Annotated in this window: 51 protein-coding genes and 1 riboswitch (2 of these 52 cut by a window edge); of the genes, 12 read left to right on the top strand and 39 right to left on the bottom strand. The window is 45.1% G+C overall.

The window, feature by feature from the left end; genetic code table 11:
• A protein-coding gene (locus tag MKY99_RS07580; protein ID WP_339269680.1) for a Gfo/Idh/MocA family oxidoreductase crosses the window boundary here: on the bottom strand, positions 1–466 show its start. The gene continues 818 nt to the left of window position 1, outside the view; only the first 466 of its 1,284 coding nucleotides appear in the window; it begins with the start codon at positions 464–466; the stop codon falls past the left edge of the window.
• A gap of 146 nt (positions 467–612) precedes the next feature.
• Here MKY99_RS07580 and MKY99_RS07575 point away from each other — a divergent pair, with 146 nt between their 5' ends.
• Positions 613–1,440, top strand: coding sequence for an AraC family transcriptional regulator (locus MKY99_RS07575; protein ID WP_339269678.1), 828 nt, complete (start codon positions 613–615; stop codon positions 1,438–1,440).
• Positions 1,441–1,443: 3 nt separating this feature from the next.
• On the opposite strand, the gene fucU is transcribed toward MKY99_RS07575, so the two are convergent.
• Genes fucU through MKY99_RS07555 form a run of 4 tightly spaced genes read right to left on the bottom strand, consistent with a single transcriptional unit; the run spans position 1,444 to position 5,796 of the window.
• Positions 1,444–1,872, bottom strand: coding sequence for an L-fucose mutarotase (fucU, locus tag MKY99_RS07570; protein ID WP_339246076.1), 429 nt, complete (start codon positions 1,870–1,872; stop codon positions 1,444–1,446).
• A gap of 12 nt (positions 1,873–1,884) precedes the next feature.
• The gene (locus tag MKY99_RS07565) at positions 1,885–2,535 is read right to left on the bottom strand and encodes a class II aldolase/adducin family protein (protein ID WP_076298138.1); all 651 of its coding nucleotides are present in this window, start codon (positions 2,533–2,535) and stop codon (positions 1,885–1,887) included.
• An 18-nt stretch (positions 2,536–2,553) separates the two neighbouring features.
• The gene (locus MKY99_RS07560; RefSeq protein ID WP_339269675.1) at positions 2,554–3,999 is read right to left on the bottom strand and encodes a rhamnulokinase family protein; all 1,446 of its coding nucleotides are present in this window, start codon (positions 3,997–3,999) and stop codon (positions 2,554–2,556) included.
• Positions 4,000–4,029: 30 nt separating this feature from the next.
• Positions 4,030–5,796 (bottom strand): L-fucose isomerase, encoded by a 1,767-nt coding sequence (locus MKY99_RS07555; RefSeq protein ID WP_339269673.1) that lies wholly within the window; start codon positions 5,794–5,796, stop codon positions 4,030–4,032.
• 238 nt (positions 5,797–6,034) lie between these two features.
• On the opposite strand from MKY99_RS07555, the gene MKY99_RS07550 reads away from it, so the two are divergent.
• Positions 6,035–6,805, top strand: coding sequence for a DeoR/GlpR family DNA-binding transcription regulator (locus tag MKY99_RS07550; protein WP_042193458.1), 771 nt, complete (start codon positions 6,035–6,037; stop codon positions 6,803–6,805).
• A gap of 43 nt (positions 6,806–6,848) precedes the next feature.
• On the opposite strand, the gene MKY99_RS07545 is transcribed toward MKY99_RS07550, so the two are convergent.
• On the bottom strand, positions 6,849–7,517 hold the full coding sequence (locus tag MKY99_RS07545) for an SGNH/GDSL hydrolase family protein (RefSeq protein ID WP_076284308.1): 669 nt from the start codon (positions 7,515–7,517) through the stop codon (positions 6,849–6,851).
• A gap of 109 nt (positions 7,518–7,626) precedes the next feature.
• Between MKY99_RS07545 and MKY99_RS07540 the strand changes: the two genes are divergently transcribed.
• Positions 7,627–8,601 (top strand): aldo/keto reductase family protein, encoded by a 975-nt coding sequence (locus MKY99_RS07540; RefSeq protein WP_339269671.1) that lies wholly within the window; start codon positions 7,627–7,629, stop codon positions 8,599–8,601.
• Between the two features lie 59 nt (positions 8,602–8,660).
• Here the strand turns inward: MKY99_RS07540 and MKY99_RS07535 are convergent, their stop codons facing one another.
• Positions 8,661–11,336: a YhgE/Pip domain-containing protein gene (locus MKY99_RS07535; RefSeq protein WP_339269669.1), complete on the bottom strand. Its 2,676-nt coding sequence runs from the start codon at positions 11,334–11,336 to the stop codon at positions 8,661–8,663.
• A 235-nt stretch (positions 11,337–11,571) separates the two neighbouring features.
• Between MKY99_RS07535 and MKY99_RS07530 the strand changes: the two genes are divergently transcribed.
• Positions 11,572–12,099: a hypothetical protein gene (locus MKY99_RS07530; RefSeq protein WP_339269667.1), complete on the top strand. Its 528-nt coding sequence runs from the start codon at positions 11,572–11,574 to the stop codon at positions 12,097–12,099.
• 93 nt (positions 12,100–12,192) lie between these two features.
• Here the strand turns inward: MKY99_RS07530 and MKY99_RS07525 are convergent, their stop codons facing one another.
• Both MKY99_RS07525 and MKY99_RS07520 read right to left on the bottom strand, forming a co-directional pair.
• A complete protein-coding gene (locus MKY99_RS07525) occupies positions 12,193–13,152 on the bottom strand; it encodes a family 43 glycosylhydrolase (RefSeq protein WP_339269665.1) in 960 nt (319 codons plus the stop codon).
• A gap of 12 nt (positions 13,153–13,164) precedes the next feature.
• Positions 13,165–14,442 carry a glycoside hydrolase family 27 protein gene (locus tag MKY99_RS07520; protein ID WP_339269663.1) on the bottom strand — a complete coding sequence of 426 codons (1,278 nt, stop codon included), beginning with the start codon at positions 14,440–14,442 and terminating at the stop codon, positions 13,165–13,167.
• Between the two features lie 312 nt (positions 14,443–14,754).
• Between MKY99_RS07520 and MKY99_RS07515 the strand changes: the two genes are divergently transcribed.
• Together MKY99_RS07515 and MKY99_RS07510 are read left to right on the top strand one after the other, a co-directional pair.
• Entirely contained in the window at positions 14,755–15,711 is a 957-nt protein-coding gene (locus MKY99_RS07515; protein ID WP_042131966.1) for a winged helix-turn-helix transcriptional regulator, read from the top strand.
• 130 nt (positions 15,712–15,841) lie between these two features.
• The gene (locus tag MKY99_RS07510) at positions 15,842–16,000 is read left to right on the top strand and encodes a hypothetical protein (RefSeq protein ID WP_036675694.1); all 159 of its coding nucleotides are present in this window, start codon (positions 15,842–15,844) and stop codon (positions 15,998–16,000) included.
• Positions 16,001–16,234: 234 nt separating this feature from the next.
• Here the strand turns inward: MKY99_RS07510 and MKY99_RS07505 are convergent, their stop codons facing one another.
• From MKY99_RS07505 to spoVAC, 15 genes are all read right to left on the bottom strand, one after another.
• Positions 16,235–17,005, bottom strand: coding sequence for a class I SAM-dependent methyltransferase (locus MKY99_RS07505; protein WP_042185976.1), 771 nt, complete (start codon positions 17,003–17,005; stop codon positions 16,235–16,237).
• Between the two features lie 100 nt (positions 17,006–17,105).
• On the bottom strand, positions 17,106–18,026 hold the full coding sequence (locus MKY99_RS07500) for a S1-like domain-containing RNA-binding protein (RefSeq protein WP_042185974.1): 921 nt from the start codon (positions 18,024–18,026) through the stop codon (positions 17,106–17,108).
• The gene (gene rsfS, locus MKY99_RS07495) at positions 18,023–18,370 is read right to left on the bottom strand and encodes a ribosome silencing factor (protein WP_042185972.1); all 348 of its coding nucleotides are present in this window, start codon (positions 18,368–18,370) and stop codon (positions 18,023–18,025) included. The genes MKY99_RS07500 and rsfS overlap by 4 nt, the downstream gene beginning before the upstream one ends.
• Complete coding sequence (gene yqeK / locus MKY99_RS07490) at positions 18,367–18,945, bottom strand: bis(5'-nucleosyl)-tetraphosphatase (symmetrical) YqeK (RefSeq protein WP_042185970.1); 579 nt, start codon at positions 18,943–18,945, stop codon at positions 18,367–18,369. Before yqeK ends, rsfS begins: the two co-directional genes overlap by 4 nt.
• Positions 18,917–19,519, bottom strand: coding sequence for a nicotinate-nucleotide adenylyltransferase (locus MKY99_RS07485; RefSeq protein ID WP_042185968.1), 603 nt, complete (start codon positions 19,517–19,519; stop codon positions 18,917–18,919). Before MKY99_RS07485 ends, yqeK begins: the two co-directional genes overlap by 29 nt.
• Before the next feature lie 34 nt (positions 19,520–19,553).
• Positions 19,554–19,847 (bottom strand): ribosome assembly RNA-binding protein YhbY, encoded by a 294-nt coding sequence (yhbY, locus tag MKY99_RS07480; RefSeq protein ID WP_042185967.1) that lies wholly within the window; start codon positions 19,845–19,847, stop codon positions 19,554–19,556.
• Positions 19,848–19,904: 57 nt separating this feature from the next.
• On the bottom strand, positions 19,905–20,780 hold the full coding sequence (aroE, locus tag MKY99_RS07475) for a shikimate dehydrogenase (RefSeq protein ID WP_339269659.1): 876 nt from the start codon (positions 20,778–20,780) through the stop codon (positions 19,905–19,907).
• A gap of 16 nt (positions 20,781–20,796) precedes the next feature.
• The gene (yqeH, locus tag MKY99_RS07470) at positions 20,797–21,924 is read right to left on the bottom strand and encodes a ribosome biogenesis GTPase YqeH (RefSeq protein ID WP_234540168.1); all 1,128 of its coding nucleotides are present in this window, start codon (positions 21,922–21,924) and stop codon (positions 20,797–20,799) included.
• 2 nt (positions 21,925–21,926) lie between these two features.
• Complete coding sequence (locus MKY99_RS07465) at positions 21,927–22,448, bottom strand: YqeG family HAD IIIA-type phosphatase (protein ID WP_042193454.1); 522 nt, start codon at positions 22,446–22,448, stop codon at positions 21,927–21,929.
• 88 nt (positions 22,449–22,536) lie between these two features.
• Positions 22,537–24,774 carry a transglutaminase domain-containing protein gene (locus tag MKY99_RS07460; protein WP_339269654.1) on the bottom strand — a complete coding sequence of 746 codons (2,238 nt, stop codon included), beginning with the start codon at positions 24,772–24,774 and terminating at the stop codon, positions 22,537–22,539.
• A gap of 1 nt (position 24,775) precedes the next feature.
• Positions 24,776–26,020, bottom strand: coding sequence for a DUF58 domain-containing protein (locus MKY99_RS07455; protein WP_339269653.1), 1,245 nt, complete (start codon positions 26,018–26,020; stop codon positions 24,776–24,778).
• 1 nt (position 26,021) lies between these two features.
• Positions 26,022–26,978 carry a MoxR family ATPase gene (locus MKY99_RS07450; RefSeq protein ID WP_076284318.1) on the bottom strand — a complete coding sequence of 319 codons (957 nt, stop codon included), beginning with the start codon at positions 26,976–26,978 and terminating at the stop codon, positions 26,022–26,024.
• 191 nt (positions 26,979–27,169) lie between these two features.
• A complete protein-coding gene (spoVAE, locus tag MKY99_RS07445) occupies positions 27,170–27,520 on the bottom strand; it encodes a stage V sporulation protein AE (RefSeq protein WP_036675923.1) in 351 nt (116 codons plus the stop codon).
• Between the two features lie 2 nt (positions 27,521–27,522).
• Positions 27,523–28,554: a stage V sporulation protein AD gene (gene spoVAD / locus MKY99_RS07440; RefSeq protein ID WP_339269651.1), complete on the bottom strand. Its 1,032-nt coding sequence runs from the start codon at positions 28,552–28,554 to the stop codon at positions 27,523–27,525.
• Positions 28,551–29,054, bottom strand: coding sequence for a stage V sporulation protein AC (gene spoVAC, locus MKY99_RS07435; protein ID WP_076284320.1), 504 nt, complete (start codon positions 29,052–29,054; stop codon positions 28,551–28,553). Before spoVAC ends, spoVAD begins: the two co-directional genes overlap by 4 nt.
• Before the next feature lie 548 nt (positions 29,055–29,602).
• Here spoVAC and MKY99_RS07430 point away from each other — a divergent pair.
• Positions 29,603–30,676, top strand: coding sequence for a M42 family metallopeptidase (locus tag MKY99_RS07430; RefSeq protein WP_042185952.1), 1,074 nt, complete (start codon positions 29,603–29,605; stop codon positions 30,674–30,676).
• 79 nt (positions 30,677–30,755) lie between these two features.
• Here the strand turns inward: MKY99_RS07430 and MKY99_RS07425 are convergent, their stop codons facing one another.
• From MKY99_RS07425 to MKY99_RS07410, 4 genes are all read right to left on the bottom strand, one after another.
• On the bottom strand, positions 30,756–31,655 hold the full coding sequence (locus MKY99_RS07425; RefSeq protein WP_076298148.1) for an aldo/keto reductase: 900 nt from the start codon (positions 31,653–31,655) through the stop codon (positions 30,756–30,758).
• Between the two features lie 134 nt (positions 31,656–31,789).
• Positions 31,790–32,104, bottom strand: coding sequence for a multidrug efflux SMR transporter (locus MKY99_RS07420; protein WP_042125359.1), 315 nt, complete (start codon positions 32,102–32,104; stop codon positions 31,790–31,792).
• Entirely contained in the window at positions 32,105–32,449 is a 345-nt protein-coding gene (locus MKY99_RS07415; RefSeq protein ID WP_339269649.1) for a multidrug efflux SMR transporter, read from the bottom strand. It lies immediately after the preceding gene.
• Positions 32,450–32,535: 86 nt separating this feature from the next.
• Positions 32,536–32,644: riboswitch (guanidine-I (ykkC/yxkD leader) on the bottom strand.
• Positions 32,645–32,765: 121 nt separating this feature from the next.
• Positions 32,766–36,830: an S-layer homology domain-containing protein gene (locus MKY99_RS07410; protein ID WP_339269647.1), complete on the bottom strand. Its 4,065-nt coding sequence runs from the start codon at positions 36,828–36,830 to the stop codon at positions 32,766–32,768.
• Between the two features lie 273 nt (positions 36,831–37,103).
• Here MKY99_RS07410 and MKY99_RS07405 point away from each other — a divergent pair, with 273 nt between their 5' ends.
• On the top strand, positions 37,104–37,439 hold the full coding sequence (locus MKY99_RS07405) for a hypothetical protein (RefSeq protein ID WP_339269645.1): 336 nt from the start codon (positions 37,104–37,106) through the stop codon (positions 37,437–37,439).
• Between the two features lie 69 nt (positions 37,440–37,508).
• Here the strand turns inward: MKY99_RS07405 and MKY99_RS07400 are convergent, their stop codons facing one another.
• Both MKY99_RS07400 and MKY99_RS07395 read right to left on the bottom strand, forming a co-directional pair.
• A complete protein-coding gene (locus MKY99_RS07400; RefSeq protein ID WP_339269643.1) occupies positions 37,509–37,922 on the bottom strand; it encodes an HIT family protein in 414 nt (137 codons plus the stop codon).
• A gap of 37 nt (positions 37,923–37,959) precedes the next feature.
• Entirely contained in the window at positions 37,960–40,791 is a 2,832-nt protein-coding gene (locus MKY99_RS07395) for a glycoside hydrolase family 3 C-terminal domain-containing protein (protein WP_339271538.1), read from the bottom strand.
• A gap of 252 nt (positions 40,792–41,043) precedes the next feature.
• Here MKY99_RS07395 and MKY99_RS07390 point away from each other — a divergent pair, with 252 nt between their 5' ends.
• Positions 41,044–41,439 (top strand): hypothetical protein, encoded by a 396-nt coding sequence (locus MKY99_RS07390; protein WP_339269641.1) that lies wholly within the window; start codon positions 41,044–41,046, stop codon positions 41,437–41,439.
• Here the strand turns inward: MKY99_RS07390 and MKY99_RS07385 are convergent.
• The 4 genes from MKY99_RS07385 to MKY99_RS07370 all read right to left on the bottom strand — a co-directional run bounded on the left by MKY99_RS07385 (position 41,431) and on the right by MKY99_RS07370 (position 43,446).
• A complete protein-coding gene (locus MKY99_RS07385) occupies positions 41,431–42,108 on the bottom strand; it encodes a hypothetical protein (protein WP_339269639.1) in 678 nt (225 codons plus the stop codon). The two genes, MKY99_RS07390 and MKY99_RS07385, sit on opposite strands and share 9 nt — an antisense overlap.
• 232 nt (positions 42,109–42,340) lie before the next feature.
• A complete protein-coding gene (locus tag MKY99_RS07380) occupies positions 42,341–42,703 on the bottom strand; it encodes a rhodanese-like domain-containing protein (RefSeq protein ID WP_339269637.1) in 363 nt (120 codons plus the stop codon).
• Positions 42,703–43,116, bottom strand: a complete 414-nt coding sequence (locus MKY99_RS07375) for a rhodanese-like domain-containing protein (protein ID WP_339269635.1) — start codon at positions 43,114–43,116, stop codon at positions 42,703–42,705. The genes MKY99_RS07380 and MKY99_RS07375 overlap by 1 nt, the downstream gene beginning before the upstream one ends.
• 9 nt (positions 43,117–43,125) lie before the next feature.
• Positions 43,126–43,446: a rhodanese-like domain-containing protein gene (locus MKY99_RS07370; RefSeq protein ID WP_339269633.1), complete on the bottom strand. Its 321-nt coding sequence runs from the start codon at positions 43,444–43,446 to the stop codon at positions 43,126–43,128.
• Positions 43,447–43,547: 101 nt separating this feature from the next.
• On the opposite strand from MKY99_RS07370, the gene MKY99_RS07365 reads away from it, so the two are divergent.
• Positions 43,548–43,832, top strand: a complete 285-nt coding sequence (locus MKY99_RS07365) for a metalloregulator ArsR/SmtB family transcription factor (RefSeq protein WP_042185935.1) — start codon at positions 43,548–43,550, stop codon at positions 43,830–43,832.
• 6 nt (positions 43,833–43,838) lie between these two features.
• The gene (locus tag MKY99_RS07360; protein ID WP_339269631.1) at positions 43,839–46,409 is read left to right on the top strand and encodes an FAD-dependent oxidoreductase; all 2,571 of its coding nucleotides are present in this window, start codon (positions 43,839–43,841) and stop codon (positions 46,407–46,409) included.
• Between the two features lie 153 nt (positions 46,410–46,562).
• Here MKY99_RS07360 and MKY99_RS07355 read toward each other — a convergent pair whose 3' ends face one another.
• The 4 genes from MKY99_RS07355 to MKY99_RS07340 all read right to left on the bottom strand — a co-directional run bounded on the left by MKY99_RS07355 (position 46,563) and on the right by MKY99_RS07340 (position 55,484).
• Positions 46,563–48,392: a fibronectin type III domain-containing protein gene (locus MKY99_RS07355; protein WP_339269629.1), complete on the bottom strand. Its 1,830-nt coding sequence runs from the start codon at positions 48,390–48,392 to the stop codon at positions 46,563–46,565.
• A 53-nt stretch (positions 48,393–48,445) separates the two neighbouring features.
• Positions 48,446–50,800, bottom strand: a complete 2,355-nt coding sequence (locus MKY99_RS07350; RefSeq protein WP_339269627.1) for an exosporium glycoprotein BclB-related protein — start codon at positions 50,798–50,800, stop codon at positions 48,446–48,448.
• A gap of 20 nt (positions 50,801–50,820) precedes the next feature.
• Complete coding sequence (locus MKY99_RS07345) at positions 50,821–52,656, bottom strand: glycosyltransferase (RefSeq protein ID WP_339269625.1); 1,836 nt, start codon at positions 52,654–52,656, stop codon at positions 50,821–50,823.
• A gap of 563 nt (positions 52,657–53,219) precedes the next feature.
• Positions 53,220–55,484 carry a glycoside hydrolase family 3 C-terminal domain-containing protein gene (locus tag MKY99_RS07340; protein ID WP_339269623.1) on the bottom strand — a complete coding sequence of 755 codons (2,265 nt, stop codon included), beginning with the start codon at positions 55,482–55,484 and terminating at the stop codon, positions 53,220–53,222.
• 111 nt (positions 55,485–55,595) lie between these two features.
• On the opposite strand from MKY99_RS07340, the gene MKY99_RS07335 reads away from it, so the two are divergent.
• On the top strand, positions 55,596–56,873 hold the full coding sequence (locus MKY99_RS07335; RefSeq protein WP_339269621.1) for an AraC family transcriptional regulator: 1,278 nt from the start codon (positions 55,596–55,598) through the stop codon (positions 56,871–56,873).
• Between the two features lie 35 nt (positions 56,874–56,908).
• On the opposite strand, the gene MKY99_RS07330 is transcribed toward MKY99_RS07335, so the two are convergent.
• Positions 56,909–57,671 carry the 3' portion of a serine hydrolase domain-containing protein gene (locus tag MKY99_RS07330; RefSeq protein WP_339269619.1) on the bottom strand. The gene runs 398 nt beyond the window's last position, so the window shows 763 of its 1,161 coding nt (coding positions 399–1,161); its start codon lies off the right edge, out of view; the stop codon is at positions 56,909–56,911.

Raw genomic sequence — 57,671 nt, 5'->3', positions numbered from 1 at the left:
CTTCTCCAATCGCCCCATCCATGATCAATTCACGGATTTTGGTATTGTGCGGGGCATAGCGGTAATTGAACGTAACACGCAGTTTTTTCCCCGTCTGCTCAATCGCTTCAAGAATTTCCTGACATTTCTCTTCATCTACCGTCATTGGTTTCTCCGAAATCACATCACAGCCAAGCTCCATCGCCCGGATAATATAATGGTGATGTGTGCGGTCAATACTCGTAACGATAACTACATCCGGCTTAGTCTCTTCAATCATACGATCGAACTCATGAGCTTTATAAGTAGGAACCGCATGATACTGATATTTCCCTTCCAATAATCGGTTCGCATAATCCATTCTTGCCCCATTCACATCGCAAAAGCCTACAATTTCTGAAGTTTCACGATAATTCGTAATTATCTCACCATAGAAGAACTCCGCTCGGCCACCGGTACCTACGAATACATATTTCTTCTTCGACACAAGGATCACTCCATCGCTATTGATTTAGATGCCGTTTCTTTCTATAGTTTATAGTATAAAATACATTCAAATCTAAGCGATTATTAGCAAAAATAGCGAAAACTTTGCATATATTAGCTTCATTATCTGAAAGGGGCAAATCTACAATGGAGCAGGAGCTAGAACCTCCATTTATCATTGAACAAATCAAAAGAGCCGGCCCATTCAGCATGGATTCCGACCATTATCACGATACATATGAAATTTATTATTTACTCGCAGGTGAGCGCAGCTATTATATCAACAACCTGATTTATACCTTACGCAAAGGTGATTTGATATTTATTAACAAAAATGAACTCCATCGCACCACTTCTAAGGGCTCAGCACGCCATGAGCGAATATTGATTAACTTTGAGGAGGACTTTCTGCAAAAAACGTTGGCGAACTACGACCTAAGTATTCCTTTTTTAACTACACAAAGCTTACTTCTGCGTCCCGGAGTACATGAACAAGGAGCCATCGAATCTATCCTCTTCTCCATGCTAAAAGAACAAGAAGAACATCGATCACAGCAAATCCCCTATCTTCAGACACTGCTCATCCAGTTATTTATTGAAATGAACAGAGTACAAGAAATAAGCCGCGAGCCCATCGCTCCTGAGAGCAGTGAGAAGCAGCTTAAAGTCTACGAAATGATCGATTATTTACAGGCACATTATGTTGAAAAGCTTACATTAGAGCAGCTATCCGAAACTTTTTTCATCAGCAGTACCTATCTTTGCCGTTTATTCAAACAGACCACTGGCTTCACCATTGTTGAATATCTAAACTACATTCGGATCAAGGAAGCCCAACGACTCTTGCAGAGCACTAACACTAAAGTCACTGCCATTGCAGAGAATACAGGCTTTGACAGCATCGCCCACTTTGGGCGGGTGTTTAAGCAAATCGCGAAATGCTCACCTCTGCAATACCGCAAGCAGAATCGCTGATCATCAGGCCTTGATTACACCTTTTTTGATAATAATATTTCCATAAAGTGCTTCTTCACCTGTGACTACAACAGCATAACTTTGCTTAGAACGATTGTAGAAATCAAACCGCTCCTCATATTTAATCGTCGCTTCAGCGTCATGTTTGGCGATTATCGACTCGTACGTGGACCAGATCACCGGCACCGTAGGATCTCCCTCAACCACAGCCATAAACGCCACCTGATGTTCCACATAATGATCAAGGGGCAGCAGTTCCAATATTGCATCCAAAAGATCAGGTATCCCAATACCATCATATCTTAGTACGTTCGAGTTCAAGGAGTGTCCTGGATAATTAGCATCTGCCAGTACAAGCTCATCTCCATGACCCATTTCCATCATCACACGTACCAGTTCCGGAGATAGTAGCTTAGGAATTTTTTTCAACATCCAAGCACCTCATTACTTCCCATAAAAAGATCTCAAAGCAACCAGCTCATCAATCCGATGCTGTGGCAGCTCTCTCTCTCCGTCAATCATACGTGTAATAAAGGTAATCTTGGCTGTATATTCGAGTCTCTCCATATTCAGATAAGCCTCCATAACATCCGTTCCCCAAGTAAGTGCTCCGTGATTTTCGAGCAGGACTGCTGTTTTTTTGCCAAGGAAAGGCATCAGTGAGTCCGGGATTTCTTCTGTTGAAGGTGTTCCGTATTCCGCCAAAGGAATATCCCCGATCATGATAACCGACTCTGGCATCATCATTTTATCGAGCGCCTCACCTTTAATGGCAAAAGCGGTAGCATACGGGGGATGTGCATGAACCACACCATTCATCTCAGGTAGCTCATTATAAATTCTCAAATGCATTTTGGTTTCCGTTGAAGGTCTGTATCCTTCCGCCGCTTCAAGAACTTCACCTTGCAAGTTTACTTTTACAATCATATGTGGCTCTAAATATCCCTTGCTTACCGCTCTGGGGGTAGTGAGAATTTCATTCTCTGATAACCGTGCTGAAATATTCCCATCATTGGCGGCAATGAAATCTTTATTAAACAAATTTCTGCCAATATCACAAATCTGCGAACGTAGTTTTTGTTCCAAGTTATCCATAAGTTCTCTCCTCGTATCCTATTTTTTAGAGTTTTTCACCAAAGAAGGCTGGTATGTCTTAAAGGTAAAAGATCGTGCCACGAACTCTTTCGCCTTAGAAACTTCCAATTTTCCCAGGGCAGCCAGCTGGACAATGATATTGCCAATTCCACTGGCCTCCACTGGCCCTGCAACGACTTCTCTACCCGTAGCATCAGCGGTGAGCTGGCATAATAGCTCATTTTGAATCCCACCGCCAACCATATGAATGATAGTGATGGTCTTGCCGGTGATCTCTTCCATTTCTTCAATCGTTCTACAGTATGATTGCGCAAGGCTCTCAAGGATAACGCGTATAAACTCAGCTTTCGTATTAGGCGACTGTTGCCCCGTTCGCTCACAATATTCCTGAATCCGCTGCATCATCACACCAGGTGTGCTGAAAAGCTTATCATTCGGGTCAATGATCGCTGGCGCCCCATTAATCGTTTGGGCTAATTCAACCATTTCACTTTGACTAAAATTCTCTCCTGCTTTCGCCCAATTCCTCTGGAGCTCCTGTAGAATCCATAGTCCCGTTGTGTTTTTTAGCAAACGATTAGAATTACCGTAGCAACGTTCATTTGTGAAACCATATTCATAGCTTTTCTCTGAAATGACCGGCTCAGGCGTCTCCATACCAACCAACGACCAAGTACCACAGCTTAAAAATGCTGCTTCATCCTTACGAGTATAAGGGATTGAAGCTACTGCTGAAGCCGTGTCATGTGAAGCGCCGGCTATCACTTTCATCGGGCCTATACTAAGCTCCTCTTGAATAATCGGTAGGATAGATCCAATAACCGTTCCCGCATGAACCTGTTGTGGAACTAGACTACTCGGAATCCCAAGTCTGTTAAATAATTCAGAGGAGAGCTCTCCCGTTACAGCATCCACTAAGCCGCTTGTACTCCAGATCGTGCTTTCTGCTGCTTTTATACCTGAAAACAGGTAATGAAATAGATCTGGCATCATTAAAATCGTATCCGCGGTCTCCATAAGAGAATCATTATCCTGAAAATCAGAGAACAGCTGATAAAGTGTATTAATGACACTTGGCTGAAGACCGGTCATACGGAATTGCTCTGCCGGTGACAGTAACGCTTCCAATTTAAGAAGGTGAGCCTCCATCCTCCGATCCCTGTAATGATGGGGGGAATAGAGCATCATTCCTCTTTTATCAATAAACCCATAGTCTACTCCCCATGTATCCACACTTAAGGACGTCAGTTCTCCATGTTGCCTAAAGGCTTTTTGAACCCCTTGCTTCATTTCATGGAAGAGCCTTAGAGTATCCCAATATAAATGCCCGTTGACCTGTACAGGCGTATTCTCAAACCGATGAATTTCTTCCATTTGCAGCTTATCGCCAGCATATATCCCCAGCATGACTCTTCCGGAACTGGCGCCGAGATCTATGGCTAGAAGCTTAATCGTATCACCCATTGTTCACCACACCTGCTTCACAGGAAGATTTTAATAGAGGGGTCCAAAGTTCTGACATGCTCTGTAATCTGCTCCCTCCAGATCTTCGGTACCAAATAACGACCATACCCGAGGTCTAAAAATACGTGATTCCTCAACATTATGCATGCTGACCGGAATGCGCAGAATAGACGCCAGCGTAATCAAATCTGCCCCAATATGCCCATAACTGATCGCTCCATGATTTGCGCCCCAATTATTCATGACATCATACACTGATTGGAAAGAACCACTATTGGTTAACTTAGGCGCAAACCAGGTAGTTGGCCAAGTCGGATCTGTTCTTTGATCCAGTGTATGATGAACATCTTCAGGCAGCTCAACCGTGTGACCCTCTACAAGCTGAAGAACAGGTCCAAGCCCTTTAACCAAGTTCATCCGTGCCATAGTAACTGGCATCCCGCCTTTAGTTAAATAATCCGTAGAGAAGCCGCCCCCGCGGAAATATTCTTGAGAAGCCGGACGGAACTCTGTATGGCTCAAACAAGCTTCTACCTCATCCTCCGAAATTTCCCAAAAAGGTTTAATCGCAGGTTTACCGTCTATCGTCTGCTCACCCGTCCCATCAAGGGCAGCCGAACCCGAGTTGATCAAGTGAAGTATTCCGTGTGCTGCCTCACCTTCCAATTGATGACCCGTTACTCGCTTAACTGCATCCGGACTCCAAAAGGTTCGGACATCCGCAAAAATTTGTGCAGTATTCGTAAGCAAATAATTGAACAGCATCGTTACTCCGTTCAGGCTATCATTCTCTGTCGCTACGATATAAGGTGTACGTTTGCCATTCCAGTCAAAAGAGGAGTTCAGTATCGTTTCCATGAAATCCCCATTAGGAAAATGATCCGTCCATTGGCGTTGACCTTGGAACCCACCCACAATCGCATTATGACCGTTGGCCTCTTCCTCAAAGCCCAGCTCAGCGAGAACAGGATTTCCGATCATCAGATCACGGGCGATCAATGTCATTTTCACACAAGTCTCCCACTGCTTCTCTTTTTCATCATCACTTATTTGCAGATGCTTCGGATTATTATCGGCACCAACTTGGCAGTTTTCTTTGGTCCACGCGAGTGCTCGCTTATATTCCTCTTTATCATAAATTCCCTCTTCAAAGCGGCGTACATATTCTGACATATCTATATATTCATTACGCATTCCCAGATACTCTTGGAAGAACTGTTCATTCACAATCGATCCAGCAATCCCCATCGAAACAGAACCCATTGATAAATAGGATTTCCCTCTCATTTGAGCGACAGCCAACCCAGCTTTGGCGAACTGCAGCAATTTAGTCTGCACATCCGCTGGAATCTCCTCACTGCTAGACTCCTGAACATCCTCACCATAGATACCAAACGCCGGAATTCCTTTTTGTGCATAAGCAGAGAGAACAGCAGCTAGATATACCGCACCTGGGCGTTCCGTTCCGTTAAATCCCCAAACCGCATGTGGGATTGAGGCATCCATATCCATCGTTTCAGAACCATAACACCAGCAAGGGGTCACAGTAATCGATACGCCAACATTAGCCCCAGCAAATTTCTGAGCCGCAGCAGCAGCTTCTTTAACACCACCAATCGTAGAATCGGCAATGATGCACTCTACGGGGCGGCCATCCGGATAAAATAAGTTCTCTTCAATAAACTTAGCTACCCGCTGAGCCATACCCATGGTTTGAGCTTCTAACGATTCGCGAACCCCTCTTCTTCTGCCATCAATGGTCGGGCGGATGCCAATTTTCGGATAGTTTTCTATCACTGCTGTTCCTCCTCAAGATCATCTTAGTATCATCGGTAATGGACCTATTTCTCCTTCATCATAAAATATGGAAACGCTTTAGTCAACATAAAACAACATATTTATAGATAAATTATGTGGTTTTATGTGGTATTGATATTATTATACTGTGGTATTATGTGAATATGAGGTTATTTCTTTGATTTATTGGGCAATGTAGTAAACTAGGAAGTAGATGATGATAGAGGTGAGTGAACGGATGAAAGCATTTGAACGGCGGGATCTAATCATTAATGAGCTGTATAGACAAAAGAAAGTCCATGTCGCTCAGCTGGCGCAAAAATTCAATGTCTCGGAAGAGACCATTCGGCGGGATCTGGATAAACTGGACAAGGAAGGACTTGCCAAGAAAAATTATGGCGGTGCAATCCTTAATGCCCACACGAATGAGGACCCTCCCTATGTGAGTAGACATCAGGTAAATATAGAGGCCAAACGTACGATAGCTGATCATGTCCTCCAATTAATTAATGATGGGGACAGTTTGGTGACGGATACGAGTTCAACAGTTTTTGAGGCTTTACGGAGAATTATAGAGGAGAAAAACAATCTGACGATTATTACGAATTCTTTGGTTGTATTATCCGAATTTCAACATTCTGGGCAAAAGCTAATTTCTACTGGTGGAATACTAGGCCCCGAGACTAGCTCCTTCGTTGGACATACCGCCTCACAGACTATTCAAAAATATAATGTGGACGTAGCCATATTCAGCTGTAAAGCGTTGTCTATGACTGGTGGGCTCAGCGATTCGAATGAAGAAGAAAGTGAATTGAAGATTCTCATGCAACAGCAGGCGAATAAAGTAGTTCTGCTCGCAGATCACTCTAAGTTCGACAGGACTGCGTTCATTAAATTATTTAGTTTCGATCGAGTGGATTATATCGTTACAGACGAGAAGCCTTCTGAGGAATGGATCGAGTTTCTGAATAACTATCATATATCTCTTATCTATGCACCCGCTGAGTAATCAGTAGGTGCATAAATAAAGATAAGGGGGCATCTTTATTTCACTAGTCGTTTAAAAGACCACTTTTCTCTACGATCTTCAGCCACTCCCCAGCAATCAGATCATGCCCAGCCGCTGTCGGGTGAACGCCGTCCCACAGCCAGTAGGCTGCATCTATTCTACGAGTACCTGCATCAAATGCTTCCTGTAAAGGAACAAACACAGCATTAAATTCCTCTGCAAGCTGCTTAACAACACCCTGATAATGAGTAATCCGCTCTTTCCATTCGTCCCATTGTTCTGCCGGAGCTCCGGTATTTAGAATAAAAGGCTCACACAAGACCAGCTTCGTTTGCGGAAGTACTTCCCCAGTTTCTTCAAGCACATGACGGTACGCACGTTCAAAACGGTCCGTTATACCACTTGGTTCCCCTTTCATTGTTCTCCAAAGATCATTAACACCAATTAAAATACTGATGATATTCGGCTGAAGGTATATCGCATCCTCATTCCAGCGTGCATATAAATCGGAGATCCGATCCCCACTAATTCCACGGTTATAGAACACGAGATTCTGCTCAGCCCGTTCGTTGCCTAGCTTACCGCCAATGATATATGCATAGCTATGTCCTAGAATATGATTGGGATCTTCATCACGACCACGGTTTCCATCCGTAATAGAATCACCCTGAAACAAAATCACTTTTTTAGCTTTAGAAGTTGGAATAGTCATTACTACGATTCATCTCCTTGATCTCGTCTTTTACATGAAACATTCAAGTTGAATGTTCCATAGGATACAAGTAAAGTTAACATATACAACTCAAGGAGGGAAGAAAATAATGAAATACAGAAGACTAGGCAATTCAGGACTAAAAGTCAGTGAAATCGGCTTAGGCAGCTGGCTTACATATGGAACAGCAGCAGAGCAAAAGGCAGCAGACGCCTGCATCAGCAAAGCTTTTGAATGCGGTATCAATTTCTTTGATACTGCTAATGCTTATAACCGTGGTGAAGGCGAAAAAGCAATGGGCGCTGCTCTTCGTGCTTATGAAAGATCATCTTATGTGCTGAGTACAAAGGTATTCTTCCCCATGGGGGATGATGTGAATAATCGTGGTTTATCACGTAAGCACATCATGGAGCAATGCGAAGCTAGCCTTCGCCGTTTAGGAACCGATTATATTGATGTTTATTTTTGTCATCGCTTTGACAGAGAGACGCCTGTGGAGGAAACTTTACGCGCGCTGGATGACCTAACTGCACAAGGTAAGATTCTGTATTCGGCAGTGAGCGAATGGAGCGCAGCTCAAATTTCTGACGCCACCGGCATTTCGCGCAGACTAAATCTGCGTCCGCTTATTTCCAATCAGCCTATCTATAACATGTTCGAACGTTACATTGAAGATGAGGTACTTGAGGTATGTCAGCGTGAGGGCCTCGGACAAGTGGTCTTTTCCCCACTCGCTCAAGGTATTCTGACAGGTAAATACAAACCTGGACAACAGCCTCCGGCAGGAACCCGCGCAGCTGATGATTCGGTAAATGGCGTCATTCGCAGCTACTTCCGCGATGATGTACTGACTGTTGTCGGACAGCTGGATGAACTAGCTAACAGTCTTGATTTGAAGCTGTCGCAACTAGCGTTAGCTTGGACCCTACGGCAACCTGGTGTAAGTTCTGCAATTATTGGGGCCAGTAAGCCAGCACAGGTGGAAGAGAACGCCCAAGCTGTTGATGCCGTTCTATCTCTAGATACTTTGGAGAGAATTGAAGAGATTCTAAAGCCAGTAGCCGATTTCGCTCCAGCGAGATAATCTAAAAGAGGTTGTACCAAAAGCCACAGCAATTGGCTTAGGTACAACCTCTCTTTTTCTTAAGAAATCAATTTGGATTCTTCGGCTTGTTCAGCCGCCTTTTCGATATAACGCTCCAGCGGCTTTTTGAGCGTTAGCGCCAGTAAGAGTGCTATTACACCGAATAGGATCAAATAAAGACAATCGCGAATCGCCACTTCCGGCAGAATCCCCCCTACCGCCTCCCGCATCAAACTAATCGCATAAGTAAATGGCATAAACGGATTCAATATTTGAAAGAAATGGCCTGTTGTACTGATTGGAAACGTACCGCCAGAGCTTGAGAATTGAAGCACCATGAATACGATTGCTATCCCCTTCCCAACATTGCCGAATACGGAGACAAGTGTAAAAACAATCGTCACGAATACGATACTAATTAATACTGCAAAAAGGACAAACCACACCTTGTCCACCACATAACATTTCAGAATAAAGATATTACCAAGTACAGCCACCAACGCTTGCAGAATCCCAACCGTAAGAAACGTCAGCAAACGTCCAAAATACAATTGATACCGCTTGTACACAATTCCCTCAGTATCCACTCCCGTACGGAGAAGTGAGATTAGGAGTGTGCCACCTACCCATAAGGAAAGTACAACATAAAAAGGAGTCATAGCCGAACCATAATTCGGAATAGGATATAACTTATTCTCTTTTAATACTACCGGATTGGCCAAAAATTCACTTTTGCTCTTAATATCCCCTCCGAGCAGCTCAGCAATCTCTCCCAGATCCACCTCATCTTTGATCTGACGGATGGTGGCTGCCGCTTTACGAATCGAATCTTCCAGTATCGGAAGATCATTTCGCACCATATCCGCTGCGACCGCCACTCCCTTATCCGCACGGGGGAGACCTGTACGTATCAGATCAGAAATCTGGTGCACCCGTTCCTCTACAGCCGGCAGATCCTGACGGACGAAATTTGCAGCTTGTTGTATTTTTTCTCCTGCAACAGGCAAGCTGCTCTGAATTAGTGGAAGTGTATCGCGAACAAAAGTACCAAAGCTCTGTGTCTTATCTGCGACACCGCTAGCTGCTGTATGTACCGCTTCACGAATAGCTGGTAAGTCCTGCTGTAGACTAGCCAAGCTTGATCGTCCGAACTCGATTGCTGCCATAGTCTCCTCAAGAAGGGTACCCAGCGCCGATAGACGATCCGGAACTTGTTCCAGGGCAGTGGCTGTAGTCTCAGCAGCAGTGGATATTTGCTCTAATGTATTTTTTATAGCAGGGATAGTTGCCGCTTCATATTCGGAAATAAGCTTCGAAATGGCTACGTTCCCTTCGCCAGATTTAAGACCCAATTGCTTAACATTACTCGGATCAGGCTGACCCTCATTTTGTAGATCCGTCGCCAGTGAGTTTACCAAAGAAGTCTGTCTGCTCAAGGCATTGTTTACAGCCTTCAAGGTGCCAATCTCAGCATTAGTTACTGTTCCTGGTGAGAATGTATTCAGTGCCGATAACAAAGAAAGCGTATGATCCATCACGTTACTTCCCGACACCAGCTGAGCGGAAACTGACTCAAGTTGCTCGCGTACCGCTTGCGGGTCAAGATCTTCTCCCTGCAGCAGTTCAGCAAGCTGAACTACTGCGTTCTCCGTATTTTGCAGCAGGTATATATTTTGTTTGAGGGCGGCAGGTACCGCTTCAAATGCAGCATTACTCTTCTCTAAGAACTGTTGAAGCTCTAGAACAAAATCATTTCCAGCAGTTACAATTTTGTCGGCCTTAGGTAGCGCAGTTAGGGCAGTGTTAACAACTTTATTTGCTTCCGCAAGACCTTCCGACGCCTTGTCCATGATTTGTTCCACTTCACCAAAATGATTATCAAGTTGAACGATTAGCTGTGCTGCTTGTTCAATTTTGGGTAGCTTATCCTGCAGCTCCCCTAAATGATCTGCAACATTGGCAATTTGAGGCCAATGTTCAGCTATTTTTTCTAAAGCCAATCCCGCCTTTTCCACATCAGGCAGCTTATTCTCCAGCTTAGAGATGCGCGTTGCCGATGCATGAATTTGCGGCCATTGCTCCTCAATTTTCAATACATGTTGGCCTGCCGTTTCAATCTCGGGGAGACTTGCCTCTAACTTAAACAACCCTTTTTCAACCTTGCGTATAATAGGCAATTCAGATTGGAATTTTGAATCAATTTGCTTTAAAGCCCTAAATACGGTTTCGCTAATGGTTTCCGTAAAATTCTCACTGATCTGTGTTGTAATTGAAGAGGCACCTTTATCTGTGATTTTAGGGGCAATCGCATTTATCTTCTCATTGACGGTATATTCAATCTCTGGTTTCACGATCCTGCCTTCGAGGATTCCTGTCATTCTTTTGGAGAAATCAGCAGGGATAACAATACTCGCATAATAATCTCCACGCTTCACACCGTTGTGCGCAGCTTCTGCATCTACGAAGGTCCAGCCTAAGCTTTTATTATTCCGAAGACTTTCCATGACATCATTGCCGATATTGAAGCTCTTATCCTTCACAGTGGTCCCTTCATCCAAACTGGTTACAGCAATCTTAATACCAGAGGTATTACTGTAGGGATCCCACACCGCCGCAACGTTAAACCAATCATACACAGAAGGTAACACCACCAAAGCAGCGATCAGGAACACGGCCACAGGAACCTTAAATACGTTGCGCCAGTCGTTCCTATAAATCCGTAGTATTCCACCCATTCGTTGCTCCCCCTAATCTGTATGTTTTGACATTTTAATATGCCCGAGGAGACAAACTTTTACTATCATTTTTAGTGGATTCATGACCGGCATCGTTTTTCAGAAATATTTTAAAAAAATTGCAACAAAACCTGCTCGTTTAACGTAATAGAAGTATATAGCCCGTTTAGGAAAAAACGTAGCGGGTAATAAGATATATACAACCTTTTTACATATCTCAAGGGGGAGATTTCTAATGTTTAAGAAAAAGTCAGCGTATGTGTTACCGGTTGTTGTTCTATTGTTTCTTTCCCTAATTACTACTGCAAGTACCGTTGGAACACGAGTAGATGCGCAAGATAGTGGCAAGACTCAGCAACAGACGGTATATATCCATACTATTCAATCCGAGAATGGCAAGCTTTCCATTACAGCCGATGAAATAAACTGGTATCAGGGTGCTGATGCTGACCGAGTCTTTGCTGAAAGAGACCCAGAAGGTGCAGCAGAAATTGGCGGGGCTCCAGACGGATATTATGTTGTTAATGATGTTGATACACTGACAACCTATCCGATCGCGGATAACGCAAAAGTCACCATGCAGATCTTTGATCACACTGGTAACATTGAGGACTTAGACATTCAGTGGAACGAAGCCATTACCTTACAGCAATTTATCGATCAATTTAATAAAACGGATATTTTCGATCTAAGCCAGTTTCCTTATCACCTTACGATTCAGGACGGCGTAATCACCTCCATCGTGCAACAATATATACCTTAAGCAGCAACACGTAACATATGAAAAAGAGGGTTACCCAGCGGCCATTTACGTGGCTAATGAGTAACCCTCTTTTTTTTGCAAAACGGATTGTTTTTATTGCGCATCCCTAACAGGAACTCCAAAATTCGGCGTGCCATCTTCATTCCAATGGAAGACCTGAGCGCGAGTATGACGGTTTGGATCATAAAGAGGATCGCCAGTAATTTCTTTATAATTGCGGCAGTGGTAGATGAGCACATCTTTCCCATTTTCATTGACTGTAAAGCTATTATGGCCTGGACCGAATTGTCCATTTTCTTCATTCGTTTGGAATACTGGATTTGGTAGTTTAGTCCATGAAGCTGCCTCCAGAAGTTCGCTGTCTTCATCCGCTACTAAAAGTCCCATGCAATAATTGAAGTCTGTAGCACTCGCCGAGAAGCTGATAAAGATACGACCATTTCGTTTCAGTACTGCTGCGCCTTCGTTTACTTTGTACCCAATAATTTCCCAGTCATGCTCTGGAGTAGCAATCATAGTCTGAGGACCTGTGAGTGTCCACGGATTGCTCATTTCAGAAATATACAGATTAGAATTACCCTCAATATTCAGGTCCTTCTGAGCCCATACGTAGTACAGTTTTCCTTTATGCTGAAACGTTGTCGCATCCAAAGCGAACGATTCCCAAGCAGTCTTCACTTGACCTTTTTCTACCCATGTTCCTTCTAAGGGATCAGCAGATGCATTCTCGAGCGCAAACATACGGTGATCGAACAAACCATCCGTCGTCTCCGTAGTCCGTGCTGCAGCAAAGTAAATGTACCATTTTCCGTCTATGTAATGAATTTCCGGCGCCCAAATGTTAGCACTAAGTGGCCCCGTCTCATACTTGCGCCATGCTACAACTGGTTCTGCAGTAGTTAATCCTTCGATCGTTGTCGATCTTCTTACTTCGATCCGGTCGTATTCTGGAACAGAAGCTGTGAAATAATAATATCCATCCGTATGTTTATATACCCATGGATCAGCACGTTGCTCCACCAATGGGTTGTTGTACTCTCTACTCGTATCCATAATCTCTCTCCTCTATAAAAGCTTTAACAATGCAGAACCATGCGGTGGAAGAACCTGCGCAACCCCTTCATTAGTAACTTCCAGGTCATGGCTTTGCCACAGATTACGTATCGTTTTTGGAACTGAAACATTTAGCTTTTGGAACGATACCTGGAGTGTCGACTCTTTGTCACTGAGATTAAACAACGCTACATAGTGGTTACCTTGTTCATCCTCAGAAGTCCAGATCGCATACTCTTCGTTCCGCTCTACTTGTCTACCACCCTTACCAAAATGATGCAGATGAAGCACTTCCCTATTGGTTAACAAAGATAATGTCCACTCATCATTGTCTCTAAGCTCTCCCCCGAACATTAAAGGCGAACGGAAAATAGTCCAGAGCGTCATCATGGTAACCTGTTCGTCAGGAGTAAACCTTGTAAATCGGTCTCCCCCGCCATCAACGGAACGAATCCCAAGATGACCTAGCGGCAGCATATCACAGTCTGGCCAATGGCCTGGCTGAACGTAAGGAGCCCATTTTTCGCAGCGCTCGAACATTCCACGCAGCAAATGCCAATGATCCCAATAATCGTCGGTCATTCTCCACAGGTTAGCATGTTCAGCTAAGTGTTCAGCCTCTTCTACCGGAGCAGGTCCAGGTGAAAGACTAAGCACCATTTCACGACCACAGCGGTCGATAGCCTTACGGATCATGGCAACTTCGTCTTTGTGGTATCCATAAATACGTGAAGCGGCAATATCATCCACCTTCACATAATCTACACCCCAACTGGCATACAGCTGGAAGAGAGAATCATAGTAAGCCTGACTGCCTTCTTTAGAAGCATCTACTCCATACATATCTGTATTCCACGGACATATAGAATTGGGATGTGCGATATCACGTGCGGTTTGCTCAGATTCTAGAATGGAACTTGCCGCATGAACGGCCTGTCGAGGGATTCCACGCATAATATGGATGCCGAATTTCAACCCTAATCCATGCACATATTCAGCGAGTGGGGCAAATCCTTTGCCTCCCTTTGCGGAAGGAAAACGATTTTCTGCCGGTTGAAGTCTGGAATACTCGTCCATGACCAACGGTACAAAGTTACGATATTGCGAAGAGTTCGCTCCAGGCTCATACCACTGAATATCCACAACAACATATTCCCAGCCAAATTCCTTCAAATGAGCAGCCATATATTCGGCGTTGCCTCTTACCTCTTCTTCATTAACACTAGCTCCGTAACAGTCCCAGCTATTCCAGCCCATTGGGGGCGTTGCAGCTAACATAATGATTTTCACGTCCTTTTCTAAGACTTTCAGTTTAAAAATAGCATAGACAAAAAGACTTGTAAACTTATATTTAAACCTTTTAATACTTTTATAAAATAAATAGTGAAAATAACATGATTTTGTTGTAAAACCATCTTATCTTGTGAATTAGTTTCATTAATTTTTAAATTAAATTAGATTAAATACAAAAACAGGAAAAAAACTCCCTTATTTTTATCATTCTACAAAATAAGGGAGGATGCTTTATTTATATGCTATATTAGTTTATAATTTCATAAAACAGTATTCATTTATGACCATGTGGAAGAAGGTATTGATAAAATGATCTATATTAAAGATTTAATGAGTGGTCTTGAAATATTCAAGGCGCTTAGTTCTGAAATCAGAATCCTCATACTCGAACTTTTAGCTACCAATCAAGCACTGAATCTGAATGAAATTGCCAAGAAGCTGAACCTCAGCAATGGCGCAATCACGATGCATATTAAAAAGTTAGAAGAAAGCGGTCTCATCGAGATAAACACATCCGTGGGTAAACACGGTATTCAGAAGGTCTGCTATTTAAATAAGGATAAGCTTATTGTTGATCTTCGCAGCAAGGATGTTGATAATCTCTACGAAGTAGAAATCCAAGTAGGACATTATAGCAACTATCAGGCTGTTCCGACCTGCGGACTTGCTACCAAAGACAGCATTATCGGCGACTTCGACGAACCCCGTTATTTCGCTGATCCTCAGCGGATTGAATCCGAGATCATTTGGATGGCTGAAGGCTTTCTCGAGTATAGAATTCCGAACTATCTTAAAGCTAATCAAACGTTCCGCGAAATCCAATTCTCGATGGAGATTGGCTCTGAGGCCCCTGGATCTAACGATAACTATCCCTCCGATCTTTATTTCTACTTAAATGGAATTGAAATCGGCTACTGGACTAGTCCTGGAGATTTCGGAGACACGCGTGGAACGTTTAATCCAGACTGGTGGCCTCCACATTTAAACCAATATGGTATGCTCAAACTGATCCGTATCAATAATGAAGGTAGTTTTATTGACGGTTGCCGGATTTCTGACGTGACCCTGGATGATATTCAGCTTGATTACAAGAGCGAGCTTACTTTCCGGATAGCCGTAACGGACAAGCCTGTAAACAAACGCGGGCTCACCATTTACGGCAAACATTTCGGCAACTATAGCCAGGACTTACTGGCGCGTGTACTATATGATGTTCATGAAGTTGAAATTGGCGCTTCTCGTACTGCCGTTACCTTATCAGAGTAAAACATTCCCTAAACAAAAAGACCTTAGAACCAGCAATAACTGGTCTAAGGTCTTCTTTTTCTTTGTATATTTTTTTGAGTTTGACTCATAATAACCTTGTCTCCCAAACCACCGAGAAGGAGTGTTTCGAATGCGTGAAGGTCTAATTCCCGCTGTTCTTGGAACCGTCGTAACCGCTTCTAGCGCCGCTTTTCTTGGAAGCAAGTATAAGATGGCAGCAACAGGCGTACTTGGATTTGGTCTGGCTCATGTCGTATTGGGTGCCATTGATCTGTTTGAGCATCGGTAAGGATTGGAAGATGCCGGGTGGCATAAACACTGCCCGGTTTTTTTAGATATACATATTGGCGCAATTACAGCTACTTCTTCATACCCGAAGCATACGGACTCAGATGACGTTATTTGCTTATTTTTAGCCTCTCGTTTTCAATAGCAGGAACCACACCAAACTCATAAAAAGAAGGGCTGTCCCATCAGCTATTTTCATAGCTTTTGGGACAGCCCCTCTTAGTATGTTGAATATTTATTTTATAGCAATATAAAATAAACGTTCCGCATCATCATCCGCCTCTATCCACTCGAAATCGGCGTAGGTCTTCACATCACTAAATCCAGCCTTAAGCAGTTCATCCTTCATCCACTGGGGATCGTAGGCACGCTGAATATGCGTCTCTTCGAAACGGCGATATACATCACTCCGTCCCTCTTCGCGAGCGAAAATGGACAGATGATGTTCTATTTCGCGGCGTGGAACATCCATCTCACAAGTCCAAATATATGACACCGATGGTTCGTCCAGAATAAAGGGCTGCTCTTCTTCATAACGGATCAGTGTGTTTGGGTGATGCACATCGAACAGAAAGGTGCCACCTTGCTTTAGTCCTGCAAAGGTACTAGCAAAGACAGCTCTGATATCGTCTTCTTCCAGCACATAATTCAGACAATCACAGAAAGAAATCACAGAATCCACAAGCTCTGGAAGCTCCCATTCCTTCATGTTTTGTCTAATCCAACGAACACTACCTTCGCGCAAGAAACGCCGTCCCTGGGGATGCTCTTCCATTTTGCGCTGTGCCACTGAGAGCATATCTGAAGATAGATCGATTCCGGTCATATGATACCCTGAACCCGCCAAAGGAATAGTGATACTCCCGGTGCCGCAGCCAAGCTCAGCCACGGTTACAGGCTTACCGTATTTGCTCCATGCGGTTTCAGCAAAGGAGATCCAATCAGGATACGGCATATCTGCCATGAGCTCATCGTATACATAAGCAAATTTCCCATAGGAAGACACTAGTACACCGCTTTCTATTACAACATTTAATATGATTCTATTATTGACCCATCAAGCATAAACGCCCTAGGCGTCCCCACAAGATCTCTTATATTTCAAATTATTCGGTTGTTTCTTCATTTCCCTCGGTTGAACCTTCCTCTTCCTTAGGAGCAAGATACGTCCAATTCTCTTTTTGGGTAATATGGCCTTCCTTCATCAGCTTTCCAAGCGCACGCTTAAAGGCTGATTTGCTAATTCCGAAACGCTGCTTGATAATATCCGGTGGTGTAGCATCCGAATAAGGCATCGCTCCACCCGGACGGGCATGCAAGAATTCCAAAATCGTGGCAGAGTCAACATCCATTCCTACTTCTTTACGGAGACCCATAGAAAGGTTAACACGACCATCCTCGCGAATATGGGAGACACGTGCTTCGAACTGCTCTCCAAGACGTAGTAGACGACTCCGTTCAGAGGAATGGACCATACCGATAATACCAAAGCCTAAAACCCCAGCATCTACAAGAACAAAAGTCCCCATCTGCAGCGGTTTGTACACCCGGGCTGTCACAGTCTGTCCCATCCAGGATTCAGGCGCAGGAAGAGCTAGCGGAGCTAGTTCCTGTTCTCCAGCTAATTTAGCACGAAGACGCCCCTGTTTATCATGCTCCATAATTGCATATACATAGTCGCCGATCTGAGGGCGCAGTTCTGGAAGCTCTGGAAGCTCACGAATGGGCAGCAGCAGCTGCCGTCCGAGACCCATTTCCAAGAAGCAACCTAGACGCGGATGGATATCAGCCACTTCCAATAAGGCCATTTCGCCCAATGTCAGAAACGGTTTCTTCATCGTTGCTGCTAGACGATCCTCGGTATCGAAGAAGATAAAGACTTCAACTTTATCGCCTGTCTTAACCTTCTCGGTAAGCTCAGTATAATGCAGCATAACATCCTGATCTCCTGCATTCAGGAAAAATCCGTATGGGGATACCTCTCTTACTACATTAAGTGTAACTGTAGTTCCTGCAATCAGGCTCATACAGTCTCCACTACCTTCGCATCCGACCACAGACGCTCAATATTGTAGTATTCACGTTCATCGCGGTGGAAAATATGAACAATAACATCTCCAAGATCCATCAGCACCCAGCGTGCTGAATCCATTCCTTCGATCCCCTTAATTACTCCGCCTGCTTCATGGACCACTTTGCGGACTTCGGTGGCGATGGACTGAACTTGGGTATCCGAATTACCGTGACATACAACAAAGTAATCACTAATCGGTGAAACAGTACGCAGATCTAATGCCACTACGTTCATTGCTTTTTTATCTTCCACAGCCTTAAGGGCCAGTTCTAACAGCTTGCTTGGTTGTACACTCATATTTTATCCTCCAATATTCTAACTAAATCATTACGCGCCAATACCGTTAACGGAAAGATCACTCGGCGTTTTTCCAGTAGCAAACTAATCGTAGAATCAAATCCAGCGACTAGTCCTTCTTCCAAACTTACTTTAGCCAGCTTACGTATCTTATCAACCCCTGGAAAATCTCGGCCAGGCTCGATATAGTCGGCGAGACAGACAATTTTCTCAAGTAAACTCATGTCTTCACGACCTGAGGTGTGAAAACGGATCGCATTCAGAATATCTGGATCTGTGATCCCATAATCTTGCTCTGCTACAAAGGCACCTACTTCTGAATGCCACAGCTGCTTGTCATGCTTCAGAAGATTCAAGTTCAGATGATTCTGCTCGATAATCTCCTTCATTCTCTCCACAGGCCAATACTTGGCCACATCATGAAGAATTGCCGCTGTCTCCGCACGCTCAGGATCAGCGCCATATTGCTCCGCTAGTTGAATGGATGACTCCATGACGCCCAGTGTATGCTTCCAGCGTTTAGCAGGCATTTGTGTCGAGACCGCCTCAATCAGAGCTTCGCGGCTGTATGCCATACAATCCACTCCTTTGAACATAATCGAACACTGCCTCAGGTACCATATAACGAATGGATTTTCCAGTTGCAGCCCGTTCTCTTAACATCGTTGACGAAATATCAACCAGAGGCATATCTGCTAGCAGTACCTTTTCTGCTATATAAGTTGGCAATGCGTCTAGATCAAGAGGTGTTCCCGGACGACCTACGCCGATAAATGTAAGCCGCTGCACAAGCTCTTCAATCTCGTTCCATTTCGGTAAATACTGGACCATATCCGCTCCGATGATGAAATAAAGATCGAAATGCGGATACGCCTCTTGTAGCCGTCTTATGGTCTCATACGTATAGGAAACGCCACCTCTGACAACTTCCCAATCTAATGTGCGAAAAGCTTCATGATTGTGTATCGCTTCCTGCACCATTGCCAGCCGATCTGCTCCAGATACCCCTGCCTCATGTTTATGAGGCGGAATATGTGAAGGCATAAACCATACTTCTTGAAGTCCATAAGTTTCTCTAGCTGCTTCCGCTGCCATCATATGACCAATATGAAGAGGATCAAAGGTACCTCCCATAATTCCAACTTTCAAGAGGACGACCTCCTCAGTAGTATGCTTTCAGGTATTAGCGTGGCAGCTCAATAGTTTTGTTATCACGCGATTCCTTGTAAAGGACAATGGTCTTTCCGATCACTTGTACAAGCTCAGAACCCGATTGTTCGGCCAATGCAGCACCGATTTCCTTGGGATTCTCAATATTGTTGCTCAGTATACTAATCTTCATAAGCTCACGCTTCTCAATAGCTTCTTCAATGTGGCGTACGAGGTGATCGTTTACTCCACCTTTGCCCACTTGAAAAATAGGATCGAGGTGATGCGCCAATGAACGAAGATACCGTGTTTGTTTACCAGTTAACATAAATGAATAACTCCTTAATTAACATATATTATTACCCTAAATTGATGAATCCATTTCTTACTCTTTTCCACCCAGACAATGGAGTATGGTCTGTCGCATGATTTCCGTAGGAGCAGGCTGCCCTGTCCAATATTCCAGTGCATAGGCTCCCTGATAGACAAACATCCCGAGGCCTCCATGAATCGTACAGCCTCGTTCAAGTCCTTCTAACAATAGACGCGTGCGCAGTGGATTATAAATCAGATCACTTACGACCATCCCTGCACGAAGCAGTTCAGGATCTATCGGTGTCTCATCCATATGAGGATACATTCCTACGGAGGTTGTATTGATCAGTACATCAACACCATCTAACGTTTCCGCTACTTCGTTCATGCTAATCCCGATCACATTCCCTTTACTCTGGCATTCTGCAGCCAAGTCCTGTGCCTTATCAACACTGCGATTAGCGATAAGGATAGAAGAAGGCTTCTCCTGAAGCAGTGCGGCAACAATTCCTCTTGCTGCTCCACCGGCTCCAATCACCATTATCTTCGTACCTGACAAATCAGAAATGGCTTCCGCTTTAAGCGAACGTACATAACCGATTCCATCCGTATTATATCCGGTGAGTATCCCGTTATTATTAACAATCGTATTGACTGCACCAACGGCTACCGCACTTTCATCTAATAGATCCACATAAGCCATCACCGCAACCTTATGCGGAATCGTCACATTTACCCCACGGAATCCAAGCGTGCGAATCGCTTGCACCGCATCCTCCAGATTCTCTGGAAGGATATGAAGCGGCACATAAGCACCCGGAATTCCCAGTGCTTGCAGTGCTGCTTCATGCATAATAGGAGATTTTGATTGTATAATAGGATCTCCCATTACGCCCAGTAAAATATTCCCGGTATTGTAGCCCTCGGTTGCAGTTATCAAAGACACTGTAATAGCCTCCCCGTTAGATCATCGAAGGGCGGGTAAGCACCTTCACACCACGCGGAACGTGGATAGCTACGACTGCGCCTTCTGTCCCGTTGACCTTAATCCAGCCCAAACCTGAAATATATAGATCGCTCCGACTGCCTTTATTAATTCGGAACTCATGCCGTTGCCATGGTGGCAACTTGTCCATCCGGTCACTTCCTGGAGGAGACAACATTTCACCACGATGGTCCGCATAAAGGGAATCTGCACGTTCCAGTTTGGTGCGATGGATTTTTAAAGTACCACTAATAAAGCAAGTGAACGATTGATGCGGACCTTGTACGAAATCAAAACGTCCCAGTCCACCGAAAAATAGCGTCTGTCCTTCATTCAACTGATAGACAGCAGGCTTCAACGGATTGGCTGGCATAACTGCATCCAGATCCTGACGCTCAACTAGTTCACTATAACGCCATGGATACACGATTCCTGGCGTATCTATAATATAGTGGCCATCATCTAGTGGGATTTTGACCGTATCGAGTGTTGTACCAGGGTAACGCGAGGTGGTTAACTCCTGCTCCAAATCACTATAGTCCGAAATCAAACGGTTGATAAGCGTGGATTTCCCTACATTCGTAGCACCGACTACATAAACATCACGCCCACCACGCAGTTCTGTTACGGCTTCAAGTAAACGGTCAAAGCCTTGATTACGTTTCGCACTACAAAGTACGATTTCAGCTGTCCGCAATCCTTCTTCTTTACAGCGTTGTTGCATCCAGTTACGCAGTTTATTCCAGTTCGTAACCTTAGGCAGCAGATCACATTTATTCACTGCAAGAATAACTGGGTTATTACCGACAAACCGCTGAAGGCCGGAAATCAAACTGCCTTCAAAATCGAAAATGTCAACAATATGAATAACAAGTGCATTCTTCTCCCCTACTCCACTCAGCAAGCGAAGAAATTCATCCTGGTTCACAGAAACAGATGAAGCCTCATTATAATTCTTAATCCGGAAACAGCGTTGGCAAATCACAGGGTCCCGATCTAGTGCGACTTCCGGAAGGTATCCTGGTTGATCCTTATGCTCCGTCTGAAGCTTGATACCACAACCGCTACACTTCTCAGGACGCTGTGTTTCACTTTGTTCGTTCATTACTATTTTTCCTCCTCGTGCCACAATCCTTTTTTACGAAGCCGTGTCAGAGCAACTCGCTCTACCCGACGATTAAATCTTGTGCCGAACCCTTCATCCTTAACGGAGATTGGCAGCACCAATACGGTATACAGGCCAAGCCGATTGCCGCCGTATACATCTGTAAGCATTTGGTCTCCCACCACAATCGTCTGCTCCGGTGGCAACTCCATCTGCTTCATCGCTTTGAGAAAAGGAGCATTACTCGGTTTACGAGCCTGATGCACAAATTCAATATTAAGCGGTGTAGCAAAGCGTGACACCCGTTCCATGTTGTTATTGGATACGATGATGAGCTTAAAGCCCACTTCCTTCACCTTCTCAAACCATAACAACAGCTCCGGAGTAGCCACAGGCGCTTTGGCACCGACCAGTGTGTTATCCAGATCCGTAATGATTCCACGGTATCCCTGCCGATACAGCTCTTCTAGAGAAATATCGAATACCGTATTCACCCGGAGTTTGGGAACTAACATTTCAAACAATACGTTCACCTCGATTTCATACAAAAAACTATAACATACTCCATGCGCTACGCAAATAAATCTATAGCAATGATTTACTGCATAAACGCTATTTCTTGGATCTTATCGTTCTCCGCAGCCGCAAAGCTTCAGTATACACGCTCTGCCAGTCTTTGTCTTCAATAACATCAGGGCTATACTTCGCTTGTTCAAACATCGTTAGCAGTGAAGAAAGATGATTGGCCACAGCAGGTCGTTCCTGACTCCAGCGGACTACGGCTTCACGCAATGTTTCATGCTCTTCCTTCATCATTCCCTTACGATGCAAATACCTTACCCAACGCTCAGTTTCAGCCACAACTTTCTGATCAGGCGTTAAAGGCCGGCCCATTCGCATCTGTTGAACGAAGAAGCGAAGCTTAAAGCGAATATGCCAAACTTTAAAAATAGTCCAGGATAATAATACAACCACTGCCACCAAAATTACCCATAAACCCACATGGAAGCCTTGATCTGCTTGTGCATTAGTCACAGGTGCAGGTGTTGGTTCTGCCATTTCATCTTGATCTTCTGGGTCTGTCTCAGGTATTTGCTCATTCTTAGTCAGGAGAGGAGCATTAAACCCCGGTGTAGCTTCAACAGGAATCCAACCATACTCACCAAAATAGACCTCTGCCCAGGAATGGGCATCTGCATTGGTAATCGTGTAATTATTATTTGCCGCACCCACCTGCTGCGCCAGATTCATAGGCATTTCTGGCTGTTCTCCAGGTGCATAACCCTTAACCCATCTTGCAGGGATGTTTAGGGAACGTGCCATAGTGACTAGTGCCGTAGAATAATAATCACAGTAACCTTCTTTCAGCTCGAACAAAAATCCATCTACAAAATCCTCACTTGAAACACGTGCTATATCCGGCTTGTTGGTATATGGAAAGGTTTGTTGTAAGTATTGTTGCAAAAGTGCTGTTTTTTCATACGGTGTTTTTCCTTGTGCTGTAATTTCCTCGGCCAGATCTTGAACCCGTTGAGGGAAGTCATCAGGCAGCTGAAGGAAGCTTTCCTCCAGATCATTACCTTTGTATAGCTCCTCATAGGTCTTTGCTGTCAATTCCTGAACAGGAATGACGGGAACTTCAGAAGTCAGCTCGAAGGTCGAGGGATAGTCTAGTTTCTTCTTATCCATATCCCATAGAAGCTCACTATCACGATCTCTCCAGAAAAGACCCTTCCCGGCTGCCTCACCATTCAATGAATCCACCGAAGTTACAGAATAAGCACCGAATAACACCGGAAATTCATTATTGTTAAGCACTTTAACCGTCTGTTTCAGTGTGCGGGTAGTGACCTTAGAAGCCACACTTTGCTCCAAGGATTTCCCCGTCTCCACCTCTTCTATAGGTCCTCGCTTCAATCGATCCTTATCCGACCATCCACTTCCAGAATAGATTCTGCGTGTTTCTCCTCGCATATAAACACGCAAATCTGAAACCACTGTCATCACCGGGGTATAATCGAAGTTAAAGCCCCCGCCCAGGTTGTCATCATTCAGACTATAGCCAGACGAAGTATTGTTAACAGAGGAACCTGAGCCCGTATTGGAATTCGTTGTTCCAGTTGTGCTCTTACCAGAAGATTTCCCAATTCCATTCCACTCTTGCCACGCTGTATAAGGATCCGTCAAAGTAGGCCTTACATCCGGCATATTCACACCGATTAAAATAACCAGAGAGAAGACGATTGCGATATTCATGACTATTTTCGAGGGATATTCCAGCAAATGTACCCATCCACGCGGATAATGTAGCTGAAAACTTCTCAGGTGCTGGCTGACAAGCCATCCCATACCCGCAAATACCGTCCAAGCCACTTCCTGCCACAGTACAATAGATGTAAAGGAATCAAGAGCTGCCAGTGCTACAATGTTCATTCCTATAAACCATAAAATACGCTTCTTCGAGGATACCCACCAAGACGACAGCAACAGCAAGGCAGAGGCACCAAGAGCAAACCAGATATACGGCACCATATACACACTAATATCTTGGAGCTTATCCAGAAGGGTTGTAGCCCATGGATCAGGAACATAAATTCCGTAATTAGAAATGATGCGATAAACGATATAGATAATAGCTACTGCTTCCATAATCAGTCTGAATTGAACTTTAACAGGGATAAAAATCTCAATGACGGTGATCGTTAATAGGGCAGCCCATACAGAAGCAGTGGTTTGATTTAACCAGATGGGTTCCGTATAAGAAATCCACTGCTGTGCAATAATCAATAGCCAAAATAGGCCGACGGAACGGTGCCAAGAGAATTTTATCTGATTCCACCAGGTTCTCATATCATCCTTCCCCTCCTAACACTGAGGGAAGCTCTTGAAGCGAGCTAATACCATAACCGGTTATTCCGCGAGACCTAAGGACGTCTATCCAATCGTTACCACTATTTATCTCTGCGGAATTTCGCACATGAATATGAGAAGCAGTCATTCCTCTGCTGTCAGCCCAGCGTAGTGCATCAAGTACAGGCTGTCCACGCTGTGGACTAATTAACACGAAGTAAGAGCCTTTAGGAAACATACGGTATCCTTTTTCCAATCGGGAGATAAGCGGACCTCGTCCCTCAGCGTTTAGATCGATTAAATATTGAATCATCTTCTGACGCTCAGCAGCACCTTCAACTGGTGCGAACACCTTCGTTGTCTTATCCAAACAACACAGTCCAATTCCAATTCTCTCCCGAATGCCAAAGCCGAGTAGTGATGCCGTCACCGAAACTGCTAGTTCGAACTGATTCGTATTCATATAAGCTGATGTGCTTCCATCAAGGACTAGAATGGTTTTGGGAATCGACTCATGCTCAAACTCTTTGGATTTCCAAGAGCCTGTCTTAGCGGTAGCATTCCAGTGAATTCGCGTCAAGCGATCACCATATACATAGTCACGGACGCCATTAATCTGTGTGGTTTCACGCCGAGATTGAACAACGGATGTCTGCGGTCCAGATAGCCGAGATTTTCTCTCATATAACTGCCAGCGCGGAACGTAGATCGCACGAGGCAAAACCTGAAATTGTCCTTCCGATAAAAATGTTCCCTTATGCTCGACAAGCCCAAATATATCTTGGCTGATAATATCCGTATTAGTGAATGTGTATGTTCCACGCTCTAAGGCTGGTGTCTGAAACTTTAGTTCCCCAATGCCTCTGAGGCTTGGGATCACACTTTCTTCAAATACCCACGATTCTCCATTATGCCGCTTAAGAACTTCCCTTACAACAACGTAAGGCAAGGGCAAAATCCCAGGGATTGTAACCTTTAGTTTTACACGAAGATGCCCTCCGGCAGAGAGCAAATCTCCCTTGTCTTGTTCAGAATAAAGACTGCGGGTGCCCTTAGCTCGCCGAACGCCTCCTAAACCTCCAGCAATCAAATATGCAATAAGTACAGAGACCATGATAAACAACATAAATGCTGTTTTCCCGCCCTGAAAAAGTACATATAAGAGTGTAATACTCCAAATTACAAGGATGCTTGCAAGCTTAGAGGGTTGAATGATGGCTGCAACCGACGACAAATAACGTCTCATATCATTGCCTCATCGTAACAGGCACATGAATGCTCTGCAGAAGCTTTTGAAGCAAAGATTCTACGCTAATATTATCTAGGCGCGACTCTGGACGCAGCAATATTCGATGACCCAAGGCAAATGGAGTAAGGATCTTCACGTCATCAGGCAGAACGTAATCTCGTCCTTGCAAAAAGGCATAAGCTTTACAAGCCATCATAAAGGATAGTGAGGCACGTGGACTCGCACCCAGCATTACAAGTGGATGTTCTCTTGTCTGCCGCACAATATCTAACAAGTAATTCAGCACAGGATCGCTCATGAAGATATCTCGAATCTCTTCCTGAATCCCTGCAATTTGTTCCATGCTTGTTACTGGCGAAAGCCTGTCCACCGGTTGGCCTTCCTGATGGCTCAGCAATAAATTTTTCTCCGTCGCTGCATCAGGATATCCAAGGCTAATTCTCAGCATGAAACGATCTAATTGGGCTTCAGGCAGTGTATAGGTTCCCTCAAAGTCTATCGGATTCTGGGTAGCGCATAACATGAAAGGGTGCGGAAGTGGATACGTCTCACCATCTACGGTAACGTTTCGTTCCTCCATCACTTCCAGAAGTGCAGATTGTGTCTTCGTAGTAGCACGGTTAATTTCATCGGCTAGTAAAATATTCGTCATCACCGGACCAGGCCGGAAATGAAACATCTCATCCCTAGGATGATAGACAGAAACACCTGTAATATCACTCGGAAGTATATCTGGATTACACTGAATACGGCGATATTCACCGGACATTGATCTTGATAGTGCGCGAATTAGCTGGGTTTTTCCTGTTCCCGGTACATCCTCGATCAATACATGACCACCAGCAAGCAGAGCGGTTAACAATAATTGTATTTCAAATGATTTTCCAAGTATGCAAGATTCCAAATTAGTGCGTACAGCATTCATGGTGTGCATCGATTCTTGACGTACGGGCATATATAATCCTCCTAGCCAGAATAAGCAGTATTATTTATATTTTACATGATTAGAGGACCCAAAGTACATTGTTGAAGATCACGAAGTGAGGATACAAAAAAAACCATAAGATGAAACATCCTACAATTTAAAAATAACAAAAAAAGATTGCCGTCTTTTTCTGACGACAACCTTTTCATATAGCATCAACTTTACCCCTTCGGCCGTACAACTAAAGCTGCCAAAAAGGAGAACACAATAGCTGACGAGATGCCGGCACTTGTAATATCAAAAATACCCGTAACTACACCGATCCAGCCATCCCGCTCCAGCTCCGTTAATGCCCCGTGAACCAAGGAGTTCCCAAAACTTGTGATCGGAATGGTTGCACCAGCACCCGCAAATTTAACAAGCGGGTCGTAGATACCAAAAGCATCAGCAATCGCTCCGGCTACAACTAAGGTACTCATCGTATGTGCAGGTGTCAGCTTCAATACATCGAACATCAGCTGCCCTATAACGCAAATGGCTCCTCCAATCAGAAAAGCCCATAAGTAAATCATCATTATGCTTCACCTCCACTCTCTATGGCTACGGCATGAGCAACACATGGAATACTCTCTCCCTGTTGATAAGACAAAGGTGATAAAAGTGCACCCGTTGCCACTATAAGCACCCGTTTAAGTTCACCTTTTTTTAACCGCTTAAGGATATGACCATAGGTTACAACCGCTGAGCACCCGCAGCCGCTTCCTCCAGCGATCACATATTTCTGTTTCTCCAAGTCGTAGATAAGCAAACCACAATCGTCAAAGGTTGTTTGCTCCATAGGAATTCCTTCTTTAGCCAATAGGGTCTTGGCTATAGGTAACCCTACGGATGCCAGGTCGCCAGTAACAATTAAATCATAGTGCCCGGGCGATAGACCTGTATCCCGAAAATGGGCAGTAATGGTATCCGCCGCCGCAGGTGCCATAGCCGTCCCCATATTAAAAGGATCTGTCAAACCAAGATCCATAATACGTCCAAGTGTGGCCGATACCACGACTGGATAGTTACCCGAACCGTCATTCTGACCCACTACAGCACAACCCGAACCTGTAACTGTATATTGCGCCGTTGGGGGTTTCTGCGAACCATATTCCGTTGGATAACGAAACTGCTTCTCCACCGTACAGTTATGACTTGATGTTCCCGCTAGTGCATACTTACCGCCTCCAGAATCAACGATCATTGAGGCAATCGCAAGGCTCTCCATAGAGGTTGAGCAAGCACCAAAGACTCCGAGATAAGGCACACCTAATTTTCTTGCCGCGAAAGAGCTGCTGATAATCTGGTTCATCAAATCTCCGCCGACAAAAAACTCAAGCTTTTGTTTATCGATATTCGCATTAATCAGAGCCAGATGGGAAGCCTTCTCGAACAGAGCGCGCTCAGCTTTCTCCCATGTCTTCTCATCCATTTCCAGCGTATCAAATATAAAATCAAAATCTGAAGCTAAAGGACCTTCTCCCTCTTCTGGCCCTACTACAGCGGAAGAACCCAAAATAACGGGACGGTTCGTGAACTCCCAGGTCTGACTACCAAGCTGTTTCATGTATGTGCACCCCCGTCTACGCCCAAAAAGAGATAGACGATACCAATAATGAAAGCAGCTACGGCACCAAATACGATAACCGAACCTGCAAGCTTAAACATATTGCCGCCTACACCAAGTACAAGGCCCTCAGCGCGGTGCTCTAGAGCTGCAGAGCACATACTGTTTGCGAACCCGGTCACTGGGACTGCAGTTCCTGCACCAGCCCATTGAGCCATTTTGTCGTACACGCCAAAGCTGGTCAGAATTACAGAGAGTAGGATCATCACCGCGACTGTCGGACTGGCGGCTTCCTTGGAGCTCATATCGAAAATTGCCATAAAAGCCTCCTGAACACCTTGTCCAATAACACAGATTATGCCGCCAGCAATAAACGCTCGTATGCAGTTTTTGAATACGGGCCTGGCAGGAACAAAGGGCTTGGACAATTTCTCGTAATCTTGTGGAGTCAGGGTGTCAAGCTTCAGCTTGACACCCGATTTCTTAGTTTTCGCCGGCATTGAGGCACCTCCTGAAAGTTAGGCGAAGGGGGCTGACAAGCATCATAGTACTCACTTTTAAGCCCCTTAAGTTTTTCTTCGCTTAGAAGTTTTCCTTATTGTTTGCCATCCTCCGCTTCGTTATGTCCCTCCAGTTCAGGAAAAATACAGTAACACAACAATCAACAGTAAGAAGAGAACAAAAATAAGTACTGCTTCTCTTTCCCTTGGATTGTGGCGCCAGTATCGTCTGCGCGTTCCGTTTACTTGTAGGCTCCGACTTGACAATCCTCCCTGCACCCTTCTTTTGGGTACGCTGCCCGCAACCCTCATTCGTCTTCGCATCCTTTCTAAGGCTCCTGCCACCAAAGCCTCTAATGCATAGTATTCGTGGAGCTCGTGCCCGGTGTTCATTGTCTCTTGTCATGGACAAGTGAGCCCAGAATGTTCATACTAGGTTGCAGGAAGAAATAACGATGTGGTCCATTATGGATAACATCCGTTTCTCGTAGAAATATAAGAATGATGTATAAATGAGTTCTTATATTTTAATAAAGGAGTGAATTCATATGAATCAAGAAACATTGGACATGTTCAAAACACTTACCGAATTTCCCTCAGCCCCAGGATTTGAGCGCGAACTCCGCGCTTACGTCAAGGATGCTATGACTCCTTATACTGAAGAGTTCGTACAGGATCGTCTCGGTAGTTTGTTCGGCGTACTGCGCGGCGAAGAGAACGGGCCAAAGATTATGGTCGCTGGGCATTTTGACGAAGTAGGTTTCATGGTAACTGGAATTACTAACACCGGTATGATCCGTTTTCAACCACTTGGCGGCTGGCTTGCCTCTGCTGTTGCATCCCAGCGCCTACATATCATTACACCTAAAGGAACGCTGACCGGAGTTGTTGGGAGTACGCCTATCCATTTGCTAAGCAACGAAGAACGTGGTAAGACTGGCGAAATCAGCAAAATGTATATTGATATCGGTGCAGACAGCCGTGAAGAAGCAGAAAGCTTTGGCGTTAGACCAGGCCAACAAGTTCTGCCGATTTGTCCTTTTACTCCCCTTGCTAACCCCAAAAAAATCTTGGCGAAAGCTTGGGACAACCGTTATGGCGTAGGTCTCGCCATTGAACTAGTTAAAGCATTGCACGGTAAAAAGCTGCCGAATACCGTTTTCGCTGGTGCCACTGTACAAGAGGAAGTAGGTCTTCGGGGTGCGCGTACTGCGGCTAATCTCCTGTCACCAGACATCTTCTTCGGTCTGGACGCGAGCGCTGCTGCCGATATGACTGGTGACAGTCAGGCATTTGGCCATCTGGGCAAAGGAGCTCTCTTGCGTATTTTTGATCCTACGATGGTTACACATCGCGGTCTGATTGAATATGTACAAGATACAGCGGATACCCACCGGATCAAATATCAGTATTTTGTATCCCAAGGCGGAACAGATGCAGGTCAGGTTCATGTTAGTGGAATTGGCGTTCCTTCCGCAGTCATCGGAATATGCTCCCGCTACATACACACAGCTTCATCAGTGATTCACAGTGATGACTACGATGCTGCTAAAGAGCTTCTGATCAAACTCGTAGAAGGCCTTGACCGGACTACACTACAGACAATTATTGAGAACAGCTAATCGCACAAGAAATGACAGAAGAAGCCCTCAAACACTTTTACAGTGATTGAGGGCTTCTCTTTATGTGAATAGAACGGATTTAAATCATATCTAGCGGTACTTTCCAAGAAGGTATTGGGAAAGCTTCGTCCAGCTTCCAAATTTCATCGTTACTTAGCGTAATCAAGCCTGCAGCAGCATTCTCAATGACGTGCTTACGAGAAGAAGCTTTTGGGATAGAAATAACATCCTCTTCACGCATCGTCCAAGCTAACATAATCTGAAGCGGAGTTGCCTGATGTGCACTGGCGATTTCCTGAACGACTTCACTCTCGATGACTCCTTTTCGGAGTGAACCAGCTTGAGCAAGCGGTGAGTAAGCCATTACCGGGATCTTGTGACTTCTCTGCCATGGCAGCAGTTCAGTTTCAATTCCTCTGGACCCTAAATGATATAGAATCTGATTGGTTGCACAATGCGTTCCCCCAGCAATACCAAGCAGTTCTTTCATATCGTCGACATCGAAATTGGATACACCCCATCTTGCTATTTTTCCTTGTGAGACTAGTTTCTCCATACCGACAACAGTCTCTTCTAGTGGAATATCTCCCCGCCAATGCAGCAAATAAAGATCCAGATGATCCGTATTCAAGCGTTTCAAGCTTTCTTCACAGCTGCGGATAAGGTGCTCATTCCCGGCATTATGTGGATAGACTTTTGACACCAAGAAAACTTGATCCCGAATACCTTGAATAGCCTCACCTACTAAAAGCTCCGAGCGTCCGTCCCCATACATCTCAGCCGTATCTATTAAATCCATGCCTAGCTCCACGCCTAATCGCAGGGCAGCAATCTCTTCCTCCCTACGGGAATTGTCGTCACCCATATTCCAAGTTCCCTGCCCAATTCTGGGAAGTGACGTTCCATCTGGAAGCAGCATGCGGTTAGATTGGTTCATTCTTGCGATTTCAGCCAAATGTTCGATTGAATCCTTAGTCATATTAAAAATCCCCTTATTGAAGTATTGTATACTTACTTTATACGACCTATAAGAACCTTTCTAAACATCTGAATCGTGTCCAATTTATAACTAATCTCTCTTTTGAAGAGAAAAAGTAAAGAATGAATACCTAACTAAGCTATCAGCTTTAGTCCCACAGCGGCCCCCAGAATCATAATAATACAGACGATCCGGCGCCAGTCTTTGGCCTCTCCATACAATATCATCCCCAGAATCGCTCCGCCGGATGCGCCGATCCCCGTCCAAACCGCATAAGCTGTTCCCATCGGCAGACTCTTCATAGCTAAAGACAGGAACAGAAAGCTTGCTCCAAAACCAAGAAAGAGCAGCGCGAACGACAGGAAATTCCGGTGTTTATTCAACCTATTAATCATAGCTACTCCAAACATTTCAAATAAACCAGCAACGACCAGAAATACCCATGCCATTTAAGACTCCCCCTTTACTTCGGCTTCTTTGGTCACCATTTTCAATCCTATAACGCCTCCCAGCAAAATAACCACTAGAACCAGCTTCATCAATTTGAACGGTTCTCCGAATAAAACCATGTCCGCAACTACTGTCCCTGCAGTTCCTAGACCAACAAACACGGAATATACCGTGCCGACCGGCAATTTGGTACTCGCTGAAATCATCACATAGAAGCTTATTATTATAGCTACCACAGTTATCAGCCACTCCCACATCGTGGAGGCATGTTTTAAGCCGATGACCCACATGACCTCGAAAACAGCTGCACCAACTACCTTTAACCACTCTGAATTGTTCTTCATTCCAAGCCCTCCTTCAATTCACTAACTTTATAATTGCCCACGAAACAAACAAATAAGCCCGGAAGGTCATCGTCATTTATAACGATACCTCCCGGGCTTTTATCCCTCCGTGTAGACACGAACAATGCTGTTCGTGCGTTTTCCCTCGGACCAGACCAGCTGTGCACCAGCTGCGGAACCCTAGAAAACAATAACTATTAAGTTACATCGTATGGTAGCAAATCGGGGTGATAAAATCAACCTTTTCTAAATAAAAGTTTGACAACAATTCTGAAATAGGGGTGAACCAGTCGATCCACAATTCCCCTGCATCTTACTAAGCGTTTGTAAGTTTAAGGATCTTCATCAAATGGAACAATAGCATTGCACTCTCTTGGCGCTCAGTTTTTTTACCCAACTGGAATTGGAACGGACCGTCCGTCGGCAGAATTCCATTATCCAAGGCAATAACATAATAAGGTTTTACCCAATCCGGCAACTTAATAGGAAGTGCTGTCGAAGAGGTTTTATTAATAGTTGTGTTCATTTCGCCATATTTCAAGGCGTTGACAAGCATAACAATCATCTCTTGATGCGTAATTTCTTGATTCGGACGGAATGTTCCATCTGTAAAACCGTTTATCAGACCAGCATCGATGGCAGCATTGACCTGCGATACATACCAAGCACCTTCCTTAACATCCTTAAAACTTCTAGAAGCCTCCAGCTTCGGTAAAATACCTAAAGCACGATTTAGCATGGTGGCAAACTCAGCACGCGTGACAACAGATTCCGCCTTAAAACTTCCATCAGAATAGCCATTGATCACGCTTCGGTTCGCTAAGGCTAAGATACTGTTTTTAAACGGATTGCTGTTATTCAGATCATTAAATTGTGTATGGTTTTGAACTACAGTATATACAGAGTTCCCTTTACGTTTCATTGTGACCTGCAAAACTCCATCCTTCCATTCCCAGATGGTAGGAACCGGAACGTAAGTCTGTGTGACCGAATCATAGGTCAGGCCAGTATAAACAGCGTTAGCATCTTGGACTACGTTAAAATTCATCACATGACCGACATAACTTGAGAAATTGGAAAGAATACGATCCTGACCACTTCCAATCAATTTAACTTCATACTCCACAGGTCCTCCCAGCGTAACACTGGTAGAGCCACTCAGTTGAGTAGTCAATTTGGCCTTGTAGTCACTTGCTGCTTGCGCAATCGTAATGATAACACTCTGCCCCGAACCACTGTTCCCGGAAACTGCCAAGAACAAGGAATTTACAGGGAGCTGAATCTTGCCCGATGATGATTCCAGAATAAGTACAGCATCCTTAGAGTTATTATTAATACTTGTTAATAAACTTAAATCTATCTGAAATTGACTGCTTTGAGTTGGCGTTTTTTCATCAGCCTTGATAATGATTACTGGATTTTTCTTGAATTCAGGATCATTTATTGTCTTTGAAATAAACGCTGTTGCCACTTCAGTCATAGATGACTGGGTTCCATCTGTGTTTTCTTTGATTGTGGTTACTACCTTGGCACTGTCATTAGGGACAGCACCCGTGCTGCCACCGCCACCAGTTCCGCCACCACCAGTTCCACCGCCGCCAGTACCACCGCCGCCGCTATCATTTGTAATAGGAGGTACAACGACTAAAGTCCCCATACTTTCAATTTTCTTGGCTGATTGCCGGGTTATAAGGAGCTTCTCCCCCGGATTTCCAACGTTACTTATAGTAATCGTAATTGCGGTTTTGTTTGGATCAACGATCCCGTAACCAAGTAAACGGGTTAGTCGCTCATTGTAAACACGAACGATATCTCCGGCGACCAGGTTATTCACAACGATATTATCCGCTTGCACCTGGTATTTGTGTATAGTAATGGACGATACCAAGATATCTGGTGTGACTTTATCTTCAAGAATTGATCTGCTATAGAATGGTGATATGAAATCATCATTTTCCATGAAAATACCGATTGCTAAAGCTTCCACCGGCACATTTCTTTCAGAAATAGTAAGGGAGTAACTCTTTTGCCCACCATTTACTACTGCGATGGCATCTCCAAGCTCACCTTCTTCATTGATAAAGTATAAGGAATAGCGGACACCTGGTAATTCAGCGATTCCAGATTTCCATGTCACTGTACCCGAAAATTTATTGATGTCCGGATTCGTATCTGTGACTGAAAAGTCCACAGGCAGATAACTCGGCGCATCATAGATTGGAGCCGTTGTATGAACATCAAGTGTTCTTTCACTTCCATAATCTACAAAACGAACAACCGGATATACCCCAATACTTACCGCTCCTGCGGACAGAGTCGAATGGGATATTTCATAAACAAGGAGTGAATCTGTCGATAATTCTGTCTTCTTATAGATACCAATCTGCTTAAGTTTATTTCCATTCTGATCAAGATAATAGGCTGTATAATTCGTAATACCATCTTGGTTAGCAGGAGGTTCAAAAGATAAATAACCGTCAATCGCGCCAAGTGTCAAGTTTTCGTCCACGAAGATGGCATTAGAAGGCTGACGCCCCTCATTCATTATCGCCTGCATCTCTTGAAGGTTATTGAATTTATATAACCTACCTGCATCGGATACAAAAATAGTATGATCCGCATCAACATATGTGTGCTGGTTGAACATTAACAAATCATACAGTTTGGTAAAGCTGTCTCTGTCGTAGACGGCGCTGTTACTGAATACGAGGCTGCCGCGCGCGTAGATAATTTGCTCCGCATAGGTCCCGTACAGGGTAGACGTTTGATTCGCATCCATTCTACGGTTCCCAAAGTACAGACTACCTTCATCGAGAAAGAGCTTTGCATCATAAGAACCACTTTGTACGTCTTTTCTCTCTATCACATCAAAATTATCAGAGTTGTATTTATAGAGAGAGAAGGTATCTCCACCATACAAAATATGTTGATCCGGGAGAAGCAAATAGGTGCTGGAGCGATTGATCCCAGTTTCCTTTTCATATACTGTATCTGTAACCGAGGTATAGACTGCCGAGGTTACACTGATACCGCCTCCAAATGTCCCGCCGTAATATAAAATTCGATTATTGTTATCAGGATAGACATCAAGCGGATAGTGCTTAGTGGTAATTTTGCTGACAGCAGCATCTGATGGAATACCATTTTGCAGATCCATAATATTGATATTGTTTTCACCTTTAAAGAGGATATAGAGCTTATTATTAAGTATTTTGATCTTACTCGGGTTGGAACCAATGAACATCTTCTTTACATCTCTCATATCTGTCTTACTGATAGTGACAAGCTCATTAGTGCTTGCCATAATAGCATAGATATAAGGAGAATTATCCGTAGTAGTCCAATCCGTAATCGCTTGATTGCTTCGAATGGAATAAGCATCTGTCGTTAACAGCGAAGTGGGTCTAGACGGGATGGTAAGTCCAATTCGGGTAATACTTTTGGCATTATCGAACCAGTTCGATTCACCTGCCAGATAAGCTTGACCGTTCGAGTCGAGCAAAGCAAATCTTTTGTCGGAAGGGAATAACGCCAATGGAGTATAGGTCTCCTTATCGTATACCCCTTGCGTAGTAAGAACATATGTATCTGATACATCCAATATAACAGCTTCGAGATAGGTGTAATCGCCATTCGTTCTCGAGTAGGTACCCGTGGTCTCTATCAAATTCCTTTTATTGAACTGATGCCCACCAAAATATACGGATTGATCATCCACAAAAATATGCTGAAGCGATATGGAATTTCCTCCAATCTCCATATCGTCGTCAATATCCTGGCTCAGCACGGCACCGGTCTTAATATCTACAGCCGTTATTCCGGCATATGAGGATATTTCACCGACAAACAGCATATTGGAGGACTCATCAACTGCCAGAGCCACACCGTTATATAAAAAGTTTCGGAATAATAGACTGTTCGTATGATTGGACTTGTCATATTTATAAACCCCATTACTAGTACCATAGAAAAGATATTTGGAAGTAGCAGCGACTGAGTTGGGGATTCCAGTTGTGATTATCGTGTTCGAGATTTGTTGAGTGGACAGGTCTACTGTCTTGATCATCGTCGCTCCGGAAAGCGCGATCTGCAGAGATTGCCCATCCCTTGCAAGATAAGACGGGTTCGAGCCCACATTGAGCGTCTTCTCAATCTTAAGATCACTAAGCCGAATAAAATAAAGATTATTCTCCGCGCTGGAGATGGCATAAATATAGCCCGCTTCTTCATCCATTACCCAGTCTGTCAAATTAGCCGGAAGCGGAAGTTCTAAAGGCACAGCTGAGGAATCCGCACTCGCTGTGGGAACTCCAACCCCCAGTGAGTTAATCAGTAAAATAAATAATAACACTAGAATAAAATAATTCTTCCCCTTTTTCATGTTCGCGCTCCTTGTATTTTTTTGTAATTCTAGCAATTTTGATCATACTATAGAATACCAATATTTTCTACTTGGATTTAAAGCTACTGCCCTCTCGACACAACGCTACACATAGGCAGCACAATTCGTGTTCCAAGGATTGAACTGCAAAGAAACCAAGTTTCTGTTCAAAACAGTTAGCCGCTTATATTCTTTTTCACAATCCATTTATTCAATATTATGGTACAATTTAAGAGAATACAGCTTATAATGAACAACTAGGAGGGCGATCTAATGGTCTTTGGGATACTGTTTATTGGAGTCGTTATATTTATAATCATACAGTCCATAGTTAGTAATGGTTCAAACTCGAACAGTAACAGATTTGAGAGAAATAGACGAGATGACGCCGCCAGCATGTCTTTTATGGCAGCTAGTCATCCACATCTGATGGATCCAAATAACCCGAATCATTCTAATCACCAACATCACCATCAACACCATCACGGGAGCGACTCCAATCACCATTCTGGACATGACAGCGGTCATAGCTGGGGCGGAGATAGCGGGCACAGCAGCGGGGGAGATTTCGGTGGCGGAGATGCTGGCGGCGGTGGCGGATGTGATTAGAGCGTTACTCTATAACAAAAGGAAAAGGGCATCCCTGATATTGCTTCAGGAATGCCCTTTTTATGTTTATTACTTTTTTAAAACACCAATAATCTTTGCTTGCGTGTGACTTAAAAAATTCTCAGCACCGTGCGGGTGTAGTGGTTCACTCCAAACAAATCCGTCTCCTTCGTATCTAGGGATGAGGTGCATATGGTAATGGGTCAGGTCGTTAAACTTCCCTCCATTTTGGCAAATGCTTATACCATCTGGTTCGAACAAAGTCTTCAGAACAACTGACAACCTCTTCGCCCCGTCCATTATCGCATAGGAAGTCTCTGAGTCGATGTCTTCGAGATCCCAATAATGCTTTTTAGGAAGGATCAGGAGATGTCCTTCGTTAAACGGAGCGATATCTAGCACACAAGTAATAAATTCATTCTCATTTACTACTTTTACGTTAGGCTCAATTCCGTTAGCAATCCGACATCCCAAACACTCCATATAGCACACTCCATCCCATAATCAAAGGTCATCTCTATTATTGATTAAATTGAAACCGGCTGATAAGCACCTCACCGTTAAAAACTACATAAACATCCCTAGTACCCGTCTCCACGGATACTTCGTCTTTCAATGTGCTCCACTGTTGCAGAACTCCACCAGAAGGGACGGTCACGGTTCCAACCAGTTTCCCAGCTGCGCTTCCGGTTCTGATCTCAATGCTGCCACCTTTTGCAGAGGAGACCAGAGCTTCAATTGCTACTGCTCCATGATCGAACAATACGTCATTAAAAGCGATCCAAGCGCCCTCTTTTACCGGATGTACCGAAGCCCCGCCTGCTTTGCATTCGTCCAGATATACGCCTTCGTAGTCATCATAGTTCTCTGCTTTGGTGTTGTTATATAAATTACGGGAAGGAATGATGTCCCCTTTCACCGTTACTACTGAAGATAATTTAATATCAGCAGAAGAACGGCCGATCAGAATTGCGTATTCTCCATTTTCGACGCAATATTGTTCGCGTGTAACATCCCAGAATGCTAACTCTGTAACTGGTAATGCAAACTCTATAGTATTCGATTGACCTGCGGCGATGCTCACTTTTTCAAAATCCTTCAGCTGTTTAATCGGACGTTTGACCCGGGAATCCAAAGCTTGCACATATAACTGAACAACCTCGTCCCCATCGACTGCTCCAGTATTATCCACTTGAACGGAAATGTTAAGCGTATCGTCTTGCTGCAGTTCCTTTGTGCTCAAATTTAGATTCTTGTAATTCACTTCAGCATAACTTAGGCCGTGACCAAAAGGATACAATGGCTTACCGTCAAAGTACATATAGGTTCTTTTACCTTTGATAATATCATAATCCATCAGCTCAGGCAGCTGCTCCACAGAACGGAACCAAGTCATATTCAGCTTGCCAGAAGGACTGTAATCTCCGAACAACACTTCTGCAATCGCATTACCAAGCTCTTGTCCACTGTGGGATGTATACAATATTGCCGGGATATTCTCGTCAATCCAAGTGGAAGAAATCGGATAACTGCCGACAATAACTACCACTGTATTCGGATTCGCTTCATAGACTGCTTTGACCAAACGTTCCTGCTCTTCCGGAAGTACAATATCAGGTCTGTCGATTTCTTCTTTTCCGTTAAGAAGTGGATGATTACCGACAAAAACCACTGCTACCTCAGCTACTTTGGCAGCTTCTACCGCAGCGTCCAGTCCGTTTGTAACGATGTTCTTTTTGAAAAGACGAGCGTCCGCACTTGCGTCCTGATCTGCAACCTGCAGCGTGCCATCCTCAGCATTCACAGAGATCAATTTGTCATTCCAAGTCCGCAAAGAGACTTTACCCTCAGCTTCCGGGACGATGTTCAGGGATTCTTTTACAAACCACCCGTAGATTTCATCAGCAGATGCTGTAAGTGTCTCCGCTTCGCTTAAAGTTACATACTGTCCACGACTTGTCGCCTTCAGAGTATTGTTAGTCCAGCCCCAAGCGGTATGTTGGAACAATTCTCCGTGCTCTGCTATGTCATGTTGTACAGCCAGCCTTCCGTCCTCACCCGTGATTCCAATGGCTTGGCCGTATGCAGCTGAGGTAAGAATGATTTGATCTGCGCCGCTCTCAAAAGTAACTTGTTTACCAGGCAGTTTCTTACTAACACCTTGCAGTGGAGTCACTCCATAAGGTAATGTGCCGGAATACCAGTCTCTGAAAGCTTCATCGCCAAGTGGACCAATAATCGCCACTTTGTTTAATTCAGTCTTGCTCAGTGGCAATGTTGCCTGATCATTCTTCAGCAGCACAATGGATTGTTTGGCAGCTTCCAAGGAAAGCGCGGCATGTTTTTTGCTAAGAATTACGGAATCGTCGATTGCTGTGTATGGATTACCTTCAGCGGGGTCAAACTCTCCCAGACGGAAACGAACTCTAAATGTGTTAGTTAGTGCACGATCCAGATCTTCCTCTGATAGTAGGCCTTGGTCTAGTGCTTCATGAAGAACCTTGATCGTCTCTTCAGTTTCTTCTGTTACGCTGTCAATTCCGTTTTTGATAGATTCCGCCATCGACTGTGCAAAAGATTCATAATACTTATGATCCTTCACAATCCCAAAAAGATCACCAGCATCACTTACGATAAAACCGTCCATGTCCCACTCGCCTTTGACAACATCCATGACTGCCGGATGAAGAATAACAGGCACGCCATTCACCGAGTTATAGGCTGTCATCATAGACTGCGCGCCACCTTCTTGAAAAGCAGGCTTAAATGCTTCCAGATAATACTCACGCATATTTCTTGGATCAATGCTGGCGGAACAATTTCCGCGTTCGATTTCGTTGTTGTTCCCTAGGAAGTGTTTAAGCGTTGCGACCGCTTTCAAATAGACCGGGTGATCGCCTTGGATTCCTTGCACAAGTGATGTGCTGAGTTGTCCAGTTAACTCTGGATCTTCACCGTAGGCTTCTTCCGTTCTACCCCAACGTGGGTCACGCTCCATATCCACCGTTGGTGCCCATAACGTCAGGCCATTCACCGTTGGATTCTTTTTGTAAAATGCTCTTGCTTCATCTCCAATGGCCGAGCCGATTTCCTTCATTAGCTCTGGGTTCCAAGTACAAGCCAGTCCGCTTGGCTGAGGAAAAGAGGTCGCTTTTCCAAGCCAGGAAATTCCGTGCGCCGCTTCTGTACCATGCTTATAGGCTCCAACGCCCAAACGCTCTATAGCCGCTTGATACTGAGGGATCAGACTTACTTTTTCATCAAGCGTTAATCTGGAGATCAAATCCTGCGCTCGGTCATTTAAGGGTAAATCAATCTGTTGAAATGGATATTTAGATGTCACTGTTTCCATCATAATCGCTCCTTCGATTCAAGTTGATAGCGGTTTCATATGTTCTCAAGGTAGTTGTCTGTGTCTAACACAAATCTGGTCTATCAACATAATCATAGAAGATTAGCTCGATAATTAACACCTTAACAATCTAAGTGAAAATCAGGTCAAAATTAGAGATTTATGGGGTGCTTCGCTCGCCCGTCTCCCTTGGTGAAGTGATGCGGATGATAACGGGGCGTTCTCGGCCCTCTTTCGCTAAATTCCAGCCTTTTGGGTCGGATCTGGGGTATTTTTACCCCTCTTTTGCTCAATTCCAGCCTCTTGGGTCGCATCTGGGGTATTTCTACCCCTCGTTTGCTCATTTCCAGCCTTTTGGGTCGGATCTGGGGTATTTTTACCCCTCTTTCGCTCAAATCCAACCTTTTGGGTCGGATCTGGGGTATTTCTACCCCTCTTTTGCTCAATTCCAGCCTTTTAGGTCGCATCTGGGGTATTTTTACCCCTCTTTTGCTCAATTCCAGCCTTTTGGGCGGTATCTGGGGTATTTTTACCCCTCTTTCGCTCAATTCCAGCCTTTTGGGTCGGATCTGGGGTATTTCTACCCCTCTTTTGCTCAATTCCAGCCTTTTAGGTCGCATCTGGGGTATTTTAATTGCCTTACCATAACTGAATATCCTTTAAGGAATGGATATATTCATATTTGCAGACTCTACCGCTCTCCTGAGAAACTATGGGGGAAAACTTTCCTTTTTCGCTGAGAGCACTCAGTCCTTTTCGAGCCGTACGCTTATCAATCCCAAGCTCCCTCACCAAATCAACCGGACGAATGCACCCATTTCTGCGAACCGCAATCCGCAAAATATCACACTCCAGTCGGCTAAACTCCCCCTGCTCCTCCATCTTCACAGCGAGGTAAGGCATCAGCAATGGTCTTAACAAAGTAATCGTAAGTTCAGGACTCGCACCCAGATCATCATAAGGAATCGCCACTACCCGATAACCTGCGATTTGCAGATAGGTCTCTCGATTCAGCTCCTGCCTGTAGCGCGTTCGGTCTGTACTTTGCACATGTGGGCCGTAGCCTTTAACTTCAAACGCAAACTTAACCTGGCCAGGCTTCCACACAAAATCAACAAAGTAGGGCTTGCTACGCCAATCCAATACTTCATATTCAGGATGAAGGTCATTGAAATTCCCCATCATAGGCCACCATACCTTCTCCAAAAACATCCGCTCACCATGGCCATGTCCACGCTCCAATCTCCCCCGCCGTTCTCCCGTTCTTCTACTAATATGATCCTCTACCCACTTACGATGCTCCTCCGTAAATCCCATACGTCACCCTCCTCCTTGGCATAAAAAAATCCCGCACCCAATATGGGTACGGGACGTGCTTCGTCCTATTACTCAAAAGTATAGTATTCGCTTTCTGATGCTGTCAATAAACACTCTACATTCAATGCTAGATCCAGCAAAATTTAACTAATCCATCAAAAAAGCTAGTTGGTTTAAGTACGTTGCGTTAAAGCAAGGCCAGCTTAAGTTAGCGCTGTTAGAATTAGTTCAGTTACCGTCGACTCAACTTCCCATCCCAGCTACTTACCCCGCCCTGCAAATGTGCAAGCCGAGTATACCCCTGCTTACTCAGAATCCGCGCTGCACTTTTGCTTCGCATACCGCTGCGGCAGTAGAGCAACACATCCCGATCCTTAGGGATCTCACCGAGCCGATTTTCCAACTGAGACAGCGGGATGTTTTTCGCCCCCGGAATAAATCCACTCTTGTATTCATCCGGTTCGCGGACATCGATCAGCAGCCTATTTTGGGATTGCTCCATTTCGCTCCGAAACTCTGCCACCTTCAACGTTCTTACACTTACACTTGCGCTTTTACCAAATCCGAGACGGGACATTAATGAGCTTAAATCCATTATCCTTCACAACAACCTTTCACCGAAATGTCGGAGAGTGTTCTTTTACTTCCTAAAAAATCACCATTTACCGCATATAACTTTCGAAAGCCCTGCTTATACAGAATTCTCGCAGCTTTGTTTCTTTTATAGTAACTATCAGCAAGGATTAGAACAGAATCGCCCGGAGATAGACAGTGCTGCCAGACATAGGCTAACCGCCCGATCGATATATTTATCGAGCCACGGATACTATCCTTCTCATAATCTACGGCATCTCTAACATCGAGCATTTTCATGTCCAGTGATTGATCTGCTAATTCGCGAACGTCACGGGCTTCTACATAGGAGAGTGAACGGACTGGCCAAGCGGAACGTAAGAACCTTACTATACTAAAAGCAATTACTATACTCAGTAGGATCCTAAACATCATGTTCATCTATTACCCCCGTACCAAAAAATCATCCGTCCAAGCGCTTAATCCACCCGTCATGTTCACAACGTTATAACCCTTTTCGCTCAGCAGCTCACAAGCCAATCCGCTTCGACCACCACTTAAGCACATTACAATCATCTCTCCATTAGGATCTAGTTCATCTATACGCATCAACAGCTGCCCAAGCGGAATATGCTTCGCACCGATCACATGTCCCTCCACCCATTCGGCGGGTTCGCGTACATCTAGCAGCATAGGAGCCTCTCCATTCTTCAGACGTTCCGCCACTTGCTGAGGGGTAATTTCCTTTGGAATTTTAAAAGACATCGAGCATCTCTCCTTCTCTTTTTTAAAAATAACTTGATTTTCATATCACTATATCATAATATTACGATATAAGGATATTGTAAAGCGAGGAGTTCATAACCATGGACAAAAATTTCAAAGCCTATAATCAAACCGCCGAAACCTTAAAGGCTATCGCTCATCCCGTTCGCTTATGCATCATTAAAGGTCTGCTTGAAAAAGGCAGCTGCAACGTTAGCTTCATGCAGGACTGTCTCGACCTTCCACAATCTACGGTATCCCAGCATTTGCAGAAGCTTAGAGCTCTAGGCATTGTCGAAACCGAACGTAATGGACTGGAAATTAACTATTCTGTTAAAGACGAGAAAATCAAACATCTAATTCAGCTATTTTTAGGGGAGGAATAAATCATCATGAGTAAAAAAGTACTGATTGTCGGAGGAGTTGCAGGAGGCGCATCAGCGGCCGCCAGACTTCGGAGATTAGATGAAGAGGCTCATATCATCATGTTTGAACGTGATCCGTACATTTCTTTTGCCAATTGCGGACTGCCTTATTATATCGGAGGTTCCATTCAGGATCGCTCCAAGCTGCTGGTTCAGACACCAGAGGCGATGTATAAACGTTTTAACATCGATGTTCGGATTCAAAGTGAAGTGGTGTCTATCGACCCTGTGAACAAGAAAGTAAGAGTAGAAAGTATAGAAAAAGGCTCCTATGAAGAGAGCTATGATGCGCTTATTTTATCACCCGGCGCTAAACCGATTCGTCCGAATCTACCTGGTATCGAGAGTTCCAAAATTCACATGCTGCGCAACATTCCCGACACCGACAAAATCAAAACCAAAGTCGCAGCCGAAGGCACTCGTTCCGCCGTTGTGATCGGTGGTGGGTTTATCGGTGTTGAGATGGCGGAGAACCTCAGAGAAGCAGGTCTGGAAGTAAGCTTGATCGAGGCGGGTCCACAAATCTTAGCTCCGTTCGATACTGAAATGTCTTCTATTTTGGCAAAAGAGCTCGACGAGCATGGCGTTAATCTTATTTTTTCCGATATGGTCCAGGGGTTTGCAGAAGTGGGTGAACAAATAGAGGTTCAGTTGGCAAGTGGCACTGTGCTTCAAAGTGATATGGTTCTGTTGGCTATAGGCGTTTCGCCGGATACCTCTTTCCTGAAGGATAGTGGCTTAGAGTTTGGTCCACGCGGCCATATCTTGGTCAACGAGCGTATGGAGACAAATTTGGATCAGGTCTATGCAGTAGGTGACGCGGTCGAGGTGGTTGATTTCGTGAACGGAACTAAAACTGCTATTCCACTAGCTGGTCCTGCCAATAAGCAAGGACGGATTGCTGCGGACAACGTCAGTGGTCTAGGCACTACCTACAAAGGTTCTCAAGGGACTTCTATCATTAAAGTATTTGGTGTGACTGGTGCTTCTACCGGCAATAACGAAAAAACATTACAGCGTTTGGGCTTACCGTATCACGTGATTTATGTTCATCCAAGCTCTCATGCAACTTATTATCCGGGGGCAACTCCAATATCAATGAAGCTGATCTTTGATCCAAAAGGTACGGTGCTCGGTGCACAAGCCGTGGGGTATAGTGGTGTAGATAAACGTATCGACGATATCGCTACAGTTATTCGTTTTAGAGGTACGGTCACTGATTTGACTGAGTTGGAGCTATCTTATGCCCCTCCTTATTCTTCCGCTAAAGATCCAGTGAATATGGCTGGTTTTGCTGCTGAAAATATTTTGAAAGGCATGACTACAGTATTCGTTCCTAAGGATTTAGAAGGTCGTGACAACAACAATACCATTTTAGTTGACGTACGTTCGGAAATCGAGCATGCCAACGGTCATATTGAAGGCTCCATTAACATTCCAGTAGATGATCTGCGTGGTCGTCTAGCCGAGCTTGACCCTAGTAAAGAAATTTGGGTGTATTGCCAAGTTGGACTTAGAGGCTACACAGCTTCTCGGATTTTGCAGCAAAAAGGTTTCCGTGTGAAGAACCTGACCGGAGGCTATAAGACATATCAACTGAATAAATATTCACCTAAAAAAAAAGATAGTCTGACGCCAAACGCAAGTATTTCAGCAACAGCCCGTAAAGAAATCGCAGCAACGGGAGCACCGGCGGGAACTGATACTGCTTCAGCTGCAGCCAATACCAACGCTACAGCTTTCGCAGCCAACTCCAGCGCATCTGTATCCGCCCCTGCCAAACAAGAGTCGGATCTAACACCTGATTCCGTGCTTGATGCTTGCGGACTATGCTGCCCTGGGCCGCTGATCCAAGTCAAGATGAGCATGGACCCGCTCTTGGACGGGCAAGTCTTAAAGGTAACAGCTTCCGATCCGGGATTCTATGAAGATATTAAGGCATGGGCTCGCATGTCGAAGCACACGCTTTTGCAATTAACGAAGCTGCCTACTGGCATGATTGAAGCTTATCTGCGCAAAGGCATTACCGCGGATTCCGTACCAGCAGGAGCACAGCCTGTCCAAACTAGTAATGCAAGTACGATGGTGGTATTCAGCGGTGATCTGGATAAAGCGATCGCTTCCTTCATCATTGCCAACGGAGCTGCCTCCAGCGGCAAAAAAGTGACGATGTTCTTTACCTTCTGGGGTCTCAATATTATCCGCAAGGATGAGAAAGTGCCTGTGAACAAGAATATTATCGGTAAAATGTTCGGAGCGATGATGCCACGCGGCAGTCGGAAGCTAACACTTTCGAATATGAACATGATGGGCATGGGCTCCAAAATGATCCGCTCTGTAATGAAGAACAATAATGTCTCTTCTTTGGAAGAATTGATTCAAATGGCTGTCGACCAAGGCGTCGAGATCGTTGCCTGCCAAATGTCCATGGATCTTATGGGCATCACCCGTGAAGAACTGATTGACGGCGTGGGAATCGGCGGCGTAGGATATTACCTCGGTCAAGCCGATCAATCTAGTCATAATCTATTTATCTAAATACCTTAACACTGCAAAGAGACTCCTCTATTTATATAGAAGAGTCTCTTTTTTTAGCCAAATGCAGAGGCATTTGGGCCAATCTCCTTTGACTCACATACAAAAACAGGGAATTCACAGCCGCTTAGGCATACAATTCCCTATTCTTCAAATTTAATTAGTTTCTTCTACAAGTGAAATTGCAACCGGATCTATGATATTAGTAAAAGTGCCATCGCCAAGCTGGGCTAACCCATTATATCCCCAAGTCAGCAAGGCTCCCTCCTCGCTAACCGCACCGCTGCTCATATAACCTGCACTAATAATGACGATGCGACTGCCAAGATTGAGCTTAGACGCGATGGAACGCTCCGACTCAGCTCCACCACCAAGCTGTCCCTCGTTGTTCGCTCCCCATATCCATACGGTTCCGTCGCTCTTCAGCGCTATGCTATGCAAGGCGCCAGCGGATACGCTGATCACTGAACCAAGATCCACCGCTTGAACGGGTGTATAATGATCTTCGGTAGTCCCATCACCCAAAACCCCCTTGACGTTCGTTCCCCAGCTCCACACGGTTCCGTTCTTTTTCACTGCCATGCTGTGATAGAAGCCAGCTGATACGGACGCAACGCCGCTTAATTCAGCAACCTGCATGGGAGTCGCGTGGTCGGTCTTTGTGTTATCACCGAGCTGACCATACGCATTGAACCCCCAGGCGTAAACCTGACCATCGCGGCTAACTGCTAGATTATGAAAGGCTCCGGCCGAGATCGATACGATAGACTCCAAGCCTGCAACCTGCACCGGTAATGCGCTATCCTCGGTGGTCCCATCTCCAAGCTGCCCATATGCGTTAAGTCCCCACGCCCACACCGTTCCATCGGACAATAACGCCAACGAATGCTGCTCACCCGCTTGAACCGCTACGACACGCGCCAATCCAGGCACTTGCTGCGGCACAAGCTGGGACTCCAACGTACCATTACCCAGTTGGCCCACACTATTGCCTCCCCATGTCCAAACCGTTCCGTCCGTCGCGAGTGCGATAGAATGGTCTTGTCCAACGGATGCGGCGCTTATCTCCGGCAAACCAACGATCCGCACAGGCTTATTACGAGCAATGGTCGTGCTATCACCCAGCTGACCTTTCCTATTATTGCCCCAAGCCCATACGGTACCCTCCGGCTGTACAGTCAATGTATGGAAGGAATTCCCGTTGCCCATGCTCATAATCGGGCCAACATCACTTACATCATCAAGTGTACGAACCTTCAACTCGTTGCTAAAAGCCGATTTGTTCCCCGATTGGTCTATAGCTTGTACTAAAAAGATGTACTCCTGTCCAGCCTTTAAGTTGATGGCCGTGTAGACTGTTGTGCTTACTGTTACTTCTGCCAACTGATCGGAGTCCTGATATAGAACATACTCCGCAACTCCGACATTATCCTCGGATGAACTCCATGCCAAGCTAATACTACCCGATGTGCGACCGATAAGACTTAACTCGGGTGTACTCGGCGGTTCTTGATCGGCTAAAGGAAGTTCCTCTTCCTCCGTTGTCGGAGGTTGTGGTTCCGCTGGAAGCGTACTTGCAATTAAAGGGAGGCTTGTTTTGGACATAGGTCCGGATAAATTTATCGCTTGGACCGTAAATGTATAGCTCCGTTCGGAAGCTAATCCCTTCACCGTATACTCCGTTAATCCGCCTGAATCGAAGTTGTAGACCACATCGGCCACGCTAGAATTAGTCTGCTCCACTAGACTTACCTTATAACTCACATCGGAGTCAGAGCTTCCCACTACGGCATCCCAGGTAAGGCCGATGCTTGTGGAGGTTGTGCCGCTAACTGCCAGATTCGCCGGTGCAGCCAGCAGCTTTACCTGTTCGTATGAACGTCCCTTTGCATACCCCACAGACGGAAATTGAATGACGAATGGAAATATAAGAACTAACACCAACAGTAAGCTCAATCTTTTTATCGAAACTAGCTTCCTTGCCATATTTAATCACTTCCTATCAAACAAAATGGATGGTTCCAACCCCAAATCTTGCATTACTTAATCTCAATTCCGGCGCTCGCATAACCTGTTAGTGTAGTTATCGAGTCTATACCCGAAGTTATCGTAGGGACCACTACTAACATTAAGCGATCGCCAGCCTGAACAGCCGCATTTAACCCTGTAATTGATCCGGTACTAATAGATCCGACAGATATTATTCCTGTCAAACTAGGCGCCAAGGATACTACTGCACCACTAATAGGAGTAAAAATGTTGCTGTTACTATCCGCTTTAAATAATTGTGCTGAAACGTTTAAGGTCGTGCCGATTAAAGACATTGCTTCAGTTGTGCTGAAGGAAGTATAGATTGATGTAATCGTACCATTACGTGGAATGATAAACGCTTGGTTGTATGGATCTTTTGTAGGATCAGATCCATTACTTCTAGTTAAATCTATTTTTCCACCTACTATACTAGCTCCTGAGTATGAACTGCCAAATCCGAGCATCGCCACTCTGTTGGTTAATCCCCCGAGGGCTGTCGTTATGGTAATTGGTGCGCCTGAAGAGAATGGAATTATTGTTGATGCGCCAGATGCCCCGGTTGCTCCAGTTACCCCTTGAACTCCTTGAATTCCCTGTGCGCCCGTAGATCCGGTTGCCCCGGTTACCCCTTGAATTCCTTGGACTCCCTGTGCGCCGGTTGCTCCGGTTTCACCTTTAGAAACAAGTAGGGTATAGTCGTTATTTAAATCAGAGGGTACTCCGGATGGGTTGTTTATCGTAACGATGTAGATACTTCCCAAATAAGTAACGACTTGACCTGCATGATAGGAACTCGTTGAATTGAACGGAACGATTCCATCTAAACCAATTCCAGTTGCGCCAGTTGCTCCGACTGCTCCAGTCGCTCCGACTGCTCCAGCCGCTCCGTTAGCTCCAGTTGCGCCGACTGCTCCAGTCGCTCCGACTGCTCCAGTCGCTCCGACTGCTCCAGTCGCCCCGGTCGCTCCAACTGCCCCAGTCGCTCCGACTGCTCCAGTCGCTCCGTTAGCCCCGACTGCCCCAGTCGCTCCGACTGCTCCAGTCGCTCCGACTGCGCCAACCGCTCCGGTTGCTCCAGTTGCTCCGACAGCCCCAGTCGCTCCGTTAGCTCCAGTCGCCCCGGTTGCTCCTGTCGCTCCAACTGCTCCTGTCGCTCCGACTGCCCCAGTCGCTCCGACTGCCCCAGTCGCTCCGACTGCTCCGGTCGCTCCGACAGTCCCAGTCGCTCCGTTAGCTCCAGTCGCTCCGACAGCCCCAGTCGCTCCGTTAGCTCCAGTCGCTCCGACAGCCCCAGTCGCTCCGTTAGCCCCAGTGGCGCCGGTTGCTCCAGTGGCGCCTTGCGGTCCACTGGAGCCAGAGGACCCGTTTTGACCTGCTGCGCCAGTTGCGCCCGTGTCTCCCCTATCACCTTTTTCACCTTTCGAACCTGTCTGGCCTACTGCCCCCATTCCCAATACTTCAATGAAGGAAGCCATTCCTCCATTATAAATGAGCGTCACCAAAGACCCCGTAGGGAACACGCCCTTGCCATTGTCTCCGAACAAAACAGAATTGCTATTGATTTCGAACTTCTCCGTCTGACCAGTACTGCTTAACACTTCGATCGAGTTTTTGGACATCGAGACGACAGAGCCATGGATAATCCGATCGGATACTGTGCTCGCAAATATTTCCGTCTTAGATAAGATAGCGGCAAACTCGGCGCGAGTAGCCGTCTGCTTAGGCTTGAAAGTATTATTAGGGAAGCCAGATATGACATTGCGGTTAACTGCGGCATTAATGTAGCCTGCTGCCCAGTCCGACGCGTCTGACGCATCCGAAAAACCAATGTTGCTATCCTTAAACTCGGTAGCCTCGGATTCCTTGCCTGCCGCACGAATAATTAGACGTGTTATCCACTCTCGACTTGCTTGCTCTTTTCCCCAGATGACGGTGTTGAGTCTCACTTCCTCGCTTGGAATCACGAGGCCGATGTCAATGGCTTGCTGTATCCATACAGTAGCCCATGAATCCACGGTGAAGGGCAGGCTTCCGCCATTTGCCTTAGGCTGCTCATATCCCATGAACCTGAGCACCATAACAACCGCTTCCTGATTCGTGACTGGACGGTTCGGGCTGAAGTTGCCGGAACCATCTCCTTCAATTACCCCAAGCGCGGAGGCTTTGGTAATATACTGGTACGCCCAAGAGGTAGTATTAACATCGCTATAAGCTGCTGCACTAGCCCGTGGTAGAATACCGCTATAAGCAGGACTCAATGGCGCAATCAATTGACTCATCAGAATAAACGCCATCGAGCTCTTGTAAGCTAACTGCTTGCCACTCTTCTTACTACTTGCCTTCGTCCTCTTTAGTCTTGCCATTACCTAAGTCCCCCTCGAGTTTATAAAGTTATGTATTGCTTCAAATAATCGCGATTTGCCATAACGCTCGGATACTCCGGTACATAGCCCCCAGCTATCTCATTGTGATAGTGAGCTTGTTCGTATTGTCCTAAGCGATCATAACAAACGCATAATTGTAAATGCGGCAGCCACGTCCATGACGGAACTTCTACTCTAGCGTTAGGTTCAGTCGGCTTAGGTACTTCCGTGGCGAGCTTATACCAAAAAGCAGCATTCTCGAACCGTTGTTCGATCAGCTCATAAGACCCTAATTGGCAACAGGCTTCTGCTCGGGGAGGCGACAATGCAAAGGCTTGAAGTACTTTAAGCTTAGCTTCTTGAAACCGGCCTAATTGTGACAACGCATCTGCGGCACGTCGGCTAGCGAACAGCTTGTCCTCCATCCAGCCATTCGTCATTGCAATGAAGGCATCGTATTGCTCTATCGCTCGCTGCCATTGGCCGTGGTCGTATAACTCGTTAGCATAGTAAAATATATCCCGCGGAGTGAAGCTCGTCTGCGCTTCCAGCATCCCCTCATAAATGAGAAGATTGCGCGAAGACTGCGTATGCTTCCGATCATGCGTTATGCCTAACTCGGCATAGAACACATTGCCTGTGACCTCCAGGTACTCATGAACAATTCCAATCCAACGGAAGCCACAACTTCTTCTAACCAGACGATTCCGCCTCAAGCTCGAAGTTACGTTTCCGTCCTTATCATGTTCGAGATAATAATGCATCGATACGGCATCGATATCCCAGGGTAATCCGGATACAATGGACCGAAGAGCCTCTGCATCCTCTGACTGCAGATAATCGTCCGCATCCAGCCACAGGAGATACTCTTGAGTGGCGAGACTGAAGGCATAATTCCTTGCCTTGGAGAAATCGTTCACCCACTCGAAATCATAAACCTGAGCTCCATAAGAAGCCGCAAGCGCTTTCGTTCCATCACTCGAACCCGTATCGACAATAATAATCTCATCGACTAGCTCCCGCACGCTGGATAAACAACGTCCTAAGGTGTGTTCTTCATTCTTCACGATCATGCATAGGCTGACCGTGATCTTCCGTGTGCCGCTATGCAAGGACGAAGTTAAATCGAATCCCCACTTGCTTATGGCCTTAGCACGATTCAAAATTAATCGGTTATTGTACCAATCGGGATCATTGGGATTTACTGAAGGAGACTCCTTCCGGAAAACTACGCATCCTTCGGCTATGTAAATATCCAGATTCATAGATAACGCGCGGTAACACAGATCGTCATCCTCATAGGATTCGACCTCAAACCTCTCATCGAAGGACCCGATCTGCTCAAAATAGTGACGCGGCATCATCATTAGCAAACTGACAAGCCTAGGAACCCGGGTCCAAGACATCGATTTCCCGATGGCAAGCATCGATGCCGACTGATAGAGTTGCTCCATGTTCTGATAAACAATCGGAATCCTTTGGCCGCCACTAACGTCATTCATCCTCGGACCCACGATCGCAGCATTCGGGTGATGGTCCAGACAGCCCGACAACTGCTCTAGCCATCCCTCATTTACCATGATCTGATCGCGGATAAATACAAGACGATCACCCGAAGATGACACCGCGCCCAGATTAAATGCCGCTGCAACCCCTATGCCCCTGCTATGAATGACATGAACGCCGTATTCATATGTGAGAAAATTCGACACTTCGGCAGATTGGTTATCCGAGACAACAATCAGTTCATAGGATATAGACGTATATTGCTTAATTCGATCCAGACATTGTACGGTTAAGTTAAAGTGCTGAGCCAACAATATAATGCTAATATTCATTCGCTTTGTACCATCCATTATTATTTAGTTGTAGATCGCTTCCAGATATGGTTAACTCCTGATGCCATGCCAATATCAACGCTTATTTCCTACTACATTCGACAATTTACATAAATCTACCATTCTATCCATGGTGCAATCAAGACAACTAAAGTTGCTATTTACTACTCGCCTATACATCAAGAAAATTATCGATTATCTCATCTTTTTCATACCACTACCAGCATCTTGCACATGTCATTCCAACAATATATATAAAAATAGAGCATTTAAATAGTGTACGTTGTCATCACTTTTGTCATATGACAATATGTTATTTAATGGAATTTTTATGATTTAGAGTGAGATGAACGAGAGAATGTAGGATCATTAATCCAATCCTCCGAACACCAAAAAAGCTACCTCTAAGGGTAGCCTTTGTCATAAAATAACGTTATTTGGAGAACGTTGAGGATCACTCCCTCAAATTCCACTTCATATTTGATCTTAAACCAACGATTGTTCTAACCCGCTTTTGGAAAATAACCCTTTCTCGATAACCATGGCTTGAAATATTTTTCGAACTTCTTCGAACTGATCTCCTACTCTACAGCCAAAGCATTAAATTCTTGCAGATCCTTGGCTAAATCTTCTTCTGTGTATTTCCCTTGACCGAAACCAACCAGCGCCCGTAGCGGCATATATTTCATCATCGCCATGAACATTTCCGGATTATCATCCATCGCACCTTCCATGCCAAAAATACTGCTGAACTTCTTCACTTTATCTGCCGTGCGTGGATTGTCCAGCAAATCACCAACGGTACTGTTGCGATGATAACTTAATGCAAGCGGAGCAGTCGATTCCACTTCAATAGAAGCAGTCAGACGAATATCCCGCGAAGATGAACCGATAGCAATCTCAAAGACTCCACTTTCCACATGCCAATCACCAATGTTAACGTTGTAATAAGCAAAGGAGCGTTTATCCAGTTCAAAAGAAACCTCTTGCTCTTCCCTAGGCTGAAGCTCTATCTTCTGGAAGCCCTTAAGCTCCTTAAGTGGACGGATCACGCTACTCTTCACATCGCTAACATAGAGCTGAACGATTTCTTTTCCTGCGCGAGTACCCGTGTTTTTGACGGTGGCCGTAACTTGTACGTTCTCGGTATCTTTTATGCTGCTCTTGGAGATTCTCAAATTGCTGTATTGAAACGCTGTGTAGCTTAGTCCGAAGCCGAAAGGAAACAGCGGTTCAAGCTCTTTTTTATCATAATAACGATAGCCTACAAACAAGCCTTCTTTGTACTCTACCGTATCCCCTTCACCTGGGAAATTAAGAAAGGATGGATTATCGCTCAGCTTCATCGGAAAGGTCTCTGCTAGTTTACCACTTGGACTAACCTCTCCAAACAGTAAATCTGCCACTGCACCGCCAAAAGCCTGACCGCCTAGATAACCTTCAAGAATCCCCTTAGTTTTATGAATCCAAGGCATTTCTATGGGTGAACCATTGCTGAGTACAACAACGATATTGCTTTGCACCTCAGACACTGCTTCGATCAACGCTTTATGGCTCTCTGGAAGCGACAAATGACTACGATCATAACCCTCTGATTCATAGTTATCCGGAAGTCCAAGGAACAATACGGCTACATCCCCTTTTGCCGCTGTATCCCGTGCCTCTTGTAGCAAAGCTTCATTAATCCCGTCATGATTCAGTTCATATCCTTGCGCATATAGCAGTTCGGCAGAACCTGCATGGGCCTTCATCTCTTCAAAAGCATCGTCCAATTTCGTCGGATTCACATGTGAGCTGCCCCCGCCCTGATAACGCGGATTTCTAGCAAACTCGCCAATGACCGCAATCGTTCCTTGCTTTGACAGCGGCAGAATGCCTTCCTCATTTCTAAGGAGAACCATACTCTCCCGCGCCACTTCACGAGCCAGACGGTGATGCTCATCAGCATTAAATGAAGCATTATCTTTACGCTTCTCCACCGCCTTAAAAACAAAGGTAAGTAACCGTTCCACTGCAAGATCTAACGTTTCTTCAGACAGCTCGCCACTTTGTACTGCTGCGACAATCTTGGCATCACCAATGCCTCCGGTTGACGGCATTTCCAGCTCCAGTCCTGCTTGTAGAGCCTTCACCCGTTCATTAACCGCTCCCCAGTCGGAAACGACGAATCCCTCGTAGCCCCATTCATCTCTAAGAATCTTTGTCAGGAGAAATTCACTCTCGGAGGCATATTCACCATTTACCCGATTGTAAGAGCACATCACGCTCCATGGCTGACTCTGCTTAACTGCGCCTTCAAAGCTAGCCAGATAAATCTCCCGCAGCGTCCGCTCATCAATCACAGCATCTACAGACATTCTCCGGTGTTCCTGATTATTAGCAGCAAAATGCTTAAGCGAGGTGCCTACCCCTTCACTTTGCACACCTTTGATATGATTCCCACCCATCTCCGAAGAAAGATAAGGGTCTTCCGAAAAATATTCGAAGTTACGGCCGTTCAGCGGGGAGCGCTTAATATTTGTTCCCGGTCCGAGCAGAACAGCAACGTTCTCTGCTTGACACTCTTTCCCGAGTGCTTTACCTACACGACCGATTAACTCCCGATCCCAGGAAGAAGCCATCCCTGCTGCCGAAGGAAAACAAGTCGCGGGTACACTGTTATGGAGTCCGAGGTGATCGGCGCTCTCTTTTTGCTTGCGTAAACCATGGGGTCCGTCCGTTACCATTAAAGAGGGGATTCCGAGTCGTTCAATGCCCTTTGTATTCCAGAAATCAAGCCCTGAGCAGAGTCCTGCTTTCTCCTCAAGGGTCATTTGTGATATGAGTTCATGAATGTTGGTTTTCATAAAAATACCTCCTCTGAATGTATACTATCCCCATTTTAATCTACTTCATGTTAGATTTATGGCATTATCATTGTATTTTTGGTATTCTGGTTGGGCGAGGGGGTTGAAAGAATGTTGAATCATTTGGACGGTTATGAAGGAGCTCAATATATTTGTAAAGTGTTGTATGAATCGCTGCAAATTCCTGTGTTTCTGCTAGATGCCAATCGGAGAATCCAGCTAGCGCTGCCTACCTCTTCAGAGAGCGCCCCGTGGGTTCATAACCTCAATGAGCTTCTTTCAGAAATTGCAGACTCTACTAAAAGCGAGAACAACTCCGACCACGATAGCTCAAATGCCTCTATACCGATCATCCGCACCACTAACTTCCTAGAGAATTACATCCTTCTCCATCTGCCCTCAGGCAGCAGTAATGGGGGAAGCATTGTGATCGGTCCTACACTTTATACTCACCTTTCAGAGGACAATATGACAAGTCTGATGCGTGACCATGAAGTTCCATTAAAGCTTCAAGAGCAATGGATGAAATACTACCGCAGCTTGACCGTGCTAAATAAAATGAGACTCTACCATACCGCTATGCTGATGTACTCGCTCGTCACCGGAAAGACGTTATCTCTTAGCGAACTGCTACTCGACACCCGAACTCTTGAGCATAAACAGCCTCCCGCAGGCAGTCTGGACTTGGATGTTTCCTATCGACGTGAGAATACATGGCTGCACCACGAACCCATGCTGGAAAAAGCTCTATTTCACCATATCAAAAATGGAAATAAGGCTGAGCTACTTCGTGTCCAAGCAACCTTCTCTGAAGACAATTATGGAGTACTCTCCAAGAAGAGCCATTTACGTAACAAAAAGAATCTGGCGATCTCCTGTATTACGCTCGCTACACGAGCTGCTATTGATGGAGGGCTGTATTGGGAGATTTCTTATACCCTCAGCGACTTTCATATCCAGCATATCGAAGAACTAAAGGATGTTCCGGCTGTAGATCATGCTATTCTTAATGCGCTTTGCGATTTCGCCGACCATGTCAAAGAGAGCCGGATGACGAAACTTTCGCGCACCGTGGCCCTCTGTCAGAATTATATTTTTAATCACTTATATGAGGAACTCTCCTTAGATAAGCTGGCTGAAGTCGCTGGATTGAACAGAAGCTATCTCTCCCTATTATTTAAGAAGGAAACAGGATTCACCATCAGTGATTTTATTCAATTCGAGCGGATTGTAGAAGCCAAACGATTAATCGAATTACCGAGCATTAGCTTATCTGATATCGCTACGAGGCTACATTTCAATGACCAGAGCTATTTTACCAAAGTGTTTAAGAAATATACTGGCACCACACCTAAACAATTCAGAAGAAACTGGGAAAGCACGCTTTAAGTATAGATAACACGACAAAAAAACTAAAAAGAGGATTAAAGATCAGTGATGGCTGCCAGAACAGTATTATTGAAGTAATCCACATACATATTTTTAAATGGCTTCTGGTGATCTAGCTCTACGGATAAATGCACCGTAACTGTCTGATAAATCGGATCAACGCAGAGGAAAGGACCTGCCGCGCCCCAGTGTGAATAGGCTTCTGGAGAGAACAAATCTCCACCATCACGCTTCGAGCCGTTAATCGCCCATCCGTACCCCCAATACGCTTCTGGAAAAACCTCATCTCTATATTGTGAGGATACGCCTGGAATTTGGTTGCGGGTCATTTCTTTTACGGTTACCGGACTAAGAAATCGTACTCCGTTATATATCCCACCGTTAAGAAACATCTGGCCAAAGACAGCCAAATCCATAGCCGTCGAGTAAGCGCCGCCCCCCGCAGATACGGAATTCAAATTATACTCGCTGTCCACCCATTCCGCGCACGCTGCTTCTGGTGCACGTCTTACTACTTTGTCCCGCACGTCCATGGGTACACGATAATATGTATTTTCCATACCAAGCGGTTTAAAAATGGTTTCCTTTACGAATACATCATAAGCCTGTCCGCTAACGCGCCGGATGATTTCACCCAACAGCTCATAGCCATACCCGCAATAAGACATGACCGTACCAGGTTCGTTACTAAGCGGTGCATCATAACCTCCATATAAGTACTTGTGCTGATCTGGATCTTGATTAGGTTCGTGTGGAGGGTACTCTCCTTGTTCCTTTTTCAACTGTCCGTTCTGCCAA

The organism is Paenibacillus sp. FSL R5-0470 (genome assembly GCF_037975205.1).
Taxonomy (GTDB): domain Bacteria; phylum Bacillota; class Bacilli; order Paenibacillales; family Paenibacillaceae; genus Paenibacillus_AQ.
The sequence above is the reverse complement of the archived record's forward strand: the minus strand, read 5'-3'. Positions and strand labels throughout refer to the sequence as shown.

Bases quoted from the DNA above. Each gene is read 5' to 3' on its own strand.
- MKY99_RS07365 (WP_042185935.1), top strand. From the start codon at position 43,548: ATGGACAAAAATTTCAAAGCCTATAATCAAACCGCCGAAACCTTAAAG.
- MKY99_RS07335 (WP_339269621.1), top strand. From the start codon at position 55,596: ATGTTGAATCATTTGGACGGTTATGAAGGAGCTCAATATATTTGTAAA.
- MKY99_RS07455 (WP_339269653.1), bottom strand. From the start codon at position 26,020: ATGAGACGTTATTTGTCGTCGGTTGCAGCCATCATTCAACCCTCTAAG.
- MKY99_RS07560 (WP_339269675.1), bottom strand. From the start codon at position 3,999: ATGGGTGATACGATTAAGCTTCTAGCCATAGATCTCGGCGCCAGTTCC.
- MKY99_RS07540 (WP_339269671.1), top strand. From the start codon at position 7,627: ATGAAATACAGAAGACTAGGCAATTCAGGACTAAAAGTCAGTGAAATC.
- MKY99_RS07420 (WP_042125359.1), bottom strand. From the start codon at position 32,104: ATGGCATGGGTATTTCTGGTCGTTGCTGGTTTATTTGAAATGTTTGGA.
- spoVAC (WP_076284320.1), bottom strand. From the start codon at position 29,054: ATGCCGGCGAAAACTAAGAAATCGGGTGTCAAGCTGAAGCTTGACACC.
- MKY99_RS07550 (WP_042193458.1), top strand. From the start codon at position 6,035: ATGAAAGCATTTGAACGGCGGGATCTAATCATTAATGAGCTGTATAGA.
- spoVAE (WP_036675923.1), bottom strand. From the start codon at position 27,520: ATGATTTACTTATGGGCTTTTCTGATTGGAGGAGCCATTTGCGTTATA.
- MKY99_RS07500 (WP_042185974.1), bottom strand. From the start codon at position 18,026: ATGAGCCTGATTGCAGGAACTACAGTTACACTTAATGTAGTAAGAGAG.
- MKY99_RS07360 (WP_339269631.1), top strand. From the start codon at position 43,839: ATGAGTAAAAAAGTACTGATTGTCGGAGGAGTTGCAGGAGGCGCATCA.
- MKY99_RS07375 (WP_339269635.1), bottom strand. From the start codon at position 43,116: ATGATGTTTAGGATCCTACTGAGTATAGTAATTGCTTTTAGTATAGTA.
- MKY99_RS07545 (WP_076284308.1), bottom strand. From the start codon at position 7,517: ATGACTATTCCAACTTCTAAAGCTAAAAAAGTGATTTTGTTTCAGGGT.
- MKY99_RS07340 (WP_339269623.1), bottom strand. From the start codon at position 55,484: ATGAAAACCAACATTCATGAACTCATATCACAAATGACCCTTGAGGAG.
- MKY99_RS07355 (WP_339269629.1), bottom strand. From the start codon at position 48,392: ATGGCAAGGAAGCTAGTTTCGATAAAAAGATTGAGCTTACTGTTGGTG.
- MKY99_RS07460 (WP_339269654.1), bottom strand. From the start codon at position 24,774: ATGAGAACCTGGTGGAATCAGATAAAATTCTCTTGGCACCGTTCCGTC.
- MKY99_RS07400 (WP_339269643.1), bottom strand. From the start codon at position 37,922: ATGGAGTGTTTGGGATGTCGGATTGCTAACGGAATTGAGCCTAACGTA.
- MKY99_RS07450 (WP_076284318.1), bottom strand. From the start codon at position 26,978: ATGCCCGTACGTCAAGAATCGATGCACACCATGAATGCTGTACGCACT.
- rsfS (WP_042185972.1), bottom strand. From the start codon at position 18,370: ATGAGTGTACAACCAAGCAAGCTGTTAGAACTGGCCCTTAAGGCTGTG.
- MKY99_RS07405 (WP_339269645.1), top strand. From the start codon at position 37,104: ATGGTCTTTGGGATACTGTTTATTGGAGTCGTTATATTTATAATCATA.
- MKY99_RS07415 (WP_339269649.1), bottom strand. From the start codon at position 32,449: ATGAAGAACAATTCAGAGTGGTTAAAGGTAGTTGGTGCAGCTGTTTTC.
- MKY99_RS07430 (WP_042185952.1), top strand. From the start codon at position 29,603: ATGAATCAAGAAACATTGGACATGTTCAAAACACTTACCGAATTTCCC.
- MKY99_RS07565 (WP_076298138.1), bottom strand. From the start codon at position 2,535: ATGGATAACTTGGAACAAAAACTACGTTCGCAGATTTGTGATATTGGC.
- MKY99_RS07510 (WP_036675694.1), top strand. From the start codon at position 15,842: ATGCGTGAAGGTCTAATTCCCGCTGTTCTTGGAACCGTCGTAACCGCT.
- yhbY (WP_042185967.1), bottom strand. From the start codon at position 19,847: ATGTTAACTGGTAAACAAACACGGTATCTTCGTTCATTGGCGCATCAC.
- MKY99_RS07345 (WP_339269625.1), bottom strand. From the start codon at position 52,656: ATGGATGGTACAAAGCGAATGAATATTAGCATTATATTGTTGGCTCAG.
- MKY99_RS07385 (WP_339269639.1), bottom strand. From the start codon at position 42,108: ATGGGATTTACGGAGGAGCATCGTAAGTGGGTAGAGGATCATATTAGT.
- MKY99_RS07425 (WP_076298148.1), bottom strand. From the start codon at position 31,655: ATGACTAAGGATTCAATCGAACATTTGGCTGAAATCGCAAGAATGAAC.
- MKY99_RS07525 (WP_339269665.1), bottom strand. From the start codon at position 13,152: ATGGATACGAGTAGAGAGTACAACAACCCATTGGTGGAGCAACGTGCT.
- MKY99_RS07515 (WP_042131966.1), top strand. From the start codon at position 14,755: ATGATCTATATTAAAGATTTAATGAGTGGTCTTGAAATATTCAAGGCG.
- MKY99_RS07535 (WP_339269669.1), bottom strand. From the start codon at position 11,336: ATGGGTGGAATACTACGGATTTATAGGAACGACTGGCGCAACGTATTT.
- MKY99_RS07350 (WP_339269627.1), bottom strand. From the start codon at position 50,800: ATGGCAAGACTAAAGAGGACGAAGGCAAGTAGTAAGAAGAGTGGCAAG.
- MKY99_RS07530 (WP_339269667.1), top strand. From the start codon at position 11,572: ATGTTTAAGAAAAAGTCAGCGTATGTGTTACCGGTTGTTGTTCTATTG.
- yqeH (WP_234540168.1), bottom strand. From the start codon at position 21,924: ATGAACGAACAAAGTGAAACACAGCGTCCTGAGAAGTGTAGCGGTTGT.
- MKY99_RS07410 (WP_339269647.1), bottom strand. From the start codon at position 36,830: ATGAAAAAGGGGAAGAATTATTTTATTCTAGTGTTATTATTTATTTTA.
- fucU (WP_339246076.1), bottom strand. From the start codon at position 1,872: ATGTTGAAAAAAATTCCTAAGCTACTATCTCCGGAACTGGTACGTGTG.
- MKY99_RS07575 (WP_339269678.1), top strand. From the start codon at position 613: ATGGAGCAGGAGCTAGAACCTCCATTTATCATTGAACAAATCAAAAGA.
- MKY99_RS07395 (WP_339271538.1), bottom strand. From the start codon at position 40,791: ATGGAAACAGTGACATCTAAATATCCATTTCAACAGATTGATTTACCC.
- spoVAD (WP_339269651.1), bottom strand. From the start codon at position 28,554: ATGAAACAGCTTGGTAGTCAGACCTGGGAGTTCACGAACCGTCCCGTT.
- MKY99_RS07370 (WP_339269633.1), bottom strand. From the start codon at position 43,446: ATGTCTTTTAAAATTCCAAAGGAAATTACCCCTCAGCAAGTGGCGGAA.
- MKY99_RS07380 (WP_339269637.1), bottom strand. From the start codon at position 42,703: ATGGATTTAAGCTCATTAATGTCCCGTCTCGGATTTGGTAAAAGCGCA.
- yqeK (WP_042185970.1), bottom strand. From the start codon at position 18,945: ATGGCATACAGCCGCGAAGCTCTGATTGAGGCGGTCTCGACACAAATG.